We start from the raw sequence: 57,671 nt of genomic DNA on the forward strand, positions 1-57,671 counted from the left end.
GAAGAACCCGGACTTCGAGCTCCTGGCCAATCAGGCCGGCAACAACGCCTCCTACCGTGTGGCCGTGCAGGTCTTCGAGCAGGTGGCACAGGCACAGGACTCTGAACTCACCGTCGACGACCTCAAACCCCTCCCCGACCGGGACAAGAACGGCGTAGTCGTGATGTACGTGGCGATGGGCTGGATCCTCGCCGGCTTCATGGTCATCATCGTCGCCGCCAACGCCAACCCGTGGACCCGGCCGCTGAAACGGATGATGCCGATCATCCTCGCATATGCACCGTTCATGTCCTTGGTCGTCGCAACCATCGCGGGACCGATCACCGGCGCCGTCGACGGGCACTTCGCGGCGCTGTGGGGTGCTGGAACACTCGCGATCGCCTGCATCTCCATGTTCGCCATGGTCTTCGAAAGACTCTTGGGCATGTTCGCGATCATCCCGGTCATCGGTACGCTCATGTTCGCCGGTGTGCCGTCGTCGAACGGCGCGCTCTCGCAGTACATGGTGCCGAAGTTCTTCGCCACTCTGCACGACTTCCTGCCGATGGCGGCCTCGGTCGAGACGATCCGCTCGATCCTCTACTTCGATGGCGATGTCGTCACCGAACATCTGCAGGTGCTCGGCCTGTGGGGTCTGGTCTCGCTCGCGCTGGTCTTCCTCATCGATGGGATCAAACCGCCGCGCACGGCCCACGACTTCGGCAATCTGCATCTCGAACGCGAACATGAGATCGCCAAGGAACAGCGCAAGCGGGCACTGGCGCTGGGGATGTCGCCCAACACCGACGACGAGGTGGTCGACGACGGTTCATCGCACAACCACGATTCGCACCAAACGGTGCAGAGCTCCGTCGTCGTTGACGAATTCGACGGCGAGGATTCCGTCCGCAGAGCGCCGACCGCCGGTGACGGTCTGACCCGCAGCCGCGACCCCGAGGACGGTATGATCCCCTCAACGGTCTGACCTCCGCCCCCAATTTGCTACCTGACGGCGGCTCTGCAACCTGGCGCCAGGTTGCAGAGCCGCCGTCAGGTAGTAATGGGGCGCTTTTTTCCGTCGGGGTCTGGGGCTATGGTGAGTGACTATGGACGGTTCCCCTGTCTCGCTCGACGGCATGTTCAGCAGCACCAGCGTGCTCGAGGCTGGGCTCCTGCTGGCCAGCTTCGTGCTCTGTTCGCTCATCGGCTTCGAGCGCCAGTTTCGGCAGAAGGCCGCGGGCTATCGCACCCATGTGCTCGTGGGCATCGGCACCTGCGCCTTCACCCTGATCTCGGCATACGGTTTCGCCGCCGTGCTCGACAATGACGTCCGCCTCGATCCCTCGCGAATCTCCGCCCAGATCGTCTCGGGCATCGGCTTTCTCGGTGCCGGTGTCATCTTCAAGGGCCGCAACATGGTCCGCGGGCTGACGACGGCCGCAACGATCTGGGTCACCGCCGCGGTCGGCATGGCCTGCGGAGCGGGCATGCTCTCGCTGGCGACCGTCCTCACCGCACTCCACCTGTTCACGCTCTTCGTCATCGCACCGCTGATCCGCAGGATCCCCAACAGCGACCATCGCAAACTGCTGCGCATCGTCTACCAGGACGGGTCCGGGGTCCTCCGAGACATCCTCGCGCTGGCCAGTCGCATGGGGTTCTCGAACTCCATCGTCGATTCTCGACGCTTCGAAGATGACGACGGCAAACGCATGGTCCAGATCGACGTGAAGTTCGAGGGCAAGCGACCGCTGCACCTCCTCGTCGCACCACTGATGGATCTGCCCGGCGTCGGGACGGTGAGCATGCGCGAGGACCGCGTCCATTCCTTCGACGATGACGGTGATTCGGTCTGACCGACGCGCCGCAGCGGGTTCAGAGCACCGACTCGCCGCAGCGGGCTCAGAGCGCGAGCCTGGAAAGCAGGCCTTCGATGCCGGCCCGGACGCGCTGCCGTGAGGAGTCCCCGAAGACCGTCGCTTGGACGACGGCGCCTTGGAGCATGGCAAGAATCGCCGGCACCAGGGCAGCGGCCTGTGCCCGTGCGGATTCGGGTTCAATCCCTCGCTGCTCGCGCAGGTAGCTGGCGAGGTACTCGGTGAACTCTTCGAGCAGTGCTTCGAAGATCGTGCCGACGAAGCTCGCGAACTCTTCGTCATACGACGCTTCGCCCCAGACCTGCACCAGAACCGAGGAGAACGGGTTATCGACGAGCAGAGAATCGAGGAGCTCGACGAACACCACGTGAGGCTCCGTCACCTCGCCTTCCGACTGCGCCGTCTGCAGGACCGCGATGCGCGGTTCCATCACTCTGCGAGCGACATCGATCATCAGATCGCCCTTGGAGGCGTAATAGACGTAGACGGCACCGGCCGACAGATCGGCTTCCTTGACGATCTCGGCCATCGACGCGCCGGTGAAACCCTTACGGGCGAAGCAGGCCAGTGCGGCGTCCTGGATCCTGCGACGCATCGCCTGCCTGTGCTCTTCAGTGACCTTCGGCACGTCTCTCCTATAAAACGAATGACCATTCTTGATATATCCTAGTCCACGGTTTCATAATGAACGAGCATTCGTTTTCGATGATTGGACAGACATGAGCACGAGGATCCTCAGCAGCTCGACGACAGGGGCGAACCCGGCGGCAACTCCGACGGGCGCAGGCGCTCGGTCCGCCGGGAAAGAGCAGTCCGCTTCGTCGCAGGGTTCCGGAGATCCCGCAACTCCGTCGGACGACAAACTGCCACGGCACAGCGTCGGCCGCGCCATCGGCATAGCCGTCTTCGCGGCGGCGATCGTCAGCGCCATCCTCCTTGCCTTCAGTTGGCCGACCGTGACGGCCGACCCGAAGGACCTGCCCATCGCGGCCGTCGGCGATGAGAAGCAGATCGACCAGGTCGTCGACAATGCCCCCGACGGCATGCTCGACCTCAAGGACGCCGACTCGCGTGCCGATGCCGTGGACATGATCAAACACCGTGACGTCTATGGCGCACTGGTCCTCGGTGACGAGCCCGAGATCCTCGTGTCCTCGGCCGCCTCGCCTGCAGTCGCCCAGCAGCTGCGGTCGATGGCCGCGCAGATGCAGCAGCAGATCGACAAGCAGGCGATCTCCGGCATGCAGGACGGACTCGACAAGCTGCAGGGGGCGCTGAAAGCCGCATCGCAGGCACCGGCAACAGGTCAGCCGGGAGCAGGGCAGGCCCCGCCGGCGGCCGGCGATGGACAGGACGTCTCGGCGACAGAGGTGCCTCAGATCAAGGTCACCGACGTCGCTCCCCTCTCCGACGATGACTCCACGGGTGCGGGCCTCGCGATCGCCGGACTCCCGCTGACCATCGGTGGCATCATCGGCGGTGTCCTCACCAGCATGCTCGTTCACTCCCGCCGGATGCGAGCGGTCGCTGTGGTCGTCTACGGGGCCGTCGGCGGCCTCGCCCTCACCCTCATCCTCCAGTCCTGGTTCGGCATCCTGCAGGGCAACTTCGGACTCAATGTGCTCGCCGCCGGCCTCGCGGTCGCCTCCACCGCGGCGCTCATCAACGGCTTCGTCTCGCTCCTGGGCTCAAGCGGCATCGCCATCGGCGCGATCCTCACGATGTTCATCGGCAACCCGATCTCCTCTCTGCAGCAGCCGAAGGAGTTCCTCGCAGGTTCTTGGGGCGACATCGGTCAGTTCTTCGTCCCGGGAGCGGCAGGCACACTCCTGCGTGACCTTTCGTACTTCCCGGACGCTGCGATGGCCACCCAGTGGTGGGTGCTCGTCGGCTGGTTCGCCCTCGGCATCGCGCTCATTCTCATCGGCCATGTCCTGGCCCACCGGAAGAAGCGAGCAGCCGCGCACTGACCCTTCCCCCTACCCGGTTCGCCCTCCCCTGCCCGGCGCACCTTCCCCAACTGACTCCCATCGCCCCTGGTCATCGTTTCTCACGAAGACTAGGGTCGGTGGGGGTCAGTGGTTTCCGAGACCGAGGCCGAGGAGGAATCCACCGTGGCATTCGACGATGTGACGATCTGCCGCACCTGCGGAGTGGAAACGACGACACCGCCGCCTAAGCTGTGTCCGATCTGCGAGGATGACCGGCAGTGGGTCCCTGCCTCCGGTCAGGCGTGGACGACTCGGGCGGAACTCGAATCCGAGGGCCACCGCCTCACCACCACGGAACGCGAACCGGGTCTCTTCGCCCTCCGCGTCGAACCGAAGTTCGGGATCGGGCAGACCTGCTATCTGATGTGCACCGATTCCGGCAATGTCCTCTTCGACGTGCCCGCCTACATCGACGCCGAGGCGGTCGCAGCGGTCCGAGACCTCGGCGGAATTGCGGCGATCGCCGCCAGCCACCCGCATATGTTCGGCACCCAGATGGAGTGGAGTGCCGCCTTCGACGATGCTCCCGTCTTCGTATGCCGGGCCGATCTCGATTGGGTGCAGCGGACCGGGCCAGCCATCTGCCCCTATTTCCACGAGGCGGTGCCGGTGCCGGGAGTGCGGCTCCGACGCACCGGCGGCCATTTCCCGGGCAGTGCGGTGGCGGTGTGGACGGGCGCCGACGGCACCGGGGTCATGCTCAGCGGCGACTCCATCGGTCCGGTGCCCCGGTCGGGGTGGGTGACGTTCATGCGCAGCTTCCCGAACTATCTGCCGTTGTCGGCCGCCGTCGTCAGACGCATCGCCTCCGCGGTCTCCGATCTCAATTTCGATCGGATGTACGGCAATTTCGGTCAGCAGATCTCCGACGGTGCCTATGACGCCGTGCAGACGTCGGCCGAACGCTACGCACAGTGGGTCTCAGGCGTCCATGACGATCTCACATGAAGGCGACCGATGATCGCGTCGGAGTCAATGCGAGCTGATGAGTGCCGCCTCGCTGTGGGGGTGCCCAGCCGCACCGAGGTGGTGCCCCATTCAGCGGGACCGGAACTGCGCGGTGACCGGGCAGTCGAAGGGATCGGCTTCGCCGAGGCCCACCCGGTTGAGGTAGCGGATGATGATCGTATAGGACTCGAGCAGAGTCGTCTCGGTGTAGGTGATGTCCTTCTGGCGGCAGTATTCGCGGACCATCGGCTGCACCCGGTGCAGGTTGACACTCGGCATGCTGGGGAACAGGTGGTGTTCGATCTGGTAGTTGAGCCCGCCCATGAGGAATCCCATGAAACGACCGCCGGAGATATTGCGTGACATCAGCGTCTGGCGACGCAGGAAGTCGATCTTCACATCCTTGGGAACGATCGGCTGTCCCTTGTGATTGGGAGCGAAGGAACCGCCCATGTGCACACCGAAGACGGCGAGCTGGACGAGGAAGAAGACGCTGCCGATGAGGGGGCCGGCCGCCCAGATGGCGAGCGCAGGGAACCCGATGATGCGGATTCCGATGAACACGCCTTCGATCCAACGGCGTTTGATCGACGACTGTCCCCGGACGATTGCCTTGACGGATTCGACGTGCAGCTGCAGACCGGCCAAGGTCAGCAGGGGCAGGAAGAACCAACCCTGACGCGCGGCGAACCATTTGGCGAGCCCAGTGCGCTGCCGAGCGTCCTCGGCGACGAAGACCAGGGCGCCGGGAGCGATGTCTCCGTCGACCCCGGCCTTGTTCGGGTTGGCGTGGTGCAGCGCATTGTGCTTCTTCAGCCACCATCCGTAGCTCAGTCCGATGAAGAGGTTGCCGATGATCGTCGACACCCACTCCCCTGTCTTTCCGTTGGTGAAGATCTGGCGGTGGGCTGCGTCGTGGGCGACATAGGCGGTCTGGGTGAACAGTGCGCCGAAGACGACTGCGGTCGCCATCTGCCACCAGCTCTCACCGATGAGGAAGAGCATTGCGAAGGACGCGACGTATCCGAGCCCGAGGAGCACGAAGCGCATCGTGTTCCAGCCCGGGCGCCTGGCCAGCAGACCCGCTTCTTTGACCTGAGCCATCAGCGCGCTGAAGTCGCTGGTGAATTCCTGTTCGGCGGTTCCCCGTCTGGCCCTCCTGCGTTCGAGCACTGCGGCCCGGGTCTCCCGATCAGGTGCCGGAGTCGACAGAGCGGTCGGAGCTGAGGTGGACGGCTCGGAGGTCATGAGGTCAGACGGGTTCATGGTTCCCACCGTATGGTTGTCGGGCCGGATTTTCGTCACCCCTGGGAGCCGTTCTGCACCCCCTACTCGGGTAGGGGGTGGAGGTGAGGGCGAATATGCACCCTCAGCTGGTGGGGATGATGAGACCGGATTCGTAGGCGGCGATGACAGCTTGAGCGCGGTCACGGGCATCGAGTTTGTACAGAATCCGAGAGACGTGGGTCTTCACGGTCTGCACTGCGATGTGCAGGTTCGCTGCGATCTCGGTATTCGAAGCTCCGCGGGCGACTCGGATGAGGATTTCACGCTCCCGGTCGGTGAGTTCGGGCAGGGCCATGCGGTTGGGCTGCTGCCCGCCGGTGGCGAAGTGTTCGATGACCCGTTTGGTCACGCTCGGGGCCAGGAGGGCTTCGCCTGCGGCGACGACGCGGACCGCCTCGGCGAGGTCATCGGGTGGGGCGTCTTTGAGGAGGAACCCGCTGGCCCCGGCGCGGATGGCGTCGAAGACATAGTCGTCGATATCGAAGGTGGTGAGCATGATGATCCGGGTCTCGGCATTCGCGGCGACGATCGTGCGGGTCGCTTCGATTCCGTCCATCAGCGGCATCCGCACGTCCATGAGGACGATGTCGGGGCGGAGGTCGGAGACGAGGTCCACGCATTGTGCACCGTCTTCTGCCTGTCCGATGACCTCGATATCGGCATGGGCGCTCAGCAGTGCGGCGAAGCCGGCGCGCACCATCGTCTGGTCATCAGCGATGACGATCCTGATCATGGGGTCTCCTTGTCCGCGTTGTCCGCAACCGATCCATCGCTGTTGTCGGCGCGCGTTTCGTGGGGCACCAACGGCAGCACTGCTTCGACTTCGAAGCCTCCGTCGACGGTGGCTCCGCTGCGGATCTCCCCACCCACTGAGGCTGCTCGTTCACGCATTCCGATCAGCCCTTGTCCGCTGTGTCTGTCGTGCTTCGTCGCTTCGCTGGCGCCGTCGCCGTGGTCGTTGGTGACGGTGATCCAGACGGCTGAGCCGCCACCGCGGATGCGGATGGCGATGGCGGAGTTGCGGGCGTGGCGGATGGCATTGCTCAGGGCTTCTTGGATGATTCGGTAGCCGGCGAGTCCGGTGCTGTCGCGCATGAGGCGGTCGATCGGTTCGCCGCTGCGTTCCACGGTGACCTGCACACCTGCCTGTCGGGCCTTGTCGATGAGCGGGTCGATCTCGGAGAAGTTCGGCTGCGGCGCCAGTTCGCCTCCGCCTTCATCGTTGCGCAGGACGCTGAGCAGTCCGCGCATCTCTGTCAACGCGGTGCGGGCGGATGTGGAGATGTCTTCGAACTCTTTGGCCACCTCGGAGTCGATTCCGGCATGACGCAATGGTGCACTGGAGGCCTGGATGTTGATGATCGACATGCTGTGGGCGACGATGTCGTGGAGTTCGCGGGCGATGCGGGCTTTCTCCTCGATGGTCACTCGCTTGGAGTGCTCCTCCGCAGTGTTCTCCTTCTCCTGAACCAGTTGGGAGCGGATGAGCTGCCACTGCTGGATGATGACTGCTGCGAGGTAGACGCCGCCGGCGATGCAGGAGTAGATGAGGATGTTGACGACAGCACCATCGGTGCGGGTGTCCACGACGAAGAGATGAGTGATGAGCACCGCGGTGGCCGAGCCCGCGATGCTGCCGAGCAGGCCAGCCAGGGCCACGCCCCAGTGGGCGCGGAGTCCGATGATGAGGATGATGACGATCTGAGTGATCATCATCGGAACCATCCACGGCCACGGCACCCCGGACACGAGGGGCCCCAACACCGGCAGCACCGTGCAGGCGGCGATCGACATCAGCGTACCGAAGAGCGGGCGCAGCATGGACAGCGGCATGGACCCGACGTGGACGATGGTGACGACGAAAGCCAATGCGACGGGAGCCTCGTTGACCGAGACGGCGATCGACGATTCCACCGCCAGCATGACGATGGCGAGAACGATCACCGCTGCCCAGGCCAGAGCCTCGGGATTGAGTCGACGGTTCGGCGGCATGAACCTGTCAAAGACTTTCGTGACAATCACAGACACCGGGTTCCCTTCTGCGATTCCGGCCGACCGTTGCGATCATAGCGTGTGGACTGCCACATCACCTGGGAGCGGCACATGGTGGTCAGCGCACGGGCCGGAACCAGGAGTGCCCTGTTCAGCTTCCGCGGATCCCTTCCGCCAGGTGCGCATGCTCTGTTCCCGCAAACTTCTTGCGGCCGCCCCAGGACAGTGCGAGGTAGAGCACGAAGGAGATGGCGAAGGACGGAATCGTCGCTCCGATCGGGCTCGGATAGGCATAGGTGAGCACATAGGAGACCAGCGCCCCGAAGACCCACACGCCGACGGCCATCCAATTGATTCCGCGAGTGTAGGAGTAGACGCCGCCGGAATCCCTGAGGATGTCGGGAGAGTAGGCGCGGCGTTTGATGATGTAGTAGTCGACGATGAGGATAGCGAAGACGGGGACGAAGAAGGCGCCGATCATCACCAGGAAGTCGGTGTACTGGTCCAGCAGGGCCAGCCAGGTCGAGCCGATGATCGAGATCGCGCCGAGGATGAGAGCCGTCGGCAGGAACTTCAGCTTCGTCCGGCTCTGCGCGCCGACGACGGAGTTGACCATTCCGTAGACGACCATCGTGTTCGTGGCCATGACGGAGAGGAAGATGACGATGGCCAGCGCCCACCCGAATTCGGCGGCCAAAGCAGTCGGGTCGAATTCGGCCGGGTCTCCCCCGTCGAGCAGGATGAAGCTGAACGCAGTCAGACCCAGCAGCATCGCCAGCACTGTCGAGGTCAGATAGCCCAGCCCCGAACCGAGGATTCCAGCCCTCTGGGTGCCGGCCAACCGATTGAGGTCACCGGAGAGGACCGTCCAGGAGACAGCTGTGGAGATGACGATGTCGAGTGCGAGGACCGGAGTGAACCCCAGCTCCGGCCGGCGCTCGATGCCCGCGTATTCGCCCGGTGAGTGACCGGTGAAGGCGATGACGAAGACAGACGCCATGACCAGCAGGATGAGAAGAGCGAACCAGGGTTCTGCCTTCTCGATCCCCTCATGGCCGAGGATCGCCAATCCAACGACGAGCGCTTGGCAGAGCACGGAGAAGAGGATCGGGTTGGAGAACCCCGTCGTCTGGGCGACCACGTAGTTGACGCTGATTCCCGCCAGCATGGCCTGCACCCAGCTCCAGCCCATGAGGATGATGACGTTGGCGGCGACCGGCAGAAAGCTGCCCTTGGCGCCGAAGGCACCGCGAGTGATGGCCATGGTCGCCAGACCAGTGCGGGTGCCGATGTTGCCGATGAGTGTGAGCACGATGGTGCCGATGACGGTGCCGACGACGATGACGATGACCGCAGCCGTGAAGTCGACGCCGGGGACGAACAGAGTCCCGGTCAGCAGGGTCGTGACGACGAGGTTCGCGGCGAGCCAGATCATGAACATCCGTCCCCCGCTCAAGGTGCCGCGGATGACTCCGGAGTCGTGACCGGATTCCAAGCGCTGTTCGAGACGGCGGTACCAATTCACTGCGCGGCCTCCTCGGTGTCGGTTGTGCTCGGTGTGGATTCATCCATGGTCGCCGGTGACCTTTCGCAGGCTGAGAGGTGGACGATGCCGCCTGCAGAGACAATGAGCTCGCAAGCGACAGATTGAGGCTGAATGACACATTAACGAGTCTGTGGCCAGCCGCACTATCCGCGGTGGACGAATTGGACGCTGAACTATACGGATTGGCCAGTCCGGAGCCGTTTCCCCACGGCAAGAGACGTGACCAGTTCATATGTCGAATGCGGCGCATCCCTGCAGGTGGCATGCGCTAGCTTGAGTCGCGTGCCCTGGCAGCCGACCAAACCCGACTGGTTGTGTGGAGCAAAGGAGAATCTGAGCTCATGAGTGCAGAACTGATCTGCGTAGTCGTCCTCGGCCTGATGTTCGTCATCGGAACCTGGCGCGACATCAATATGGGTCTGCTCGGCTTCATTGCCGCTGCCGGTGTCGGCGGCCTCGTCCTGCACCAGGCGCCGGAAGAGTTCCTTGCGGGATTTCCCGTCGACCTCTTCCTCACGCTCGTCGGCCTGACCTACCTCTTCAGCTTCGCCCAGAACAACGGGGTGATCGAGGTGATCGTCCAGTGGTGCGTCAAGCTCGTCGGCGGGCGGATCGGGCTCATGCCCTGGATCTTCTTCGCACTGACAGCGATCCTCATCTCCCTGGGGGCGCTCTTCGCGGTCGCTATCATCGCTCCGCTGGCACTGTCGTTCGCACGCCGGCATCGGATCAATCAGTTCATGGTCGGCCTGCTCGTCGTGCACGGGGCATTGGCCGGTGCCTTCTCCCCGATCAGCGTCTATGGCATCTTCATCAATGACTATCTGGAGAAGAACGGCCTCACCCCCACACCTCTGAGCCTGTTCCTGGCCCCGCTCGTCTTCAATATCGTCTTCGCTGTCGTCGTCTGGCTCGTCCTCCGGCACAGGCCGGGTCTGCGTGCGGACGCCGACGACGCACTCGCACCATCCGAGTCGGCTGCCGAGGGCGGAACGACCATTCGACTGACACACTCACAGATCCCGACTCTGATCGGGCTCATCGCAATGGCGCTCGCTGTGATCGTTTTCAGCTGGGACGTGGGACTTGTGACCATTACGATCTCGGTCGTGCTCGCCGCCATCGATCCGGCCGCGGGCAGAGCTGCGATGTCGAAAGTCTCGTGGTCGATCGTCATCCTCATCTGCGGTGTGCTCACCTACATCGCAGTGCTGCAGGAGGCCGGAACCGTCGAATGGGTGTCCGCCGGCATCTCGGCGATCGGCGTGCCCCTCTTGGCCGCACTGCTGCTGTTCTACATGTCAGGTCTGATTTCGGCTCTGGCGTCGTCGCTGGCGATCATCGGAGTCGTCATCGCTCTTGCCGTGCCGTTCCTCGAATCCGGCGACGTGCATATCGGCGGGTTCGTCGCCGCCCTGGCGATCGCCGCAACCATCGTCGACATCAGTCCGTTCTCGACCAACGGTGCGATGCTCCTGGCCAATGTTCATCCGAGCATTCGTGACCGCTACTACAAACAGATGATCGGCTACGCCGGTCTCATGTGTCTCATCGGTCCGGGGCTGGCCTGGGTGGTCGCTGCAGTGCCGACGGTTGTCGCAAGCTGAGCAGCCGCTGGTTCACATATGCCCGGTCGTCTGGAACCTCTCGTGCCACGACAGAGCCTCGGCGAGGATGTGCGGGGTGTGTCGACCGGTCGGATTCGCGGCGATCGCCCGCTCAAGGTAGTCAGTGAGGCGGCCTCGGTAGTCCGGGTGAGCACAGTTGGCGATGATCTTCCGTGCCCTGGCCACCGGCGGCAGCCCGCGCAGATCGGCCAGGCCCTGTTCGGTGACGAGGATCTGAGTGTCGTGCTCGGTGTGGTCGATATGGCTGGCGAACGGCACGATCGCGGAGATCGCTCCGCTTTTGGCCTGCGAGTTCGACACAAAGAAGTTGAGATAGGCGTTGCGGGCGAAGTCACCGGAGCCGCCGATGCCGTTGATGATCGACGATCCGGTCACGTGGGTGGAGTTCACATTGCCGTAGATATCGGCCTCGACCATCCCGTTGATCGCGATGATGCCGAGGCGGCGGATGGCCTCGGGATGGTTCGACATCTCCTGGGTGCGCAGCAGGATTCGACCCTTGTACGACTCGATCCGGTCGTTGAAATCCGCAGCCCGCTCAGCCGAGAGTGAGAACGCCGTCGCCGATACCGAGGAGAGCTTCCCACTGTCGATGAGATCGAGCATTCCGTCTTGGATGACCTCCGTATAGGCGGTCAGCCCCTCGAACTCGCTGTCGGCCAGATTGCCCATCACCGCATTGGCGACATTGCCGACACCTGACTGCAGCGGCAGCAGCTCCGGCGGCAGGCGATCTGCGTCGATCTCATGGCGAAGGAAATCAACGAGGTGGCCGGCGATCGCCTTCGAGTCCTCGTCAGCGGGTTTGAACGGCAGGTTCCGGTCCGGAGCGTTCGTCTCCACCACGGCGACGACCTTCGCCGGGTCGACCCGCAGGTAGGGGTCGCCGATGCGCTGCATCGGCTGGAGCAGCTGGATCGGCAGCCGCTCGGGCGGACGTCGGGTTCCGTAGTAGACGTCGTGGAAGCCTTCGTAACCGCGTGGATGCCAGTCGTTGACTTCGAGAATGACCTTATCGGCCAGGTCGAGCCACGTCTTCGAGTTTCCGACCGAGCTGCCGGGCACCAGCAGACCGTTGGGCAGGATCGCTGCGACTTCGACGACAGCGACATCGAGGTTGCCGTAGAAACCGAACCATGCCTGCTGAGCCGAATGGCTTAAGTGAGTGTCGACATAAGCGGTGTCGCCGGAATTGATCGAGGCGCGCATCGCCGGATCGGATTGGAACGGCAGCCGCTTGCTCACCGCGTTCGCCTCGGCGAGGACTCCGTCGAGCTCCGGTGCCGTCGATGCTCCGGTCCACAGTTCGACCTGGAAGTCTTCGCCCCGATGATGTGCTGCCCGGGCACGTTCCGCCACCGCTCCCGGCACTTCCTTCGGGTACCCCGAACCGGTGAAACCGCTCATGGCCACGCGTTGACCATTGTCGATATGGCGGGCCGCCTCGTCAGCGGTGACGGTCTTCGTGCTCAGCTCGGGACAGGTGATTCTCGACATGACTCGCAGTCTATCGGGCGGCCGGATGCTCGGCCGAGGCGGTCCCGGTGTCGCGGGCAGCGGTGTCGCGTCCGCTGTCGAGCCGCTCAGACCCAACGACTCCGGGAGCCGTTTCGGAATCTCTGGTCACCACCGCATGCTCAGCCCTCGACTGCCGAATCACCGTCTGGGACAGACTGGGCACCGGAATCGTGACGATCGTCGCCAGGAGCAGGGCGAAGGTGAAGATCATCGTGCCGATGACCAACGGCATGCCCAACGCCAACACCCCGACGATGACAGCCGGTGCACCGGCCCCGGCATAGAAGGCGAGATAGAGTGCCGCGGATATGCCGGCGCGATTCTTCGGAGGAGTGAGCACGTCGATCTCCCGATTGGCTCCCCAGTAGCTCAGCCCGTGTCCGACGCCCGTGGCCACGGCGGCGAACACCATGATGATCTTCACCGCCGAGGGGCTGATCTCCGGGAGATTCGATCCCAGCAGGAGCGCCGCACCGACCCCCATGAGCGTCAGTCCCAGGGTCTGTGCCGCCCGAGGCTGGAACTTCGGCGCCACCAGCTGGCTCGCAGCAGAAACGACCAGGACCGAGCCGACGATGAGGCCGGAGGTCAGAGTTCCCGAGTTCGGAATGATCGACTGCGCCATCGACGGCAGCAGTGCGAGGAAGAGCCCGAGCGCCGTCCAACCGATGAAGCCGGTCAGTGCGGCGATATTGAAGCTGGTGCGCATAGCACCCGGCACGGACGGCCATGTCGGCCTCCACCGCTGCCGAGTGATCGGCCGCTGCAGCGGCATCATCGCGATGAGGACCATGACGATGGCGATCAGGACCGTCATGACGAGGAAGGGCAGAACGAGCGGCGACGTCGACAACGACGAGACGACTCCAGCGAGTATCGGGCCGAGCCCCGACCCCAAGACGAATGAGATCGTCGCCAACGTCGACCCCAACCAGACCCTCCGCGCCGGCGAGGCCTCGACCATCAGAGCGATACCGGCGCCTGTGCCCAGCCCGAGTCCGATGCCGACCAGTGCCCTGCCCGCGAACAGTCCTGCGATTCCCGCGGTCTCCACCCCGAAGATCGCGGTGCCGAAGCCGACCAGTCCGACCGCGGCCAGCAGCACCGGTTTGCGGCCGAAGGCGTCTGCCGCCGATCCGAACAGCAGCAGTGACGGCAGACAGCTGAACACGTAAGTCGCGTAGAGCGCAGTCATCACGGACTCGGACATTCCGTGGGCCTCCTGCAGAAGCGGATACAGCGGGCTGGCCATGTTCGCGGCGGCCGAGAGGATGAGCAGGACGAGCGCGCCGAACCACAGCTGCCGCCTCGTGCCTCTGTTACGTGCGTTCTCGGCCAAACGGAACCTCCATCTCCTCGTGTCATCGTCTGTCTCTCCAGGACCACGGCCGCCTGCCCGAACCTGCTCTGCAGACTCTGGGGACCATTCACCGAGCCCTGTCGCTTCCATGATGGGGCCGACGGAGTATTGTTGTCTATCGTAAGACTCTCCACGAAACCATTCGATAGGACCACATGATTGACAGCCGACTCACCATGTTGAGCATGATCCAACGACACGGCACGGTCACTGCCGCGGCGCATTCGCTGCGCTACTCGCCGTCAACGGTGTCTCATCAGGTCAAACAGCTCGCCGCAGAGCTCGGAGTCACCCTGCTCGAACAGCATGGACGCAACGTCAGGCTCACTCCGGCAGCCGCGGCCCTGCTGCGCCACGTCGATGTCATGTCGGCGGAATGGGAGGTTGCGCTCGCCGACCTCGGTCGGTTCTCCGAGACGGTGTCCGGTTCGTTGGGCCTGTGCGGTTTCTCCACCGCCGCGAGCCTGCTCCTGCCGCCGACGATGCGGGCTCTCAATGAGCAGTTCCCGCATATGCACACACAGACGATCGAGGCCGAGCCCAGCGAATGCTTCGATTTCCTCCTCTCCGGGGATGCCGATATCGGCATCGTCGTCGCTGCGCCCGACATCCCTGCCGGTGGCGACGATCGTTTCAGCCATCACTTCCTCATTGACGATCCGCTCGACCTCATGGTTCCTCTCGACCACCCGTTGGCTGAGCGGACATCGGTCACGATCGCCGACACCGTCGATGAGACGTGGATTCTGGGCAGGCCCGGCACCGGCTACCACCAGCTCCTCATGGCCAGCTGCGCGGCCGCCGGCTTCGCGCCCCGGATCGGCCACTTCGCAGATGACTGGAACACCGGAACCGCGCTCGTCCACAGCGGCTTCGGAGTCTGCGTGGCCTCAAGGATGTCGCGGTCGCAGGATCTCCACCCGGTGCGTCGAATCCCCATCAGCGGTCACAATGCGCCGTCGCGCCACATCACGGCCGTCACTCGGACCGGAGCAGATTCCCGTGAGACCGTGGCCTTCGCCCTTGAGACGCTGACGGTCGAGACGAAGCGCCTGATGAGTCGTCTCGGAGAGGAGCTCGGCGGCTGAGCTCAGAGGTCAGTGTGGTTCTCTGACCACCCGGAAGCCGATGTTGGAGGCCGAGGAGTCCGGTGTGTTCGAGGAGCGGGCGGCCACCCGGTAGCGGTTGCAGTAGGAGTCGTGGCACAGGAACGATCCTCCGCGCATGATCCGCTTGTCTCCGGTTGCGGGGCCGCGCGGATCGGACTGCGCGGAAAGCTGGTAGTAGTCACGGGCGAACCAGTCGGCGCACCATTCCCATACATTGCCGACGGTGTTGAACAGCCCCAGCCCGTTGGGTTCGAAATGACGGGCGGGTGCGGTGCCGACGAAGCCGTCGTCGAGGGTGTTCGTGCGCGGGAACTCGCCCTGCCAGATATTGCAGTTCCATTCCCCGTCGACCAGCAGCCGGTTGCCCCACGGATAGCGTCGGCCCTTGAGCCCGCCGCGGGCGGCACATTCCCATTCGGCTTCGGTGGGCAGGCGCGTGCCCGACCACCTGCAGTATGCCTGCGCGTCGTCCCAGCTGATGTGGACGACGGGGTGGTCTTCTCGGCCCTCGACAGTGGAGCCGGGGCCTTCGGGAGCGGACCAGTTCGACCCGGAGACTTCGACCCACCACGGTACGCCCGGAGCCTGTCCGAGGATGTGGGCTCGCGCCCCCGGATTGGTTTCCAAGAGCATGGCGAACACCGCTGAGGTGCCCAGCCGTTCGGCTGTGGTGACGAATCCCGTATCGGCGACGAACCGGGAGAAGTCATCGTTCGTCACGCTCGTCGTCGCGATCTCGAAATCGCTGAGACTCACGCGGTGACGAGGGCCTTCGCCGTCTGCCGGGTGGCCGTCGCCGTAGGGGTCTCCCATGTCGAAGTCGCCTACGACGTTCACGAAGTCAAAGCTGAAATCCAGGCCCGCCCCAGGATTCGCGGCAGGAATCGCGGCGAAGCTCGCTGACGGACTGTGGGCTGCCTCGGTGAGGGTAGTCGCCGGAGCGCAGCATGAGTGGCCGCTCTGCGCCCCGGCAGCGCTCGGATCTCCGCTCTTCGTCACGTGTGGGTGCCCCTTTCGGTTCGGGTCCGCCAATGTGCGAGGCGGACTCTGGGTTCACCCTATGACTTCGGTCGACGCCGGGGACAGTCCGGATACCCTGGAACCATGTCTTCCGACTTCATCAAACAGCGCCCCGGAGTTCCCGCCGGTTTCTTCTCCGCCGAGGCGGCTGGACTGCATTGGTTGGCCGAACCAGCTGCGGTCCCCGTCGTCGAGGTCCTCGATCAGGGTGAGGATTTCCTGCGACTTGCGCGGTTGGAGGAGGCAGGCCCGAGCGCTGCCGCAGCTGCCGAGTTCGGACGCCGCCTAGCCGGGCTGCACAATGCCGGGGCTCCCGGCTTCGGGTGGTCTCCGGCCGCTTCGGCCTTCTTCGGTCCGCTCGATGCCCCTTTTGCGGTGTCGACCGAATCCGGGCCCTCATTCGCCGACTTCTGGGCCGACCGTCGGCTCACTCCACTGCTGTCCTCGCTGTCCGGAGAGCTGACCGGCGACGAGGAAGCCCCGATCGCCTCGGCGGTGGAGACGATCAGCGCAGGCAGCTTCGACGGAATCTGCGGCCAGGGCAGCGAAGAACCTGCACGAGTCCACGGTGACCTCTGGGCAGGCAACCTCATGTGGACGGCTGCCGGCGGGACTCTCATCGATCCGGCCGCGCACGGCGGACACCGCTTGGAGGATCTCGCTCTGCTTGCGCTCTTCGGCACCCCGTTCCTCGAGGAGATCTTCTCCGGATACGAAGAGGCTCATCCGCTGCCGGAAGGATGGCGTGAGGACCTGCCAGCGCACAGCTTCTTTGCTCTGCTGGCCCATGTTCGCCTCTTCGGTCGCGGGTTCCTCGGCCAGACGGTCAGCGCAGCCCGGTCGATCACCGACCGGGCGAGGCAGCTCGACCGGTGAGGTCACTTCAGTGAGATCTCCACAGGGTCGGAGAAGAGTCCGCCTGCGAAGGTGAGCCGGTTCGCGTCGACGTCGTCGGGGACGATCCGATGGACATCACCGGATTCCTCCAGGCGGCCGACGTCATCGCCACGATGGTGATGTGGGTTCTAGGACACTGAATTCAAGTCGCGATTCGGCTGCCCGAGGATCTATTCCGGTAAGAATTCACCGTTTCTTTATCCCCCACAGCAGAAGTGGTTGTCGACTCAGTCTAAAATTGATCCTGATGGTTGCTGAACCCTATGTCGAATCCGAGAAGACGATCAGCAACCCCTCAGATCGCAGTCAGTGGACAGAACGAGCACAGGGGTTGCTGTCTTGGGCAACCTCGTTCTGGGTCTTGTCGGTCGCTTTCGTCGTCATCACTCTTGCCGCGGCCGGCCCGTTGCGCGTCTGGGACTACAAGCTCAATCGACGGTGGCTCTACCTCGTCGAACCCGATCTTGTCTGGTTCTTTCAGCACATCCTCGATCCCATCGCAGGTCAGGCCGTCTGTCTTCCAGTATTGGCGATCACCGCGATCGTTCTGGCGCGCAAACGTCGGTCCTGGCGACCGTTCGTCTTCGCGATTGCCGTCGAAGCGGCCTTCTATCTCGGCATCGGTTCACTCAAGATCCTCCTTGCCCGACCGGCGACCACACTGCACGACCCGCGGTTCTTCCAAGGTGGCCTGATCGACATCGGCGGTCGTGGAATCAGCTACCCGTCTGGGCACGCTGCCGAAGCAGTGCTCATCTACGGTGCCGTCGCCTACCTCATCGCCACTTACAGCAGCGTGTCCACCAGAACAGTGCAGCTGCTGTGGTGGGGCGTCGCCGCGGTCAGCGTGAACTCTGTGGTCGTGTCCTTCGCCCTCGGCTGGCATTGGGCCACCGACCTCATCGGCGGTCTGCTGATCGGCGGAGTCTTCCTGCGACTGCTCATCTTCGCCGACAAGCGAATACCCGACCTCAGCACATAGGGGAGTCTCGAACGACGGAGTTCCGGACCAGCAGGGTGCGCGCCCGGAGCTCCTGCGCTCAGAGGTGTCTGCGACTGCCGGCTGGGAAGCCTCACAGCCAGGAGTCGTCCAGGTCGGCGAACGTCGTCGCCCTGTTTTCGACGAGGTCGAACCACGGTCCGGTCTGTGGCAGTTCATGGGTGAAGAAGTACCGTGCCGCAGCGATTTTGCCGTTGAGGAACGCCGATTCGCCACGTTCACCGGCGGTCGCCTCGGCGGCCACTGCCTGCTGCAGCCACAGCCACGCCATGACCGTGTGTCCGACTGCCTCCAGATAGGTCCACGCGTTGTCGAGTGCCACTGCAGGATCCGCGCCCGACCACACTGCGGCGGTCACGGATTCGATGCGGTCGACGGCTGCGCTCAGCGCCGCTGTCTCGGCGGACCATGCGGAACGGTCGGCGGCCTCGGTGAGGGTCGACCGCATCTGCTCCAGCAGCACCTGCAGGCCGGCTCCGCCCTGCATGACGACCTTGCGGCCGAGCAGATCCTTGGCCTGGATGCCGTGCGTGCCCTCGTGGATCGGGTTGAGCCGGTTGTCCCTGTAGAGCTGTTCGACATCGTGATCGCGGGTGTAACCGGCACCGCCGAGCACCTGGATGGCGTGATCATTGGCCTTCAGGCACCACACGCTCGGCCAGGTCTTGACGATCGGGGTGAGCACATCGAGCAGGAGTGCGGCACGATCACGCTCTGCCTCGGTGTCAGCGGTTTCGGAATCGTCGAGCAGGCGTGCGGCATAGAGGACGAGGCCGAGTCCACCCTCGACGTAGCTCTTCGACGACAGCAGCATGCGCCGGACATCAGAGTGCTCAGCGATCGGGACCGGCGGAGCATCGGATCCCTTGGCACCGTCGGGACGGCCCTGACGGCGGTCGCGGGCATAGCGCAGGGCATCGAGGTACCCGTGGTAGCCCAGACCGACTGCGCCGGCGCCGACGCCGATGCGCGCCTCGTTCATCATGTGGAACATGCAGGCCAGTCCTCTGCCCCGCTCCCCCACGAGGCATCCGACCGCCCCGGCGGAACCTGACGGAGTGTGCGCCCCCTCGCCGAAGTTCAGCAGGGTGTTCGTCGTTCCGCGCCAGCCCATCTTGTGATTGAGCCCGGACAGGACGACATCATTGCGCTCACCGAGGCTGCCGTCGTCGTTGACGAGGTACTTCGGAACGAGGAACAGGCTCAGTCCCTTGACCCCGGGCAGGTCGCCTTCGGCGCGGGCGAGGACCAGGTGGACGATGTTCTCAGAGAGTTCGTGATCGCCGCCGGAGATCCACATCTTCGTCCCGTGGACTCGGAAGGCATCGTCCCCGCCCTCGAGATCCGGGACGGCCTTGGTCGTGACGTCGCCCAGCGAAGAGCCGACTTCGGGTTCGGACAGGCACATGGTGCCGAAGAAGCGACCGTCGAGTTCAGGCAGGACGTATTTCTCGATCTGCTCTTCGGTCCCGTATTCGAGCAGCAGATTCGCATTGGCCATGGTTAGCATCGGGTAGCTGGCGGTACCGATATTGGCCGCCTGGAACCAGGCGAAGCAGGCCTTCGCGACCGTATGGGGCAGCTGAATGCCGCCGACGCTCTCATCCATCGTCGCCGAAAGCAGCCCGACGTCGGCGAATTGGTCGAGCGCGGACTTGATCTCGGGGATCAGCGTCACCGCGGTGCCGTCGAAAGACGGTTCATTGAGGTCGGACTTGCGTGCATGGGTGGCGAACCGCTCTTTGGCGAGTTCCTCGCTAGCTTCGAGCACGGAGTCGAAGACCTCGCGCGAATGGTCGGAGAAGCGCTGCCTCGAGCAGAGTTCGTCGACCTTGAGCCAGTCGTAGAGCTGGAACTCGATGTCCTTCGCGGACAGGACGGACTCTGTCGCAGTCGTCAAGACGCCATTGCCATTCTTCTGTTCAGTCACGAGACCAAACTAAAGCTAATCGTTCGTTAAGTAAAGCGATTCATCGCCGCGCGGTGCAACGGTGCGACTATTGATCCGCCGGGACGTCCGACAGCCGACCTTCACCCCTGGGTTTCGGCACGCAGGAGAGCTATAATTCTCCTTACAATCTGCATGGGAATGGGGCGAAGGATCATGACCGCAGAACAGCATCGACCGACGAAGCTGGCGACAATGATCGATCAGATCTCCCGCGCTTTCAGAAGCGCGAATATCGGCCAGGGGCAGAAAGTCGGTTACCGCGAAGACAGCTCCGAAGAACGACTTCGGTCCACAGCTGAGCACGAAGGGGTGAAACTTTACCGCAACCCTGACGGTTCACATCGCGCCGTCGACGAATCCCACTCGAGTTACGAGGACTGATCGTCGACTCAGCGTCCGCACGTGGAGGCATTCCCCTGGACGAATCCATGAAAGCGACTATGGTCACAGGTACAACGTCTTCGAAATGAGGTGTTGAAAGATGACCGATCGAAAAGATCCACAGCACAAGATCGATAAGATCAACGACAAGCTCGACGAATTCGCATCGAAGGCCAGCGGTCCCGATGTCTCCTACGGGTCGACCCCCGGGTATGCCGAAGACCCGTCCGAAGACGAGTTGAAGAACGCCGCCGAGGCGGAAGGCGTGACTCTCCATCGCCGCCCGGACGGCTCACACGAGGCGATCGACGAATCCGCAGCAACACCAGCCGCAGATTCAGAGGATTCAGGGTCGTCGGCCGAGAGCTGATCGGTCTGCTCGATCGAAAAACCCGGTACGCGGTCATCCGCGTGCCGGGTTTCACTGTGTCCCAGGTAATATCGCCAAGGCCATGACGCCTCGCCGCGCCGTCGGCGGAACAATGATGCTGATATGAAAGGCAGAGCCTATGTCCTCCCCCACTGCCTCGACTGCGCAGACCTCGGACTCGAAGACGCAGCCGTCGGGATTCCTCCGGATCCTGCGCAACTACCGTTTCCCACTCTTCATCCTCACCGGGGTCGTCATCGGCGCGATCATCGGGCTGATCTTCGGCCAGCGAGCCACCGTCATCAATCCGTTCGGCACCCTGTTCATCAATATGATGTTCACCCTCGTCGTGCCGCTCGTGTTCTTCTCCATCGCCTCCGCAGTCGCAGGAATGTCCTCGGCCAAGCGACTGGGCAAGATCCTCGGTGGAATGCTCGGAGTCTTCGCCGTCACCGGCATCATCGCTTCCATCGTGATGATCGCCGCACTGTGGATCTCGAAGGCCACCGAGGGCGTTCAGGTCGAGATGACACAGCCGAAGGATGTCGAAGAAGTCGGTTCCATCGGCGACCAGCTCGTCCAGACCTTCGTCGTCGACGATTTCACGAAGATCCTGTCCGCCGAGCACATGCTCGCTCTCATCGTCTTCGCCGTCATCGTCGGCATCGCCACCAGCAGCATCGGTGAGAAGGGGAAGCCTTTCGCAGCATTTTTGGAATCCGGCTCCGAGGTGTTCCTCAGGTTCACGTCGATCATCATGTACTACGCCCCGATCGGTTTGGGCGCCTATTTCGCAGCGCTGATCGGCGAACTCGGAGCGCAGCTCGTCGGCGACTACGTCCGCGCGTTCCTCGTCTACTATCCCGTGGCGATCATCTACTTCGTCGTCGCGTTCACGCTCTATGCGTTCCTCGCCGGAGGCCGCCGAGGCGTGACGAAGTTCTGGTCGAACATCATCGAGCCGACGGCGATCTCCCTGGGCACGTCCTCCTCGGTGGCGGCGATCCCGGCAAACCTGCGGGCCGGCGAGCGCATCGGAGTCCCCCGCGACATCAGGGAGACGATCATTCCGATCGGAGCGACGATCCATATGGAGGGGTCGAGTCTGTCCGCGATCCTCAAGATCGCGTTCCTCTTCGCCGTCTTCCAGCGGGACTTCTTCACGCCCGGGAACATCCTCATCGGCATCGCCGTGGCTCTGCTCGCGGGAATGGTCATGGCCGGCATCCCCTCGGGAGGGTTCATCGGTGAGCTGATGATCATCACGCTCTACGGGTTCCCTGCCGCAGCCCTGCCGATCATCCAGATCATCGGCACCGTCATCGATCCTCCGGCCACGACAGTCAATTCGGTCGGCGACCAGGCGAGCTCGATGATGGTCGCTCGCGTCCTCGACGGCAGGGACTGGATGGATCAGGCAGAGGATGATCACGATTTGATTCCGTAAGCTCAGTCAATCTGTCACACTTCCGAGCTCACAGATTCGGACAAGGTCCCTTCTGGTCGAATGTCTCGGAGATGTCATAGGAACGCAATAGAACTTCCGCAATCGCGGCTCCGTTTCTCAGCTTTTGTTCAGGTTCCGGGAATCAATTCTCACCTGGGCAGACGATACTCATTTCCAGCAATGACCGTGATCTGGAAGAGGAGATGCCACCATGCCCACCACCATCCGCTATCGAGCCGCAGTGTGGGGAATCGCCGGTCTCGCTTCTCTGGGTCTCGTTGCCGGACCGACATCGGCTTTCGCCGATTCGAACTCCGCAACAGGAGCTCAGGCACCACAGAGCTCGGGCTATCCGTTCAGTTCCGTCGAGTACGCCGACAAACTGGTCACCGCCTACGGCAACGGTGATGACTCGGAGCTCGATCGTCTCGCCACACGGAATGTCGTCGATGCCCTCTCTGAGCACAGCGGCGGGCACGCGAAACGCTGGCATCGCACGGCGGCCGATTCCGGACAGGGATACACCTGGGTGTCGTACACGAATCTGGATACGCATGAGGTGATGAACCTGACGGTGAGAAACTCAACCGCGGTCGACGGGGATGGCGATGCCGTCCGTGAGGTCGATTTCGTCGGTTGAGGTCGGCCCACCTTCGCCTCCACTTCCCAGATTGTGAGCGACGCCTTGTCAGCACGGCGGACTCGCTCGGTAGACTCGGAAATCATGGTCGCCCTGAATGAAGTCCCACGTCGCAGCTACACCGACGGACCGACACCGCTCGAGCACCTTCAACGCCTGTCCGACGAGCTCGGCGGACCGCAGATCTGGATCAAACGTGATGACCGCCTGGGGCTGACCCAGGGTGGGAACAAGACGCGCAAACTCGAGTTCCTCATCGCCGATGCCCTGAACCAAGGCGCGGACACGCTAATCACCGTCGGCGGCGTCCAGTCCAACCACTGCCGACTGACGTTGTCCGCCGCACGCGTCGAAGGCCTCGACTGCCACCTCATCGTCGAAGAGGACCTCGGTCCCGAGGGCACTTCGCTCGGTCCGGCAGGGGCTAATCCGCCAGAGAACACAGGCAACTTCCTGCTCTTCGACCTCCTCGGCGCGGATTCGGTGACGGTGCTCGGCCACGGGGCCGACCTCCTCGGTGAGGCCGAGCGTCTCGCCGCTGAACTGCGTGCCCATGGCAGGAAGCCGTATGTCATCCCTGTCGGCGGGTCGAATCCGATCGGTGCGCTCGGCTACGTGGACTGTGCCATTGAGATGCTCGACCAATTCGCCGAGGCTGGGGTGAAATCGCCCACGATCGTCACCCCCAGCGGGTCAGCCGGAATGCAGGCAGGACTCATCGTCGGCCTCCACAGCGCAGGAGGCGAGATCCCGGTCATCGGCATCAATGTCAGCCGGACACAGGCGGAACAGGAACCGAAGATCGTCGACCTCGTCGATTCCACGGCACAGTTCCTCGACCTGCCCCCTGTCCCCCGCGAGACCACGGAGGGACTCGGCGACTATTTCGGGACCGGATACGCTCTGCCGACTCCCGGGATGGTCGAGGCTGTGCGTCTCTTCGCTCGCACCGAGGGGATCCTCCTCGACCCCGTCTACACCGGCAAGGCCGCGGCCGGCCTCATCGATCTCATCCGCACCGGCCGCTTCTCCTCCGAGGACGCAGTCGTCTTCATCCACTCAGGCGGAGTGCCCGGACTCTATGCCCGCACCCAGGCATTCGCCTGACCGACTTCGGACCCCACCACCAACGGAAGGCAGACAGATGACAGTTTCGACAGCAGACCTGTGGGACGAACGCGGTGACGAGCTGTATTCGATCGCCCTGGACTTCGACGATTTCGGCGCCAAGACCTCGTTCTCTGGACCGGCTCGCACGATCCGCTGCTTCCAAGACAACGGCCTGGTCAAGCAGATCCTCAACCAGCCCGGCGACGGTGCCGTCCTCGTCATCGACGGGGCCGGTTCGATCGCCACTGCCCTCATGGGTGACATGATCGCCGAGGCGGGGGTTCGGAACGGCTGGAACGGCGTCGTCATCAACGGCGCTGTCCGCGATCGTGAGGCATTGGCGGAGATGGAGTTCGGGATCAAGGCGCTGGCCAGCAACCCGCGCAAGAGCGCGAAGGCCGGTGCCGGAGAGATCGATGTGACCGTGGAGATCGGCGGCGCGACCATCCGCCCCGGAGCGATGGTCTTCGCCGACGCCGACGGGGTCGCGATCGAGAAGTAGTCATGGGAGATCATCTGCGAAAGATACGGTACTTCCCCGACTTCGGAAGAAAATCTCCCCTCTGGGAGAGTTTCACCGACAAGTATGCGATGGACCCGTCCGACTATGGTCTCTCCGATGAGCTCTCACGTCGACTTCGAGAGCTGATGTCGTTCTGGAATAGTCATTTCATCGATGCGCCCGGATCGGATTTCGAATGGGATTCGGCCGAGAACGAGCAGTTCTATTGGACTGAGGGCGACCGACTCCTCGAACGGCTTCGGTCCGAAGTCGACGGCATCGCTATTGTGCTCGACGAACGCCGAGGAAGACCCGGCTCGATCGCCGAGGCGACCGAGACCAAACGCTGACAGCTCAGCGGTGGATTGTGTCGAAGCTCTGTTCCGCGGAGTCCCAGATGTCGGCGACGACGATCTGGCCGTCGGCGGTGAGCTGCTCGACGGTCGTCCGGTCGTAGAGGTATGACCAGTCCCCGGCCGACACGTCTCCGGTGACCATGAGGATGTCGTAGTCGAAAGCCGCTTTCGAGGTCGCTTGGACGATCAGCGCAGTGGCTTCCATATCCTCTGCCCGGTCCTCGTTCGAGGCGAAACCGACATGGAGGCGTTCAGGTTCGGTCTCCTCGTTGAAATCGGGGTTCGTCTCGGATTCGAGACTCACTTCGACACCGTCCAAGGCCTGTGCCACATAGTCCGAGAGCTCCTCCAGGGAGTCGAAGCCCTGCGCCGCGACGTCGAGGGTCGCTGTCGGCGTCGCCTCGGGCTCCGCCGCGGAGTCGGTGTCGCTGCCACAGCCGCTGAGACCGATGAGTGTGGCCGTCAGCAGACCCGCGACCGCGAGCGCAGGGGTGGACTTCGAATCGAACCTCATGGGCACCAGCCTATCGGCGAGTGCCGGTTGATGTTGCATCGCCCCGGGTCATCGGCGAGCGGTCTGAGCTGAGGCACTTCGGAGAGCGTCAGCTGACTCGGGACCTCGTGATTGCCGGCGCAGATCGGGAATACATCCGATATCAAGTTAGTTGAAGTTTAAACTAACTTGATCTACACTGAGATCAACAGCCCAGCCGCTCAGGAGAACAGCATGACCACCACCCAGGCACAGACCTCCACCGACATACCGACCTCCGCCGTCGACGAAACGCGACTCAGCGCGGCCACCGGAATGGACGCAGTGACCCTGCGCGTCGGCGACCTCGAGACGATGTCAACGTACTACTCGAACGCTCTGGCGATGGAACCACTGGAGGAGTCCTCGCGCGGCTCAGAGGTCCACCGCGTGCTCGGCCGCGGCACCACTCCCCTCGTCAAACTCGTCGCCACCCCCGGCCTGCCCGGCGTCGACCCCAAGCAGGCCGGCCTGTTCCACACGGCCTTCCTGTTCGACACCAAGGAAGCCCTGGCCGGCACCGTCGCGCATGCCGCGCAGAACACGAACAGCACCTTCGTCGGCTCCAGCGACCACCTGGTCAGCCAGGCCTTCTACTTCACCGACCCCGAGGGCAACGGCATCGAACTCTACATCGACCGCGCACGTTCGGAATGGTCGCACTCACTCGACGGTGAGGTCCAGATGGACTCTCTCTATCTAGACCCGAACCGCTTCCTCGAACGCCACCTCAACCACGACGTCCTCGCGAATGCCTCCGCCGAGCCCGGAATCGTGGGCCACGTCCACCTGCAGGTCGGCAACGTCCCGCAGGCCCGCGAGTTCTACGTCGACGCGCTCGGCTTCGAGCCGTCTCTGTCATCGATGCCCGGAGTCCTCTTCGCCGCAGCCGGCGGATATCATCACCATGTCGCCATGAACACCTGGAACAGCCGTGGCGCCGGCCCCCGGGCGGCCAGCCTCGGCCTCGGAGACGTCGCGATCACCGTTCCCGGCCGCGAGGACCTCGACGCCCTCATCGCTCGCCTACGTGCACACAACCTCGACTTCGCTGATGACGGTCGCTCCGTCCGCCTCGTCGACCCGTGGGGCACACAGGTCACGCTGGCCACCGGTTCCAGCTCCGTCGGTGAGACACTGGCGCGCTGACGCTCTGCCGACACAACTTGCTCCGTCGGCGCGAACGAACGAAGGCGGGCGATGCCACGAGCATCGCCCGCCTCAGTCGTTTCCCCTGAGATCAGCGCGCGGTCCGCAGCCGCTCGACTGCTGCTTGCGGGTGGAGGTCGAGTCGGCGCAGCAGCTGGGCGTTGAGGGCGACGACGATCGTCGAGATCGACATCAGGATCGCGCCCACGCTCATCGGCAGGACGAACCCGATGGGGGCGAGGATTCCAGCCGCCAGCGGCACCGACAGCAGGTTGTATCCCGCCGCCCACCACAGGTTCTGCTTCATCTTCCGGTAGCTCGCCCGAGAGAGCTCGACGATCGAGAGCACGGAGCGTGGATCGTCGGAGGCGAGGATGACCCCGGCAGAGCCGATGGCCACATCGGTTCCGGCACCGATGGCGATGCCGACATCGGCCTGCGCCAGAGCAGGCGCATCGTTGACACCGTCACCGACCATCGCCACACGGTGACCTTCATCCTGCAGTTCGGCGACCTTGGCCGCCTTGTCAGCGGGATGGACACCGGCAAAGACACGGTCGATGCCGAGTTCGGCCGCCACGGACTGCGCGACCGCCTCGGCGTCTCCAGTGATCATCACGACCTGCCCACCGGTGGCATGGAGGGCATCGACGGCATCGCGAGATTCCGGCCGGATCTCGTCGGCCAGACGCAGAGCACCCACAACGGCTCCGTCGACGAGCACATGGAGGATGATGGCGCCTTCGGCGCGCCAGGCCTCCGCAGCCTTGGCCTCAGGGGCATTGTGCGTCTCGAGCAGCCTCGGACCACCGACCTCGACTGCCTCTCCCGCGATGACAGCCGAAACTCCGACCGCAGGCGACGAGAAGAAGTCGGATGCTCGCGGGACTTCGATGCCCCGCTCAGCGGCAGCCCGGACGATGGCGGTGGCCAACGGGTGCTCACTGTCAGCTTCGGCCGCGGCAGCCAGACCGAGCACTTCGCCCTCGGTCCGGTGGACCCCGACGCCGAGGACCACCTCGATGCCGGTGACCGTCGGCTCGCCCTTCGTCAGAGTGCCGGTCTTGTCGAAGAGCACGGAATCCACCGTGCGCATCGTTTCGAGTGCGAGCCGGTCCTTGATGAGGACTCCGGCGCGGGCGGCCCGCTCGGTGGCGATGGACACGACCAGCGGAATTGCCAGGCCCAAGGCGTGAGGGCAGGCGATGACAAGCACGGTGATCGTGCGCACGACCGCCGAATCCGGCATCCCGATGAGCGACCAGACGCCCGCAGTGATCACGGCAGATCCCAGAGCGAACCAGAACAGCCAGGCCGATGCCCTGTCGGCGATTCGCTGGGCCCGCGATGAGGAGCTCTGGGCATCGGAGACCAGTTTCTGGATTCCGGCCAGCGTGGTGTCGTCACCGATCGCAGTGATCTCGACGCGGAGTCCGGAATCGGTGGCCACGGTACCGGCCACCACGGATTCGCCTTCACCCCGTCGCACGGTGGCGGATTCCCCTGTGACCATGGATTCGTCCACATGGGCTGAGCCGTCGATGATGCGACCGTCAGCGGGAACCGTAGAGCCGGGACGAACGAGGACGATGTCGCCGACGACGAGGCCCGCCGGGTCGACGCTCACTGCCTCTCCGTCGACGATCTTCTCTGCCTCATCAGGCAGCAGTGCGGCGAGGCCATCCAGCGCCGAGGTGGTCTGCGCCAGCGACCGCATCTCCATCCAGTGACCGGCGAGCATGATCACGACCAGCAGCGCCAGCTCCCACCAGAAGTCGAGCTGCGGGTCGAGCAGTCCCAACGACGAACCCCAGGAGGAGATGAAGGCGACCGTGATCGCCAAGGCGATGAGCAGCATCATGCCCGGACTGCGGCCCTTGATCTCGTCGAAGCCGCCGGTCAGGAACGGCTTGCCGCCCCAGATGTACATGACGGTGCCGAGGATCGGCGAGAGCCATCGGAGCGCACCGAGGACGCCGCCTTCGGGGACCTCATATCCGAGGAGGTGGCCGAACATCGGGCTGAAGGCGATGACGGGCACGGCGATGACGAGCATGATCCAGAACAGGTGCCGGAACTGTGTGACGTGACCCCCATGGCCGGCATGACCCGCGTGGTTCGAATGGCCCGCGTACCCCTCGTGCCCGCCATGGTCGTGATGAGCGTGATCGGTGGGTTCCATCGCCCCAGCGTGTTCGGAGTGGCCCGTCTCTGCAGGCCGGTTCCCGTGATGCCGATTATTCCGCCGTTTGTCCATGCCTCGAAACTATACCCCCAGGGGGTACAAATCAACGGTGATGCCCCTCACGTGCAATCCTGTGCAACCCTGGCTCTCGCACCACGGGCGCTTTAACGTCGAAGAACGCCGAACGCCACAGACAAGCCCCATGAAAGGACGCGCCATGAGAGCAGCACGATTCCACGCACGCAAAGACATCCGGATCGAAGACATTCCAGAGCCCGAACTCCTGCCCGGCACCGTTGCCATCGACGTCGCCTGGTGTGGCATCTGCGGCACCGACCTGCACGAATACCTCGAGGGCCCGATCTTCGTCCCACCGGCCGGACACCCCCACCCGATCTCCGGAGAGGAAGCCCCGATCACGATGGGCCACGAGTTCTCCGGCACGATCACCGCCCTCGGCGAGGGTGTCACGGACCTCGAGGTCGGAGCGAACGTCGTCGTCGAGCCCTACATCATCGCCGATGACGTGGACACGAGCATCGGCCAGAGTTACCAGTTGTCGAAAGACATGAACTTCATCGGACTCGGCGGACGCGGCGGCGGACTGGCTGAGAAGATCGTCGTCCAACGCCGCTGGGTCCACCCGATCGGCGATATCCCCCTCGACGAGGCCGCCCTCATCGAACCCCTCTCTGTGGCTCACCACGCCTACGTCCGCTCGGAGGCACAGGCCGGGCAGGTCGCCGTCGTCGGCGGCGCCGGGCCGATCGGCCTCCTCACCGCCGCGGTGCTCAAGGCCGAAGGGCTGACGGTCTTCATCTCCGAACTCTCCGAGGCTCGCAAAGCCAAGGCCCTCTCGACCGGAGTCGCCGACGAGGTGTTCGACCCCAGGGACGGGGACGTCGCCGAGGCGGTGCGGCAGCGCACCGACGGCCACGGCGCCGATGTCGGATTCGAATGCTCGTCGGTGCCGGTCGTCCTCGACATGCTGCTCGACGCCGTTCGCCCAGGCGGAGTCATCGTCAATGTCTCGATCTGGGGCCACAAGCCCGAGGTCGACATGCCGAAGCTCGTGCTCAAAGAGATCGACCTGCGCGGCACCATCGGCTACTCGGGCGACCACCCGGCGACGATCGCGCTGGCCGGCAGCGAGGAACTCGACCTGTCCGCCTTCATCACCGCGCGGATCGGCCTCGATGACCTCATCACAGGAGGCTTCGACGAACTGATCGACAACAACGAACAGCATGTGAAGATCATCGTCGACCCGCGCGCCTGAGCAGGACTCCAACCACACATCAGAAGCAGGACGGGAAGGGTCCTCCGCTGACTCCCTGGCCTTGGGCTGCGGAATGGCACTGACCCACCAAACGGAACGGCACGCACTACGGAATCCCGGCCGGACTCTCGAGTCCGGCCGGGATTCCGGTCTCTTCACTATCCGCCATCAGCCCAGCAAAGCAGCGAGAACCACGGGGACGAACGCCGCAAAGGCATTGTTGAAGGCATGGACGACGACTCCCGGCCAGACCGAACCGGTCCGGTGGAACAGAATTCCGTTGACGATTCCGACAATGAACGCAACAGGCAGGACGGGGTTGATTCCGTGAGCGAGAGCGAAGATCGCTGCGCTGACGATGATGCCGACCCACGGCCCGAAACGCAGCAGACCACGCCGAGTCCGGCACCGAGGAGAAGTGACTTCCAGGACGCCTTTCGCAGCCCGAAGGCCGCGAGTCCGCGACGCTTGATCGCATAGGCGGCGGCGAATGCGGCCAGTCCCATGATCCCGGACAGCGCAAGCGCAATGACGCCGCCCAGCACGGAGAGTTCGTCCGGGATAACCTTGAGGATGAGGAAAACCGCCCCGAAGGCAAGTCCATAGGCGATGAGGCCGACGATCATCTCCGACCAGCCGAGCCGCGATGCGGCTCGAGGTCCGGCACCGTCGACGGATGTCGCATCGTCACTCGCACCCACATGCGGGCGACCCTGAGTGTGATCGTCGATAGGCTTTGCCCCGCTGTCGGGAACGTTGTCTGAGGTGTCGATCGGGAGTTGCATGACTCGGTCCTTCCGTAGAACTCCGACTTCTTTGACACCCTCAGCCAAAACCGTGCCCTAAGGGCAGGGTCAAGGGCCCATTCGGAACTTTCCTCGGATTCGCTCGGTGTTCGACCCTCGCCCGATGCCCCATTGATCTCCTCGACCCGCACCAGCACGTCGATCTGGGCGCGATTGTAGAGCTGGACCATAGCCGCGCCGATCGTCTCCTCCAGATGTCGACGTCTGCGATGAGGCACCTCCCCGAGCCGGTCTGTCCATCCGCATTTCTCAGCGATGGCCCTGACCTGCGGAGCATAGCGCCGAGCCAGCTCCCTGCGAGTCTCATCGTCAGCGTCCGCGGGGAGGACTTGAAATTCTCGAGATGCCTCGGTCGAGTTCACTTCGGCGAGCATCGCTCTCAGCGAGGCGATCGACTCTACGTCGAGGACTTGGGAATAGACGAGCAGCAGCCCTCGATCCGCTTCGGTGAGAGCGCCTCTGACGGCTCCGAATCCTCTCGGAAGGTCCACGGCAGTCCCATGCTCGAATATGGCGGCGATATCGTCGCGCATCTGCTGTCGGCGAGCGATGTCTGCGGCCAACTCCTCATCGAGCGCCGCCAGGGTCGAACGTATCCCTTCCGCGGCCTCGACCTGCTTCGGCGATCCGGTGCCATCGATGTCGAACGCCGAATCGAAGTCACGGATCTGGTTGAGCGAGAAGCCGAGTTCACTCAGCCGTCTGATCTGCAGCAGCCGCACAAGGTGCTCGGTGCGGTACTGCTTGTAGCCGTTCGCGGTGCGTTCCGGCGCGGCCAGCAGTCCGCGACCGTGATAGTGCCGCACAGTCTTGACCGTCGTACCGGCCAGATCTGCCAGCTCACGAGTACTCCATGCCATCGGCGACGGCCTCCTCTCGACTATCCGGCCTCGCCGAGTGCGAGCGGTTCGAGGTCAGAGCCGCGCGCTGCAGTCCCCGCGCCCTCGAAACGAAGCCTATCCGGACAGTGCCCCTCTGCGCATTCGCCTAGCCAGGTGGAGCGCATCTACATTCAACATTGCATAACTGCGCAGTTATGACACATACTTGCTCATACTGTTCAACTTCACAGCCAGCTCACATCCACACCGGCTCATCGAGTCGGCCCCGGCTCGCCTACGAGTCGGCCTCACTGCGGAGGATCTCATGGATCTGCAACTCATCCTGGCGCTCGCAGCCGGGATCGCGACGATCGTCGTCATCGTGCTCGCGACCCGGCTCGACGCCTTCATCGCCCTGTTGGTCGCATCCGTCGTCACCGGCATCGTCGCCGGTCAGGACCTGCTCTCACTCGTCGATGCGATCACCACCGGCTTCGGAAACACCCTGGCCAGCATCGGCATCGTCATCGGCCTCGGCGTGGGAATCGGCAAGATCCTCGAAGTCTCCGGGGCCGCGGACTCCCTCGCCCGAGCCTTCCTCCGCGCCTTCGGCCAAGGTCGCGAGCCTTGGGCGATGGGTACCGTCGGCTCTCTCGTCTCCATCCCGGTCTTCTGCGACTCCGGCTACGTCATCATGAACCCGCTGGCCCGCTCGATCGCCCGCGTCAAGCGCGGCGGCTATGTCACCCTCGCCCTCGCGCTGGGCTGCGGCATGACGCTGACCCACCACATGGTGCCGCCGACCCCGGGCCCCTTGGCCGCCACCGGCATCCTCGGCGCGGACATCGGCGCCGTCATCCTCACCGGGCTCATCTTCACCGTCATCCTCCTGCCCGTCGTCGTCATCTACGCCCGGTGGATCGGGCCGAAGCTCGAACCCGTCCTCAACACCGCCGTCAAACACGACGTGTACGGATCGGTCACCGCCGCCTCGGCGCGCTCTGGAGGCTCCCGCACCGAAGGCGGAGCCGTCGACACGATCACCGAAGACGATGAGACAACCTCGGCGAAGAAGCCCGGAGCCTTCCTCGGCTTCCTCCCGCTCATCGTCCCGCTGCTGCTCATCGTCGCGAACACCGTGTCCACGGCCATCGACAAGAACGCACAGGGCGCACTTTCCGGCGACGAATACGAACCCTCATCCTGGGTCGCTCCGCTCGCGTTCCTCGGCAACCCCGTCGTCGCTCTCATCATCGGCCTCATCCTCGCCGTCTACACCCTCCTGCCGCGCGTGACCCCACGCAGCCAGGTGCAGAGCTGGCTCGCCGACGGAGCCGCCTCGGCGGGCCTCATCCTGCTCATCACAGGTGCCGGCGGAGCGTTCGGCATGGTCCTCACCGAATCCGGCGTCGGCGATGCCCTCGCCGAGGCGATCGCCTCGATCAGCCTGCCTGCGCTCCTCGTGCCCTTCATCATCGCCACGCTGGTACGCATCGCGCAGGGATCGGGCACGGTCGCGATGATCACCGCCGCCTCGGTGACAGCTCCGCTCATCGCCCCGCTCGGACTCGATCCGCTGGTCGCGGTGATGGCCTGCACCGCCGGTTCGATGGTCTTCTCCTACTTCAACGACTCGTACTTCTGGGTCGTCACCCGCTTCACCGGCCTCGACGGCATCAATGCCATCAAGGGCTGGTCGGGCATCACGACGGCCGTGTGGGCCGGTTCCATTCCTCTGCTGTTCGTGCTCGACTTGGTCGTATGAGCGTGACCGAAGCCGCGGAGCCGAGTCCGCGGATCCTCATCATCGCCGACGACCTCACCGGCGGCAACGCCTGCGGTGCACTCTTCGCCGAGGCGGGACTGAAGACCATGACCGTCACCGGTGCCGACGATCAGTCGTCGCTGGGCGCGGCCCTCGATGCCTACGACGCGATCGTCGTCAACGCGAACAGCCGTCACCTGCCGTCGGCCGAGGCGGCGGCGATCACCGCATCCATCGTCGCGGCCGCCGGTGACGTCGACCTGCTCGCGTGCCGCATCGACACGACATTGCGCGGGAATGTCGGTGCCACCGCCGAGGCGGCGCTGCGAGCCCGTGCCATCCTGGTCTCGGCCGGTGGTTCCGGCTCCGAAGATGTGGCCGCGGCCCCGACCCGGGTGCTCGGCCTCTGCGTGCCCGCCTTCCCGAGCTCCGGCCGGGTCACCGTCGGCGGTCGGCAGCTGCTCAACGGCCGCCTGCTCGAGGACACGGAACTGGCTCACGATGTACGCTCCCCCATGACCACCTCCGAGGTGGCGACGATCCTCGCCTCGGGAACCGGACTGACCTGCCACACGATCGACATCTCGACGGTGCTGGCCGGCTCGGAGGCGATCCGTGCCGAGGTGCTCTCCGGCATCGTCTCCGGTGCCGATGTCATCGTCGCCGACGCGCTCACTCTCGACCACATCGACCGCATCACCGCCGTCATCGCAGACCTCACTCGTGAGGCGGCGGAGACCGGATCCGAACTCCTCGACTGGGTGGCCATCGACCCAGGACCCGGCAGCATGTCCCTGGCCCGCGCCTTCCTGCCCACCCGACCCCGAAGCATCCTGCTCGGGGTCTCCGGATCGGCCACCGAGGTCACCCGCACCCAACTGGCCGCTCTGGCCGAGGACCCTGACATCCACGTCATGCGCGTCGAAATCGATGCCGAGGGCCTGCCCGATGTCGAGGCCACGGTCCGCGCGGTCTGCCAGGTCGCCTCGGCGAGAGCGATCGTCATCGCCACCGTCCTCGACGCTTACGATCTGCGCGAGCTCACCGCCGAAGCCTCCGAGCTCATCCCCCGGCGACTGGCGATGATCACCGCCGAAGTGATGGAGAGGGTCGACGTCGCCGGCCTCTACTCCACCGGCGGTGATGTCACCGCCGCCGTCCTGTCGGGACTCGATGCCCTCGGTATGGAGATCGACGCCGAGATCATCCCGCTCGCCGTCGGCGGCAGAATCGCCGGAGGACGCGCCGCGGGACTGCCGATCGTGACGAAGGGCGGTCTGATCGGTGACGCTGGTACGGCCGCTCTCTGCTTCGACCACCTCAACCACGCCGCACGCAGCCGAGGCTGACCGGCGGTCCATCCTGTCCATCCCTTTCATCCATCCACTGAGGAGAAGCCCATGACCGCACCCGTACTCGCCGTCACCGTCGGAGACCCCGTCGGCATCGGACCGGAGATCACCGCCCAGGTGCTCTCCGAATTCGCCGGTCGCGACGACCAGCACGGCGTCGCCGTCGCCGACCTGTCCGTGATGAAGCGCGCCGTCGACGTCCTCGGCCTCGACGTCGAACTCCGCGCGATCACCGACTGGTCGACCCCGTCCGCCGGCGAGGGCGTCATCGACGTCTTCGATATCGGCGTGCTCGGTAACGACCTGCCCGAATGGGGCGTCGTCGACGCTCGCGCCGGGCAAGCCTCGGTCACCGCGATCGAGGTCGCCACGAAGGCCGCCATGGATCGGCAGATCGCCGGCATCGTCACCGGTCCCATCAACAAGGAAGCCGTGTGGAAGGCGGGCTCGGAGCACCTCGGACACACGGAGATGCTCGGTGAGCTGACCGGTGTGACGAAGCAGGACACGATGTTCGTCGTCGAGAACACGAAGGTCCCCGGCCACAAACTCCAGATCTTCTTCGCCACGCGCCACATGTCCCTGCGCAAGGCCATCGACGCCCTCACCGTCGACACCCAGATCGACTCCATCCAACGCGCCCACCGCGCCCTGCAGCTCTACGGTGTGACCTCGCCGAGGTTGGCGGTCGCCGCACTCAACCCCCACGGTGGCGAGAACGGGGCATTCGGCGACGAGGAGATCGAGATCCTCCGCCCCGCCGTCGAGCAGGTCAATGCCGAAGCCGCCTTCGAGGTGGCCGGACCGATCCCGGCCGATTCCGTCTTCCACCAGGGACTGACCGGACGGTACGACGGGATCCTCTCCCAGTACCACGATCAGGGTCACATCGCTTCGAAGACCTTCGACTTCGACGGCACGATCTCCGTCACCGTGGGTCTGCCGATCCTGCGGACCTCGGTCGATCACGGCACCGCTTTCGACATCGCCGGTCAGGGTATCGCCGATGCCGGCACCATGCGCTCGGCGTACCGCGCCGCCATCGGATACGCTCCGTTCGCCGACGGCATCCGCGCCGAGTACCTGCAACAGTAGGCTGAGGAACATGCCTGACCGCAGCGTGGATCGCTGCGGTCGGCCCCGTGCCGAAGGAGAGGAAGACAGATGGCGATCCGATCGGGTACGCAGCGACGCCGCGAAGCCATTCTCGGCCTGCTCAAGACCGGTTCGTGGAGCATCCCGCGCCTGGCCGGGGAACTCGAGACCTCGGAATCGACGATCCGCCGCGACCTACGTGAGCTCGCAGCTGACGGCGAGATCATCCGCACCATCGGCGGAGCCGCCGCGCCCGGCTATGTCGAACCGCCGTTGGGCGAGCGGATGGAACAGCAGGCCGAAGCGAAGGATGCCATCGCCGCTCGAGCTCTCGAACGGCTCGACGATGCCCGAGTGCGCACTGTGTTCCTCGACGCCGGCTCGACGACCGTGCGCCTGGCCGAGCGGATCAGGGACCGCAGAGAGCTCACCGTCTTCACCCGCGGCCTCGAAATCGCGCTGGCTTTGGCCCATCCCGACGGCCCCAAAGTGATCATGGTCGGCGGTGAGGTCTCGACTCTGTCCCACGGAACCACCGGTGCACTGTCCGATCATGCGCTGTCGCGCATCCATGTCGATATCGCATTCCTCGGTGCCGATGCGGTCGACTCGGCTCAAGGACTCGGGGAACCGAGCCTCGACGAGGCGCGCACGAAGGAGCTCATCGCCGAGCGCGCAGACCAAGTCCTCGTATTGGCCGACAGCTCAAAGTACGGTCGTGAGGTCACCGCTTGGGCACCGCTTCCGGCCGGCTGGACATGGATCGACGAATACGGGGAACACGCGCGGAGCTGAGCCGTGCACTGTGTGGCCCGCAACGTTGAGAACTGCGTCGTTCCGCGCGAACGAGAACCATACCCCTCGGAAACGTTCAGACAAATTCGGTCATTGATCGAATCTTCTGTCAACCGGATTTCCATAACGATAACTTCACTGTTCCCTGTGAAGAGAGCTTGCCGTTTCAAATCCGACCGAAAAGATCATATCCCCTGGTCAGACATGTCGCAGTCGAATAATTCAGTTAAGACACGCCGCCGATTTGACACACATTGTCGATTGAGAAGCTGAGCGCGGGCTCGTAACGTGGCTTCCGTTCCAAAGAAGGATCACTTCGACAGTGATCCGCATGAGTGGAGGAATTCATGAGCATCCCCAATACCTCAGGATCCGCATCACCGACATCCCCGACCGAACCCGATCTCAAGACCGTCCGTAAAGCCGTCGCCGCCTCGGCGCTGGGCAATGCGACCGAATGGTTCGACTACGGCCTCTACGCCGTCTCGGTCACCTACCTCGCCCAGCACTTCTTCCCCGGCGACCACGCAAAGCTCATGGCGCTGCTGGTCTTCGCCGTGTCGTTCATCTTCCGCCCTCTCGGCGGCATCGTCTGGGGTCCGATGGGCGATCGCCTCGGTCGCAAGCGCGTATTGGCGCTGACGATTCTGCTCATGGCCGGCTCGACCTTCTGCATCGCCCTGTTGCCGTCCTACGCCACGATCGGCGTCGCCGCACCCATCATTCTCGTTCTGCTCCGAGTCATTCAGGGCTTCTCCTCGGGCGGTGAATACGGTGGCGCCGCGACCTTCATGGCCGAATATGCCCCCGACAACCGCCGCGGATTCTTCGGCAGCTTCCTCGAGTTCGGCACTCTGGCAGGAATGGCCGCCGGCTCGCTGTTCGTCCTCCTCCTCCAGCTGGGTCTCGGAGAAGAGACGATGACGGATTGGGCATGGAGGATTCCGTTCGTCTTCGCCGGCGTCCTCGGCGTTGTCGGCCTCTACCTGCGGAATCAGCTCGACGAGTCGCCTGTCTATGAGGAGCTCGACAACGGCGGACAGGACAAGACAGTCAAGGAAGTCTTCCGAACCCTTTTCACCGACCACTGGAAGCAGCTGCTCATCCTCGGCGGCATGGTCGTGGCGGTCAATGTCGTCAACTACACGCTGCTGTCTTATATGCCCACCTACCTGCAGGACCCGGTCGGCATGAGCCCGAACGCCTCGCTGACCGTCATGTTCCTTGCTCAGGCGTTCATGATGCTCCTCATCCCGTTCGGCGGCATGCTCTCGGACAAGGTGGGACGCAAGCCCGTCTGGTACTTCTCTCTCATCGGACTCTTCGTCGCCGCGATCCCGATGTTCATGCTCATGGCCAACGGCTTCGTCTGGGCGCTCATCGGCCTGGCCGTCCTCGGAGTCCTCTACATTCCGCAGATCTCGACGATTTCGGCGACCTTCCCGGCGATGTTCCCCGGGCCGGTTCGCTTCGCAGGCTTCGCGATCTCGTACAACGTCTCGACCGCTCTGTTCGGCGGTACCGCTCCGTCGATCAGCGATGGCCTCATCGGGGCGACGGGCAACACCATCGTTCCCGCCTATCTCGTCATGGCCGCATGTGTGATCGGCTTCGTCGCCACGATCTTCATGAAGGAGACGAATGGTGCTTCGCTGCGCGGCTGCGGCCTTCCCGAGACCGGCGCTGACGTCGTCCTCGACGAATCCGAGCTCGTCGGCGACACCAAATGACCCACCCCGCGCTCGAACCGGGCCCAGGCGACTGATGCGGGCCCGGTGACGGAGACAGACCACCGACTCCGCCGGACGAACTCTCGTCCTGCAGAGTCGGTGATTCTCTGTGCCGCCGGGGTCAGTCCGGAGCCGCACTCAACAACAGCGTTCGTGCGGTCCGCTGCCAGGTGGCGAGCATCGGCTCCCAATGCGAGTCCCGCCGGGAGAAGGTGTAGGTCACAGCCATTCCGCGCATGCTGGCGAAGATCATCGTGAATACATCGTCGAATTCCGGGCCTTCAGTGATGATCGGGCCGAAGAGCTCACGGGCGTTGTCTCTGACTCGGTCGAGGACGAACTTCTCGTGCTCACGAATGTTCGCGGCCAATTCGTCATCGGTGCGCGAAGCCGTCCACAGTTCGAGGGCGGAGAAGAAGCTGCCATGCATCAGACCGGTCCACAGGGTCCGGATCGCCCAATCGCTGCGTGCCTCGACATCGTCAGCTGCGGGCCGCTCCGATTCCAGCATGCGGCCGAAGTCATCGTCCTGGTCCTCCAGTCGCCGGCTGAGTCTCTGCTCGCCGAGGCGGCTGACCGCGGCCGTGAGCAGATCCTGCTTCGACGGGAAGTGGTGGAGCAGACGCCCCCTGCTGACTCCCGCGATCGACTGGACTCTCACCGTCGTCGTCGCAGAATAGCCTTCACTCAGCAGGCACTCGATCGTGGCGTCGAGGATGAGCTCGCGCGACAGCGCGGTCCGCTCCGACTGACTGCTGACATCCATCAGTTCCCTTTCCGTCATGATCGGCGCAGGCTCTGTTCGAAGCCGTGATCTTACGGCAGTACTCGATTCCCTTCCGACTATCTCACACTTCCAGTCTGCATTGACTGTTTTTCACGAGGCTGCCAGACTGAACGCATGATCAGTGACGGGGGCCACACATTCGCCCCGGTCCGATGACCGGCACTCCGGCCCGCCACACGGCGACCGCCGCTTCAGAAGAGGACACATTCGGTGAAGAGGAATCTGTACAACGAAGATCACGAAGCATTCCGGGGCTCGGTCGGAGCCTTCCTCGATCGTGAAGTCGTGCCCCACTTCGATGAATGGGATGAGAACCATCTCGTCGATCGGGAGATGTGGCGCAAGGCGGCGCAGTCAGGCATCATCGGCCTGGCCATCCCAGAGGAGTTCGGCGGAGGCGGTGTCTCTGACTTCCGGTTCGAGATGGTGCGGGCCGAAGAGGTCGCTCGCCGTGGGGTCGGTGCAGCCACGAGCGGCTGGGGCGTCTCCGACGGCATCGTTCCCGGCTACCTGATGAAGCTGGGCACTCAGGCCCAGAAAGAGAAGTACCTGATGGGGCTGACCTCGGGCGATATGATCGGCGCGATCGCCATGACAGAGCCGGATGCCGGCTCGGATCTGCAGAGCATCACCACGAAGGCAGTCCGCGACGGCGACGAGTGGGTCATCAACGGCGCGAAGACCTTCATCACCAACGGCATACACTGCGATTTCGTCATCGTCGTCGCCCGCACGAACCCGGAAGCCAAGGCCGCTCAGGGCACCTCGCTGTTCATTGTCGACGCCGGCACACACGGCTTCGAGAAGGGCCGCAAACTCAGAAAGCTCGGTATGGATGCCCAAGACACCGCCGAACTCTCGTTCTCTGACGTCCGGGTGCCCGCCGATGCCCTCCTCGGCGAACTCGACCAGGGGTTCATCCACCTCATGGTCAATCTCCCCACTGAGCGCCTCCTCATCGGGTCGGGGACTCTGGCATCGGCGCGGGCGGCGCTGGAGTGGACGGTCGAATACGTCTTCGACCGCCCTGCCTTCGGGCAGACCATCGGCGATTTCCAGAACACCCGTTTCGAACTCGCCGAGCTCGAGACCCGCGTCGATGCGCTGGAGGCGTTCGTCGACCGGTGCGCGCTGGCACTCAATGACGGAGACCTCACCGCGGTCGACGCTGCGAAGGCGAAGTATCTGGGTTCGGATCTCGAGATCGAGGTCGTCAATCGCTGTCTGCAGCTCTTCGGCGGCTACGGCTACATGCTCGAATTCCCCATCGCCCGCGTCTTCAAGGACAACCGCATCCAAGCGATCTTCGGCGGAGCGAACGAAGTGATGAAGGAACTCATCGGACGGGATATCGCCAAGCGCCATCGCAAGAAGTAGAGCGAGCTACTCTCCGGCGACCTCGATGAGGACCTTGCCCATCACGGAGCGTTCGTCGAGTTCATTGATCGCCGAGGAGGCCTCGGCCAGAGGATAGTTCGCGTGGATGCGCGGATTCAGACTGCCTGCGGCGACGTGGTCGAGAACGGCCTCCCACTGCTCGTGGATATAGCTCGAGTGACCCCATGTCGCCGCACCCCAGGCGACTCCGTCGACGGAGATGTTCTTCAGCAGCAGTCGGTTGACCTTGATCGAAGGGATCTCTCCGGCGGTGAAACCGAGAACGAGGAGACGACCGAACGGAGCGAGCACTCGCGTCGAGTCGGTGAAGCGGTCTCCCCCGACTGGGTCGAAGACGAAGTCGACGCCGCCCGGATAGATCTCCTTCGTGGCGTCTTTGAAGTCGTCGGCAAAGACGACGTGCGTCGCACCGAGCTCCCGCACCGCTTCGGCCTTCGCCTGGGTCGAGACGACGGCGATGGCCTCGAGTCCCATGGCCAAGCCCAACTGCACGGCGGCCGAACCGAGTCCGCCTGCGGCACCGTGGACGAGGAGGCTCTGGCCCGGCTGGGCATTCGCGCGCAGACGCAGTGCGAAGTCAGCGGTGAGCACGTTCATCGGCATTCCCGCGGCGGCGGCCAGAGAGACCGAGTCCGGGACCTTCACAGCGGATTCGTCATCGGCGATGAGATATTCGGCGAAAGTGCCCTTCCCGGTGATCGCGGCGACACGGTCACCGACGGAGTAACGGGAGTCCGGCCCCACCTCGGTGACGACTCCCGAAGCCTCGGACCCCAGAGTGAAGGGCAGGTCGTGCTTGACCTGGTACATCCCACGGGTCTGCAGCACTTCGGGGAACGTCACTCCGGCATACGCGACCTTGATGAGCACCTGCCCCGACCCCGGGACCGGGCGCTCCACATCAAGGTGCTCCACATCGTCGGGACCGGTCAGAGCAGTGACGCGAATGGCTTTCATGGCTTCCTCACTAACGTTTTGGTTCACACGGAGCCGATCGGCTCCGGTCTCGGCGGTCATCACACCTCTATCACATCGAGGGACTATGACCGTGGTCACTTTCACAGCTTGACTCCCCTGCTTGGGATGAATACTGTGAACTCTACTGAACGATTGTTCACTCGGGAAGGTCAAGGATGACACAAGCACCGGCAGGATTCGATGCGGACAGCATCGGGAGATGGATCGAGCGGAAATTCGGGATCACCGATTTCGACGTCGACGTGATATCGGTCGGTCGCTCGAATCTCACGTTCACCATCGTCGTCGACGGCAGTCCGCGGTGGGTCCTGCGTCGTCCGCCCTTGGGCCACGAGGGCGGCAGTGCGCACAACGTCGCCCGCGAGGGGCGGATCATGGCAGCACTCAACGACAGCAGTGTCCCGGTGCCGACCGTCCTCGATATCGTCGATGACCCCGAGATCCTTGACGTGCCGTTCGTGTTCATGGACCACTGCCCCGGATTCCCCATCAACACCCCCGCAGAGTGGGAATCCATCCCTGCCGAAAACCGCCGCGACTGCGCTTTCGGCATGGTCGACGCGCTGGCGGCCATCCATTCCGTCGACGTCGATGCCGTCGGATTGGACGACCTGCGCAGGCCCGGCGGACTCATTGACCGACAGCTGCGCCGGTGGATCGGTCAGGTCGAGGCGATCGCGATGCGCGAGACCCCGATCATCCACGAGGTCCACGATGTGCTCCTGGAGGCGATGCCCGACCCGGCGGGCTCACCCGTGGGAATCGCGCACGGTGACTTCAAACCGAACAATATGATCTTTGCGCCCTCTGGGGCGGTCAACGCCGTAGTCGACTGGGAGCTGACAGCCATCGGCGAGGTGCTCACCGACCTCGGCTATTTCGTCGCCATGCTCACCGTTCCCGAAGAGTACACAAGCATCTGGGTGCCCCAGACCGACGACGGATTCCCCACCGCAGACGAACTCATCGACCGCTATCAGGAAGCCAGCGGTCACGAAGTCCACGATGTCGGCTACTATTCGGCGTTTGCGATATGGAAGCTCGCCTGTATTCGTGAAGGCGTCTACACTCGCCTGGCGACCGGGAAGATGGGTGACCTCGATATCGACCCTGAGGAGGCCGGTGCCGGTGTCGAAGAGCTGGCCCGTCAGGCGCTCGACCTGCTGGAGAGATCATGACCTCGACGCTGAACGGCAGGCGTGCAGTGGTCACCGGGGCCGCAGGAGGGATCGGTGCCGCATTGGCCGCCGAACTCATCGACCGCGGAGCAGCAGTCGTCCTTGCCGATCTCTCCCCCGATGTCAGCGACACTGCCGCTGCACTTGGTGCCTCCGCCTCCGCGTGGATTGGGGACGTATCCTCGGTGAACGGAATCGGTGCGCTCATCGACTTCGCCGACGACCGCCTCGGCGGGATCGATCTGTACTTCGCCAATGCCGGGATCATCGGTCCGGCGATGCTCGGGGAGACTGACGCGGACTGGGACGCGATCATCGACGTCAATATGCGCGCTCATATCCGCGCGGCCCAAGCGCTCGTCCCCCGCTGGCGGGCAGCCGGTTCCGGATATTTCGTTGCCACCGCCTCGGCGGCGGGCCTGCTCACGCAGATCGGATCGGCCGCGTATTCGGTGACCAAGCACGCATCGGTCGGTTTCGCCGAATGGTTGGCCATGACCTACCGCGACGATGGAATCCGCGCCTCGGTGATCTGCCCGATGGGCGTCAACACGAATTTGCTCGACGATGCCGGTTCCGACGGAGGTGCTGCGCAGAGGGCTGTGACCTCGGCCGGAATCGTCCTGGAACCCGCCGAGGTGGCCACCATCGTCCTCGACGCCGTCGAGCACGAGCAGTTCCTCATCCTGCCGCATCCCGAAGTCCTCGAGATGTACCGGATGAAATGCACCGACTACGACCGCTGGCTGCGCGGAATGTCCCGCTACCAAACCCGACTCAACGAAACGTGACCAGGAGCCTCGCCACCGAGCCAGGCCCGACTGAGACCGAACCTCACAGCTGTGTGAGATCCACCGAGAGACAAGGAGCCCACGTGTTGGAAATCAGCGAACGCGGACGCGAGTATCAGGAGCGCCTCAACGCGTTCATGGACGATTTCGTCTACCCGGCCGAGCCGATCTACTCTGAGCAGATGGCCGCGGCGGCCAGCCCCCACACGCAGCCCCAGATCCTCGAAGATCTCAAGGCCGAAGCGAAGAAGCAGGGCTTGTGGAACCTCTTCCACCCGCACCCGGAATGGGGTCCGGGCCTGACGAACCTCGAATACGCTCCGCTGGCCGAGATCACCGGCCGCAGCATGGAGATCGCCCCTGAAGCGATCAACTGCAACGCTCCGGATACGGGCAATATGGAGGTCTTCACGGTCTTCGGCACCGATGAGCACAAGGAGAAGTACCTCCGTCCCCTGCTTGAGGGAAAGATCGCTTCGGCCTTCGCGATGACCGAACCGGCTGTGGCCAGCTCCGATGCGACCAACGTCGAGATGAGCATGGAACGCACCGATGACGGCTTCGTCCTCAACGGCCGCAAATGGTTCGCCTCGAACGCGATGCACCCGAACTGTCGGGTGCTCATCGTCATGGGCAAGACCGACCCCAGCGCTGAAGTGCACCGGCAGCAGTCGATGCTCGTCGTGCCCATCGATGCCCCGGGTGTCACAGTCGTGCGCAATTTACCCGTGTACGGCTACGCAGATCGGGAGGGTCATGCTGAGATCGTGTTCGAGAACGTGCTTGTGCCGTTCAAAGACATCCTCAAAGGTGAGGGCGAAGGCTTCGCCATCAGTCAGGCACGGCTGGGCCCGGGCCGCATCCACCACTGCATGCGCGCCATTGGAGCCGCCGAGCGGGCACTCGAGCTCATGGTCGGGCGCGCCGAATCACGTGTGACCTTCGGTGAGAAGCTGTCAAGCCGTTCGAACATCCAGGACTGGATCGCCGAATCCCGGATCGAGATCGATCAGGCCCGCCTGCTGACTTTGCATGCCGCGGACATGATGGACAAGTACGGCAACAAGGTGGCGAAGAACGAGATCGCCGAAATCAAGGTGGTCGCACCGACGATGGCGCTGAAGGTCATCGATCGGGCTGTTCAGGTCCACGGCGGCGGCGGAGTCACCGAGGACTTCCCGCTTGCTCGGATGTGGGCGCATATGCGCACTCTGCGTCTGGCCGATGGGCCGGATGAGGTGCACAAACGTTCCATCGCCCGCAATGAGATCAAGAAATATCGTGGTTGAGGTCGTCTTCTCCGCGATACAGTGAGACCCCACCGGACCCGCAGCGATCTGTGCGGGTCCGGTACTGCCTGCGAAAGGATGTTCGATGACGAACAGCTGGTATGACACTCGCCCCTGGATCACGACACTGGGCGATCTCGCACACGAGCCCTATGTCCTGCCCGACTCGACGCCGCTTGCGGATCTTGCCGCGACCGTCGCTGCTCGCGGTGACGAAGAGGCCTTCACCTACTACGGCTTCCGACTGACCTGGGCCGAATTCGATCGGTGGACGACGGCGTTCGCGGCGTTCCTCTCCTCCCGCGGAATCGCACCCGGGGCTCGTGTGGGCATCTACGACCAGAACACCCCGGCCTTCGTCATCGCGACCTATGCCACCTGGAAGGCAGGCGGAGCCGTGGTGCCGCTCAATCCGATGTATCGCGGCGAACTCGAACACATCTTCGCGGACTCGGAGATCAGCGGACTCATCGTGTCGAAGGCCGCCTATCTCGATCGGGTCAAGGACTATGCCAGCGGTCTGCCGCTCGTCGTCCTCAGCGACGATCGCAGTTTCCAGAAGCACGGTCCGGACGCGATCTTCTCAATGTTCGCTGAGCTTCCCGAGATCCCCGATCTGCCCGATTTCGCGACTGTCGTCGACGACAACCTCGACACCGAATTCACACCATACTCCCCCACACCGTCCGACCTCGCTCTCATCGCCTACACCTCGGGCACCTCGGGACGGTCGAAGGGCGCGGCGGCGACACATGCGAACATCTCGAGCAATTCGCGCTACTGTCTGCGCAACCCCGTGCTCGGCCCCGGCGACGGCTATCTCACCCTTGCCCCGCTGTTCCACATCACCGGCTTCATCTGCCAATTCCTCGCCGCGGTCGCCGGTGGCGCGCGACTCATCCTCAACTACCGGTTCGAGCCCGGTTCGTTCATCGCCCTGTGTGCTGCGGAGAAACCTGCCTATATGGCCGGGCCCGCCACGGTCTACACCGCCCTGATGGCGCATCCGGACTTCGACCCGGCCAAGTTCGCCTCGTTCAAGTCGATGATGTCCGGCGGGGCTCCCCTGCCGGAGGGGCTGGTCAAGAAGTTCGAGGACCGCGCGAAGATCTATGTCGGTCAGGGCTACGGACTGTCGGAGACCTGCGCTCAGGTCGCCACCGTACCGAACGGCTTCCAGGCCCCGGTCGATCCGGACAGCGGGAACCTCGCCTGTGGTCTGCCGCAGCCGGACGTCATGATCCGCATCCTCGATGATGATGGTCAGCCCGTAGGTCCAGGAGAGGTCGGCGAGGTTGCGATCTCCGGGCCGCAGGTGGTCTCCAGCTACCTCAACAATCCTCAGGCCACGGCCGAGCAGATCCCGAACGGCGAGCTGCACACCGGCGACGTCGGGTTCATGAATGAGGACGGGTGGCTGTTCATCGTCGACCGGAAGAAGGACATGATCAACGCGTCCGGCTTCAAGGTGTGGCCGCGTGAGGTCGAAGATGTGCTCTACACGCATCCTGCTGTGCAGGAGGCTGCTGTTGTGGGCATCCCCGATGACTACCGCGGAGAGGACGTGGCGGCCTTCGTCACCCTGCAGCCCGGCGCCGAGGCGGCCGCAGAGGAGATCATCACCTTCTGCCGAGAGAAGCTCGCTTCCTATAAGGCTCCGCACCGGGTGACGTTCATCGATCAGCTGCCGAAGACGAGCTCCGGCAAGATCCTGCGGCGGACCATCCGCGCCGATGCGGTCGAAGCCGCCCAAGCGGCCAAAGCAGCAGCGAGGGCCACTGACTGAGACAGGGCCCCGGCGGCTGGGCCCCTTGACTGCGGCTGGGCGCCGGGCGGCTGGGCGCCTTGACTGCGGCAGATCCTCGGCACCAGCGGCTGATCACTGAGTCTGTCTGCCGCCGGCGCCTCCGCGACTGAGTCCAGGGACACGCCTCACATCACCTTTGGTGCAGACGCTCCCACATTTGGTGCGCTGCCCAATCACACCTCGTCCCCTGCATCTGGATCGAAACAGATGCAGGGGACGAAGTGTGGTCTGCGTGCACGGACCACTGCTTCACCCCTCACGGGAGTCGGTCGGAGAAGTCGGAGGTCTCGACACCTGTCGGACGGGACTCCGGGCCCTCGATACTTGTCGGACAGGGGCTCGAGGACCTCGATGCTTGTCGGACAGGGCTTCCGAGACCTCGAGGCTAGTCGGTCAGGGGCTCGGGGACCGCGATGCCTGTCGGTCAGGGGATGCGGGAGGCTGGATATTGATCGGCCTCGCTGATGATCTCCGGAGTCTGGTCTTCGTCCTCGATGATGCCCGCCAACTCCCAGCGGCCGTGGACCGGGCAGCGCTGAAAACGATAGGCGCCGAAGCGGATCGATTTGAATGAGACCAGGGGAATCCACCGCGTGCGGTAGTATCCGCCGCCGGAGCAGCCGACGATGACTTCATCGGCGTAGATCTTGTCGGTCATGACCTCAGGTTATCGCATGGAGACTTGTCTGCTGATTCTCCACTCACCGAACCGGGTCGGTTTGGTCCACCGGCTGCGCCTCGAACTTCACTGACTGCGCCTCGCACGTCACCGGCCTCGCCCACCCGCCATGCCTCTCTTCACGCGAGGCTGACTGTTTCGGCGCCGCCGATAGAGCCGAAGCGGTCAGGCTGGCAGGTGAGCAGGATGACCTGAGCCTGACGACCGACATTGCCGAGGATGACGTTGAGCGCGGCCAGACGCTTCTCGTCGGAGAAGCCGAAAGCATCGTCGAGAATGACAGGGGCGCCGGAATCCTCGTCGACCAGGGTGGCCACGGCGAGGCGACCGATGAGCGCCAGCTGTTCCTTCGTCCCGCCCGAGAGTGCGTCGAAGGCGACGGTGCGTCCGTCGAGTGTGCGAGAGACGATTTCGAGGCTCTCAGAGATCTCCACCGACAGTCCCTGGCCGAAGATCACCCGTCCCAGCTTCTCGATCGCATCCTTGAACGGAGCGACGTATCTCCGCTGGGCCTCTTCCTTGTGCGTGAGCACGGTGTCACGCAGCAACCTGATCGCATTCGCCTGCCGTTGCAGGCGGGCCAGCTTCGACCGAATGGATTCCACGGTCTGCTCCGCGGCTTTGAGCTTGTCGTAGATGCCTTCGGCCGCCCGATCATCGATGAGTGCGGAGAGCTGGTCGACTTCCTGGCGGTCCTTCTCCTGCTGCCTCTGTTTGCTCTCGACGAGCTCGACAGCGTTCTGCAGCCGCATCTCCAGGGTCTCGGGATCGGCGGCTTCGTACTGAGAACGTGCGGCAGCGGCCTCATCCTCCACCTGTGTCAGAGTCGTCACGGCTGCAGACAGAGCGTCGTCGAGTGACTCGTCGGAGTTCGCTTCCCTGTCCGAGTGCAGACGGGTGCTGAGGTTCTGGAGCGTCGACGCCGCCTGCTCATGCGTCGACTGCGCCCGCACTGCTGCCACGCGCGCTTCATCTCGGTCGACGCGAATGCGCTCGAGAGTGGTCCTGGCGGCCTCGACTCCCGCACCAGCGTCATCGACGGCTGCCGTCGTCGATTCGACTCGCGCTTCGAGGTCGCCGATCGAGGGCGCTGATTCAGTCGGTTCCCCTGGGTCTCCCGCCACATGCTCGGCCCGGGACAGTGCAGCATCGAGTCGGTCTCGGTCGTCGTCTCCGATGAGCACACGCAGAGTCGATGTGGCTTCTGCCAGCACAGCCTCGGCGTCGGTGCGCACCTCACTGCGTTCGCGTGCCTGTTCGAGCGTTGTCACGCCGAGGTGGTCGAGCTCGGCGTCGAGTCGGGTCTGCGCGGATTCGAGAGCCCGATCGAGTTCCGCCGGCGACTGCCCTGGGCGCACGGTGATATCGACGACGGAGTCGACGAGGATCTGCAATTCCGCGGTGACGGCGAATTCCTCAGCGGAATCCTTCGGCACTTCGGATCCGTCGATGCTCACTGCGGTCTCGCCGAGGCGGCGGGCGACGATCTGTGCGGCGGCCGCGGTCTTCCCGTTCTGCGCAATCCGCAGATCGGTGATCAGGCCGCCGAGGTTCTCGACGTCCTTTGCGGTCACGGTGATCGACCCGATCGTCGCCTTGGCCTCGGCGACTCGACGTTCCTGTTCGCGGATATCGGCCAGTCTCTTCCGCAGAGAGTCGATTTCTCTGCGTGCACGGGCCCGAGCCAGATCGGCGGATGCGGACTTCGCCTCTTCCTGAGCAGTCACGAGTTCGGTCTGCCTGACTTCGAGGCCCTTCTGCGCCTCGGCGAGCGACGAGTCCTCTTCCTGCTGTGCGGCCGTGACCTTCTCGAGTGCGTCTTCGGCAGTCTTCACCGCCTTTTCCGCAGTGGTCACCTCGGTGATGAGTGCCTGGCGTCGGTCGCGAGTCTCCTCTGCGCGCTGGCGTTCACGCTGTGCGGCACCTGCGCGTTCGAGAACTCGGTCGAGCTCGTTCTTGAGCCCGGTCAGGGCCTGCACAGCCTCTTCGGCGTCTTCGCGTTCGGTCACTGCCGATTCCAGTTGAGCGTGCACACTCTTCAGCCGGTCCTTCGCCCGAGCATGCCTCTCGACGAGCGCGTCCATATCCGCGCTGCGAGCCTCCAGCTCACGGTACTGCTCTTCGGCTCCGGGGAGTTCCTCGGTGAGCCTGCGCAGCTCGCCAGTCTCTTTGCCTTTGGCCGTGAAGAATCTCAGGTATTCGGTTTCGACTCTGTCAAGGAAGGCATCGTGGTCAGCCGGTTCCTCTCCCGCCTCGCCCAGAGCACCGTGCAAGGCCTTGATCTCGGCCAACGATGCCTGATCGAGGCTGCGGCCTTGAGCGACATCGAGGGCGTCGAGCAGGTCGACGTCGACGGTTTCGTCCAAGATCGCCAAGAACCGTTCGTGTGCCTCGCTGCCGCTGAGCTGTTCGGGGACGGGCCGGAGAATGCTCAGTTCGGTGAAAGGCTGTTTGATCCAGCGTTTGCGGTACCGGACTTCGTAGTCCCCGGTGCTCAGGTGCAGTTCGACCTGTGGGCCGACGTCGGAGCCGACCGGCTGGGTGTCTTTGACACTGGCCTTGCGGGAGCTGTCTTTGTCCTCGCGCAGTTGTGTGATGGCTTGGTGGATCGAAGATTTTCCGACTTCGTTCGGCCCTTCGACGATCGTCACTCCAGCACTGAAGTCGACGGTGGCGTCGCTGATGGCCCGGTAGTCGGTGAGGCGAATGGAATGGAGTCTCATGAACGGCTCCTGGCGAATCGGAAGAGCAGTCCGAGTGCGTCTTGGGCCGTGACTGCTGAGTCGTCGTCTGCTGTGGCCCGGGTGGAGAGTTCCTCGAGGGTCTCCTGCAGGTATCCGCTCAGTCCGAGGTCGGCGAAGTCCTCATCGGCGGCGACGACCGCCAGGTCCATGTGCCGGTCCCAGAGCGAGACGAGGGCGAACAGGTCGGAGAAGTGTTCGAACAGTTCGTCGAGACGCGCTTTCGCCGCTGTCGGCAGAGTGCCGCGCAGGATCAGCCACACCGCTGTGCGGTCCTTGTCGGGAACGGCGTTCATCCGCTCTTCGAAATCAGTGACGTCGTCAGCAGAATTGAGGTCTGCTTCGATGACTGAGAAGACCCATGTGCCGACGTGGATCTTCTCGACCTCAGCCCGATGAGTGTCGGCGTCGATCTCGACGAGGAGCACATTGCCCGGATCGGTCTCTCGACGAGAGGTCACTTCCGGCGCTCCGGGGTACCAGATGCGGTCGGCGACTTCGAAGGTCGCATGCCGATCACCGAGCGCGACGAACTGGGCGCGGTCCTCGTGCAACAACGCCCGCAGATGGTCGGTGTCTATCGTGGCAAGCGATTCCCGATCCGGGTCGAGAACGCTCACCGCTCCGTGACCGGCGATGATGCGGATATCACCGGCAGCCACCTCGGCGAGGTCATTCGTCGCCGCGGCGACGAGATCCCCTTGGGGATGTTTGGAGAACCAGGGCGCTCCGACGATCTCGACTCCGGGGACGACGGCGAAGGGATCGCTGCCGCGCAGGACGTGTACGTGAGAGGGCACCTGTGAGGTGAAGGCCGGGGAGTCATAGATCGACGCGGCGTCCAAAGGATCGTGGTTGCCGGGGAGGAGCACGACCGGAACTGTGAACGCGTTGAGGACTTCGAAGGTGCGGGCGATGATCGCCCGGTCGAGCTGGTTGGTTTCGAACACGTCACCGCAGACGAGGACGAACTCCGCGTGGTTCTCGGCGGCGAGCGCACCGATGCGGGCGACTGCGTCGAGGCGGGCACGGTGGAATCTCGGTCGCGCCTCCTCGCTGAGGTAGTGCGCAGTCATGCCCAGCTGCCAGTCCCCCGTGGCGATGAATCTCATCTGCTCCTCCTCGTCCCGGTCCCATCCTACGGTTGCGGGTTCACCATATCCGTCGTCACTGACATAAGTGCTGCACATCACACACCCGCTCATCTGCAGCCATCCCACCTGGGCGGATACTGCCGATTGTCGAACACATGCAATCTGCGGACCGGCCCTCACCAACGGTTGCCGGCCGACATCCTGCGCACACTGTGGTTGATGCCGGCCTCATCCGAGTCGATGCTTCTCGCGTCGTCGCCCTCACCGGCACCCTGTACCGCGTCTGCCTGCTGACGCGTTCGCGGGCGTGAGGGCCGTGTAGAATCTGGCATATTCTCATCCATCTCCGACAGGGGCGTCAGGTGGAACTCGTCAAGTTCGACAGCATCGAGCTGGCTGTGGATCGCTTCGGGTCGCGTCAGGATGAAGCAGTGCTGCTCATCGCCGGCGGCGGGCAGTCGATGGACTGGTGGACGCCCGATTTCTGCCGGATGCTCAGTGGGCAGGGCTTTCAGATCATCCGCTACGACCATCGCGACACCGGCCGGTCGACTTCGAGTACGCCCGGTCACCCAAGGTATTCCGGAGAGGATCTCGTCACCGATCCCCTTCGCATCCTCGACGAGCTCGGAATCGCGTCCGCTCATCTCATCGGACTGTCGATGGGAGGTGGCATCGCCCAGGTCATCGCTGTCCGATTCCCCGAGCGGGTGCACACACTGACGCTCATGGAGTCTTCCCCTGCTGGAGGAGACCCCGGGCATCTGCCTCCACCGACAGCGGAAGTTCGATCGACCTTCGCCGCAGATCCACCGGACATCGACTGGACCGACCGCGCCGCCGTCGTGGAACATCGCGTCGAGATCGAACGCCCGTACGGGGGTTCGTCGGGATTCGACGCCCGTCGAACCCGCGAAATCGCAGAAATTGAGGTCGATCGGACCACGGATATGGAATCGTCGATGAGCAATCACTTTCTCATCGCCGCAGGTCCTGACATCGATCCCGCCGCCATCGCCGCTCCCACGCTTGTCATCCACAGCACCACAGACCCGTTGTTTCCCGCAGCACATGGTCGGACACTGGCCGAGATGATCCCCCACTGCGACATTCTCATGCTCGAGGGAACGGGCCACGAAGCTCCTCCTCCGAGCCAGTGGAGCACGGTGATTCCCCGACTGCTCACTCACCTGCGGCAACCGACCGGTCCGGTCGGCAGCCTCGGCGAGGCTCCATCGTCTGACTCCAGCTGGTTGGACGATATCCGCAGGGACTACGACATCGACGCCGAAAGCTACGCCCGTGAAGTGGACGGGCTGCTCGAGGGCAGCCCCCACCTTCGGTCAAGTCTTCGCGTCTTCGCGGAGCTGATCGGCGAGGGCACGGGAGATCGCGTCGCCGACGTCGGCTGCGGCACAGGTTACGTGACCGGCTATCTCAATGAGCTGGGAGTGGACGCCTTCGGCATCGACATCTCTCCTGGAATGTTGAAGATCGCTCGCCACGATCATCCCTCATGCCATTTCGAGATCGGCACGATGACCCAGCTGAGCACAGAGGATGCACAGCTGGCGGGAATCGTCGCCTTCTGGTCGATTGTGCACGTTCCCGACAGTGCCATGCCCGGCGTCATGAAAGAGTTCAGGCGGATTCTGCGGTCCGAAGGACTGCTGCTCGTGGGATTCCACGTCGGAGACGGTGCGGAACACACGTCACGGGGGCATTCCGGTCGCCCCGTCAGCATCGACAGCTTCCTGAGACCGCCGAACGCCGTCGCACAGTGGATGCGCGACGCCGGCTTCACGGTGATCTCTGAGTTGACTCTTCGCCCCGCTGATCCTTCCCCAGGCGCCCTCTTACTCGCCCGTGCAGACTCTCAGCCGACGGCTGTGCGCACTGGGCCTGCTTCCATCCCCGAGAGCGTTGACGAATAAGGTCGAATTGCGATCGGAGTCGGCGGCTACTCTGTGCGGTTGGAATGTCAGATGATTTCTGTCGGGACGAACGGAGCCCACGCCGGAATCGGAGTTGCGAGGACAGCGAATCCGATCAGCAGCATGAAACCGACCGCTCCGGTCTCACCTGCTCAGATGCCACCCTGCAATGAAGTCTCGCAACCGTTGGACCACACGGCCGGGACGGCGCACTGCCGTACACAGCGCAATATCACGGACATAGCCGCGCCCCCGCAGCTCTACTTCGACCATCGAGTCCATCGGGCGCACCGCCCGAGGGATGAGCGCCACGCCCATCCCTCTTCCGACGAACTCGCGGATCGTGGAGAACTCCGTCACCTCGATCTTGACCTGCGGGACAAAGCCAGCGGAATCACACCATCGGTCAGTCAGCTCCCGCAGGTTGTACGTCGCAGGGGTGGAGATGAACTCCTCTTCTGCCAGCTGCGCCAAGGTGACCTCGGCCCGATCGGCGAGACGATGGTCGGCGGGTACCGCAGCGACGATTGGTTGGTTCGCGACGATTTCGTGTGGGACCTCCGCCGGTGGCGGAATGATGATCGCCAGATCGAGGGTGCCCTTCTGCAGATCGGCGACGAGCTCGGCGCCATGGGCCTGTTTGAGGTCGAGACGGATGCCCGGATGCTGACTTCTGAAGGCGGCCAGCAGGTCGGGCACCTCACCTTCGCCCATCGTCAGCGGAAATCCGAACCGGATCGTGCCGTGTTCGGGGTCGGCCGCCTCGGCGATATCGACCATCGCCGCGCCGATCTCGGTCAGGGGCGTGCGCACCGCGTCCACGAGATCCCATGCCGCCGTCGTCAGTCCGATCGCCCGGCCGCGCGGGACGGTCAGCGGCACACCGAGGTGGCTCTCGAGTGCGCGGATACGGCGGCTCATCGTGGACTGCGGTATGCCGAGAGCGGCGGCGGCCTCGGTCAGGTGACCATCCTGATCGGCCAGTTCGACGAGTTCCCGCAGAGCCGTCAGCGGCGCCGTTCGAGCATCGGATGATCGTTCCATATACGGATCATACAGTTCCAATAGTTCATTGGACGGATGATTCATTCGGGCGCATGGTGAGGACATGACTGCGAGCCCCCAGCACACCACCCAGCTTCCCGATGCCGATGTCGCCCTCATCGGCGCGGGCATCATGTCCGCGACACTGAGCTCGATGCTGACCCTGCTCGACCCTGATCTGCGGATCCTCATTCTGGAGCGAGCCGAGGACATCGCCGGAGAGAGCAGCGACCCATGGAACAATGCCGGCACAGGGCACTCGGGCTACTGCGAGCTCAACTACATGCCCGATCCCACCGACGGGACGAAGCCTGCAGAGATCGCCGGACAGTTCCATCTCACCCGGCAATGGTGGGCCCATCTCGTCCGACTCGGACTTCTCGACCCGTCGGAGTTCATCCATTCGGCTCCGCATATGAACCTCGTCTTCGGCGAAGCGGACGTGAGCTACCTGCGCCGACGCGTCGAGACCTTAAGCGCCGATCCGCTGTTATCCGAAATGGAGTACTCGGAGGATCCGGCCACGATTGCGCGGTGGGCGCCGCTGACGATGGAGGGGCGAGCCGACACTGATGAACCGCTGGCTGCCGCCCGTCATCCGCGAGGCACCGATGTCGACTTCGGGGCCCTGACCGAAGCCCTGCTGAGGATCGGGACCACCGAGGTGCGCAGCGGACACACTGTGACCGGGCTCAACCCGAGCACCTCGGGCTGGACGGTCAGTGGTTCGACTTCGACGGGGCCGTTTGCGGTGCACGCGAAGACCGTGTTCGTCGGGGCAGGCGGTTTCGCGCTCCGACTCCTGCAGAAAGCGCAGATCCCCGAAGTCCGCGGCTATGCGGTGCTTCCGGTCGGAGCCGCCTTCTACCGGTGCTCGACCCCAGCGGTCGCCGCCCGCCATGAGGCGAAGGTCTACGGACAGGCCGATGTGGGTGCCCCGCCGATGTCGGTGCCGCATCTGGACCGGCGAGTCGTCGACGGCAAGGAGCATCTGCTGTTCGGTCCGTATGCGACCTTCAGCACGAAGCTGCTCAGGCAGGGTCGCCTCTCGGACTTCTTCACAACCGTCAGGCCCGACAACCTGCATGTCATCGCGGCGGCCGGCCTGCAGAACCTCAGTCTCGTGTCATTCCTCATCAAGGAGCTCGCGGCAGGCCCATCGCGGAAGTTCGCACAGCTGCGGCGCTACTTTCCGCTCGCCCGACGCAATGAGTGGACGCTGCTGCCGGCCGGACAGAGAGCGCAGCTGGTCAAACCGGACCCGAAGAGGATCGGCGCCCTGCAGCAGGGCACCGAACTCGTCGTATCCGCCGACGGATCGGTCGCGGGCCTCCTCGGGGCGTCCCCCGGAGCTTCGACGGCGGTGCCGATCATGTTCGATCTGCTCGAGCAGGCCTTCCCTGCCCAGTGGCACGACGGCTGGAGGTCCCAGATCGCCGAGGCGGTCCCCGACCTCGATCGCAGCGACTGGACCGCCGAGGCGGTCGACCGCTCTCATTCCCAGACCGACGCAGTTCTCGGACTGTCCCAGGCCAGTTTCGGGTGATGCGCGCAGACTTCTGCCAAGCGCCCTCGGACCCCTCCGCCGATGTGGCCACCCGCGCATCAGATCAGACGCCTCATATCGCCGGTTGAGGCATTGGCGGAAATGCACAGCGGAAATCGCCCAGCTTTGTGGCAGGTTGAATTGCATGCGAGGCCTTTCGACCCTAATGTGACTGACAACACTTACTGTTAGGGAGATCACACATGAGGCGTCTGACCCGCAATTTCGTCGCAATCTGCTCCACCCTCGCATTGACCGCCGGGCTTGCCGCCTGCAGCAGCGGCTCCGACGAAGCCGGCGGTGCCGGCGACACGATCGTGGCCGAGACCGCCTTCAACCTCAAGACGATCGACCCGCACCGGCAATTCGAGTTCACCGGCTCGACGATCGACACCGCCATCTACCAGACGGCTCTCGAATTCGAGGACGGTGACCTCACGAAGCCGACAGATGGACTCTGCTCCTTCGAGATGTCCGACGACAGCAAGGAGATGACGCTCACCCTCAAAGATGAGGATGCGAAATTCTCCAATGGTGACCCCGTCACCGCCGACGACATCGTCTTCTCCTTCGAACGCCTCCAAGGAATCAAAGGCAACCCCTCGTTCTTCCTCGACGGGGTCACAGTGAAGAAGGTCGATGATCAAACGGTCAAGCTCACCAGTGAAGAACCCAATCCTGCACTGCCCTACATCCTCCCCAACTCCTCGATCGGGATCGTGAACTCGAAGGTGGTCAAGGAGAACGAGGGAACCACAGACGAAGAAGACGGGGCCGAACAGTTCCTCAACGAGAACTCTCAGGGATCGGGACCGTACAAGGTCGAGAAGTACGACGCCGACAGTCAGGTCGTGCTGACCGCGAACGAGCATTACAACGGCCCCGAACCGAAGTACAAACGAGTGGTTCTGCGGAATGTCTCGGCAGAGACTCAGCTGACAGATCTACAGTCGGGTCAGGCTCAGGTCGCCTACGACCTCAACTCTGATCAGGCGGGGCAGATCGACGAATCCATGGGCAAGATCTCCAGCCTGCCCTCGACCCGCAGCCTGTACATCTTCAACAACGCAGATGAGAAGATCGGCGGCCCCGCAGCTGATCCGAACTTCCGCAAAGCTGTGATGGCTGCGATCGACTACGACAAACTCATCGACCTCGCCGGTGAAGGATCGCAGCGCATGGCCAGCCTCGTGCCGAATGAGTTCGTCGGTGCCGTCGCCGAGGACGAAGCTCCTGAACGCGACCTCGCGAAGGCGAAGAAGCTGCTGCAGGAGGCCGGCTACGACGGGGAGAAGGTCCCCTTCCACTACTCGAGTGATCAGGCCGTCAACGGAGTCGACCTCGCGCAGCTGGCCGAGACCCTGCAGGCTCAGCTGAAGGAAGCCGACATCAACCTCGACCTCAAACCTGCTCCGAGCTCCACTCAGCTCGACGGCTTCCGCTCGGCCAAACAGCCGATGGGAATCGGGACCTGGGGTGCCGACTTCCCCGATCCGACGAACTACAACGTCTTCATCCCCGGCGGCAGCGTTGCCGAACGCGTGAACTGGAACGAAGACCCGAAGCTGAAGAAGCTGGCGGATGAAGCGGCTGAGGCGAAGGGCGATGCGCGCGATGCCGCCTACGCGAAGCTGTTCAAGGCGACCACCGACACCGCGGTGTGGATCCCGCTCGTCCAGCCGGTCGACACCGTCGCCGTCGGTTCGAGCATCACGAAGTTCGTGTCCAACGCCGACGTCTCGTTCGACTTCGCAAAGGCAGAGTGAGGATGGCGGAAGCCACCACGGCGCCACACGGTGGTGAAGTCGCAACCGCGTCGGATGAGACGGATGCGGCGCAGCGAATCAAACCGCCGAAGCTCCATCCGCTGCTCCGTTTCATCCTCGTCCGGATCGGGATCTCGATCATCCTGATCTGGGGCGTGACGGTCGTGACGTTCCTGCTCACCAACCTCGTGCCCACCGACCCGGTCGCCGCCATCCTCGGC

General features: G+C 63.9%; 50 protein-coding genes (2 of these 50 running past the window's edge). 31 read left to right on the top strand and 19 right to left on the bottom strand.

All coding sequences use genetic code 11. The annotated features are described in order from the left end of the window. Positions 1-964: the final stretch of an ABC transporter permease gene (locus tag EB835_RS01725; protein ID WP_168216594.1), read on the top strand. It extends 1,412 nt beyond the left edge of the window; 964 of the gene's 2,376 nt are visible here — the last part of the coding sequence; its start codon lies off the left edge, out of view; the stop codon is at positions 962-964. Between the two features lie 121 nt (positions 965-1,085). Then, on the top strand, positions 1,086-1,835 hold the full coding sequence (locus EB835_RS01730; RefSeq protein ID WP_240688480.1) for an MgtC/SapB family protein: 750 nt from the start codon (positions 1,086-1,088) through the stop codon (positions 1,833-1,835). A 46-nt stretch (positions 1,836-1,881) separates the two neighbouring features. Here EB835_RS01730 and EB835_RS01735 read toward each other — a convergent pair whose 3' ends face one another. Beyond that, positions 1,882-2,484, bottom strand: a complete 603-nt coding sequence (locus EB835_RS01735) for a TetR/AcrR family transcriptional regulator (protein ID WP_135807754.1) — start codon at positions 2,482-2,484, stop codon at positions 1,882-1,884. A gap of 91 nt (positions 2,485-2,575) precedes the next feature. On the opposite strand from EB835_RS01735, the gene EB835_RS01740 reads away from it, so the two are divergent. Together EB835_RS01740 and EB835_RS01745 are read left to right on the top strand one after the other, a co-directional pair. Continuing rightward, on the top strand, positions 2,576-3,826 hold the full coding sequence (locus tag EB835_RS01740; RefSeq protein WP_135807755.1) for an ABC transporter permease: 1,251 nt from the start codon (positions 2,576-2,578) through the stop codon (positions 3,824-3,826). Between the two features lie 108 nt (positions 3,827-3,934). Further along, the gene (locus tag EB835_RS01745) at positions 3,935-4,795 is read left to right on the top strand and encodes an MBL fold metallo-hydrolase (protein WP_240688482.1); all 861 of its coding nucleotides are present in this window, start codon (positions 3,935-3,937) and stop codon (positions 4,793-4,795) included. Positions 4,796-4,885: 90 nt separating this feature from the next. Here EB835_RS01745 and EB835_RS01750 read toward each other — a convergent pair whose 3' ends face one another. From EB835_RS01750 to EB835_RS01765, 4 genes are all read right to left on the bottom strand, one after another. Further along, positions 4,886-6,061, bottom strand: coding sequence for a fatty acid desaturase family protein (locus tag EB835_RS01750; protein WP_240688483.1), 1,176 nt, complete (start codon positions 6,059-6,061; stop codon positions 4,886-4,888). A 103-nt stretch (positions 6,062-6,164) separates the two neighbouring features. Continuing rightward, positions 6,165-6,815, bottom strand: coding sequence for a response regulator (locus EB835_RS01755; protein ID WP_135807756.1), 651 nt, complete (start codon positions 6,813-6,815; stop codon positions 6,165-6,167). Next, positions 6,812-8,074, bottom strand: coding sequence for a sensor histidine kinase (locus EB835_RS01760; RefSeq protein WP_135807757.1), 1,263 nt, complete (start codon positions 8,072-8,074; stop codon positions 6,812-6,814). The genes EB835_RS01755 and EB835_RS01760 overlap by 4 nt, the downstream gene beginning before the upstream one ends. A 151-nt stretch (positions 8,075-8,225) precedes the next feature. Further along, a complete protein-coding gene (locus EB835_RS01765) occupies positions 8,226-9,599 on the bottom strand; it encodes a purine-cytosine permease family protein (RefSeq protein WP_240688484.1) in 1,374 nt (457 codons plus the stop codon). 362 nt (positions 9,600-9,961) lie between these two features. Between EB835_RS01765 and EB835_RS01770 the strand changes: the two genes are divergently transcribed. Next, a complete protein-coding gene (locus EB835_RS01770; protein WP_135807758.1) occupies positions 9,962-11,227 on the top strand; it encodes an SLC13 family permease in 1,266 nt (421 codons plus the stop codon). Between the two features lie 12 nt (positions 11,228-11,239). On the opposite strand, the gene EB835_RS01775 is transcribed toward EB835_RS01770, so the two are convergent. Both EB835_RS01775 and EB835_RS01780 read right to left on the bottom strand, forming a co-directional pair. Beyond that, positions 11,240-12,745, bottom strand: coding sequence for an acetyl-CoA hydrolase/transferase family protein (locus EB835_RS01775; RefSeq protein ID WP_135807759.1), 1,506 nt, complete (start codon positions 12,743-12,745; stop codon positions 11,240-11,242). Positions 12,746-12,755: 10 nt separating this feature from the next. Then, positions 12,756-14,105, bottom strand: coding sequence for an MFS transporter (locus EB835_RS01780; protein WP_168216595.1), 1,350 nt, complete (start codon positions 14,103-14,105; stop codon positions 12,756-12,758). A gap of 176 nt (positions 14,106-14,281) precedes the next feature. Between EB835_RS01780 and EB835_RS01785 the strand changes: the two genes are divergently transcribed. Beyond that, a complete protein-coding gene (locus tag EB835_RS01785) occupies positions 14,282-15,214 on the top strand; it encodes a LysR family transcriptional regulator (protein ID WP_135807761.1) in 933 nt (310 codons plus the stop codon). A gap of 9 nt (positions 15,215-15,223) precedes the next feature. Here EB835_RS01785 and EB835_RS01790 read toward each other — a convergent pair whose 3' ends face one another. Then, positions 15,224-16,234, bottom strand: coding sequence for a formylglycine-generating enzyme family protein (locus EB835_RS01790; protein ID WP_240688487.1), 1,011 nt, complete (start codon positions 16,232-16,234; stop codon positions 15,224-15,226). Positions 16,235-16,339: 105 nt separating this feature from the next. Here EB835_RS01790 and EB835_RS01795 point away from each other — a divergent pair, with 105 nt between their 5' ends. Beyond that, positions 16,340-17,131, top strand: a complete 792-nt coding sequence (locus tag EB835_RS01795) for a fructosamine kinase family protein (RefSeq protein ID WP_135807762.1) — start codon at positions 16,340-16,342, stop codon at positions 17,129-17,131. Positions 17,132-17,399: 268 nt separating this feature from the next. After that, entirely contained in the window at positions 17,400-18,134 is a 735-nt protein-coding gene (locus EB835_RS01805; RefSeq protein WP_240688489.1) for a phosphatase PAP2 family protein, read from the top strand. Between the two features lie 91 nt (positions 18,135-18,225). On the opposite strand, the gene EB835_RS01810 is transcribed toward EB835_RS01805, so the two are convergent. After that, complete coding sequence (locus EB835_RS01810) at positions 18,226-20,082, bottom strand: acyl-CoA dehydrogenase (protein WP_240688490.1); 1,857 nt, start codon at positions 20,080-20,082, stop codon at positions 18,226-18,228. Positions 20,083-20,295: 213 nt separating this feature from the next. Between EB835_RS01810 and EB835_RS01815 the strand changes: the two genes are divergently transcribed. From EB835_RS01815 to EB835_RS01845, 7 genes are all read left to right on the top strand, one after another. Further along, positions 20,296-20,484 carry a hypothetical protein gene (locus EB835_RS01815; RefSeq protein WP_135807763.1) on the top strand — a complete coding sequence of 63 codons (189 nt, stop codon included), beginning with the start codon at positions 20,296-20,298 and terminating at the stop codon, positions 20,482-20,484. Between the two features lie 100 nt (positions 20,485-20,584). Continuing rightward, positions 20,585-20,854, top strand: coding sequence for a hypothetical protein (locus EB835_RS01820; RefSeq protein ID WP_135807764.1), 270 nt, complete (start codon positions 20,585-20,587; stop codon positions 20,852-20,854). Between the two features lie 139 nt (positions 20,855-20,993). Then, positions 20,994-22,301, top strand: coding sequence for a dicarboxylate/amino acid:cation symporter (locus EB835_RS01825; protein ID WP_240688491.1), 1,308 nt, complete (start codon positions 20,994-20,996; stop codon positions 22,299-22,301). Between the two features lie 211 nt (positions 22,302-22,512). After that, positions 22,513-22,941, top strand: a complete 429-nt coding sequence (locus EB835_RS01830; RefSeq protein WP_135807765.1) for a hypothetical protein — start codon at positions 22,513-22,515, stop codon at positions 22,939-22,941. Positions 22,942-23,025: 84 nt separating this feature from the next. After that, positions 23,026-24,048, top strand: a complete 1,023-nt coding sequence (locus EB835_RS01835) for a D-cysteine desulfhydrase family protein (RefSeq protein WP_135807766.1) — start codon at positions 23,026-23,028, stop codon at positions 24,046-24,048. A 37-nt stretch (positions 24,049-24,085) separates the two neighbouring features. After that, positions 24,086-24,553 (top strand): ribonuclease E activity regulator RraA, encoded by a 468-nt coding sequence (gene rraA, locus EB835_RS01840; protein WP_135807767.1) that lies wholly within the window; start codon positions 24,086-24,088, stop codon positions 24,551-24,553. Positions 24,554-24,555: 2 nt separating this feature from the next. After that, a complete protein-coding gene (locus tag EB835_RS01845) occupies positions 24,556-24,903 on the top strand; it encodes a hypothetical protein (RefSeq protein WP_135807768.1) in 348 nt (115 codons plus the stop codon). Between the two features lie 4 nt (positions 24,904-24,907). Here EB835_RS01845 and EB835_RS01850 read toward each other — a convergent pair whose 3' ends face one another. Beyond that, positions 24,908-25,423, bottom strand: coding sequence for a hypothetical protein (locus EB835_RS01850; RefSeq protein WP_135807769.1), 516 nt, complete (start codon positions 25,421-25,423; stop codon positions 24,908-24,910). A gap of 213 nt (positions 25,424-25,636) precedes the next feature. On the opposite strand from EB835_RS01850, the gene EB835_RS01855 reads away from it, so the two are divergent. Beyond that, complete coding sequence (locus EB835_RS01855) at positions 25,637-26,590, top strand: VOC family protein (protein ID WP_135807770.1); 954 nt, start codon at positions 25,637-25,639, stop codon at positions 26,588-26,590. 91 nt (positions 26,591-26,681) lie between these two features. Here the strand turns inward: EB835_RS01855 and EB835_RS01860 are convergent, their stop codons facing one another. Further along, a complete protein-coding gene (locus EB835_RS01860) occupies positions 26,682-28,772 on the bottom strand; it encodes a heavy metal translocating P-type ATPase (RefSeq protein WP_240688492.1) in 2,091 nt (696 codons plus the stop codon). 220 nt (positions 28,773-28,992) lie between these two features. Between EB835_RS01860 and EB835_RS01865 the strand changes: the two genes are divergently transcribed. Beyond that, on the top strand, positions 28,993-30,054 hold the full coding sequence (locus tag EB835_RS01865; protein ID WP_135807772.1) for a 2,3-butanediol dehydrogenase: 1,062 nt from the start codon (positions 28,993-28,995) through the stop codon (positions 30,052-30,054). A 158-nt stretch (positions 30,055-30,212) separates the two neighbouring features. On the opposite strand, the gene EB835_RS01870 is transcribed toward EB835_RS01865, so the two are convergent. Together EB835_RS01870 and EB835_RS01875 are read right to left on the bottom strand one after the other, a co-directional pair. Then, positions 30,213-30,680, bottom strand: a complete 468-nt coding sequence (locus EB835_RS01870; protein ID WP_240688493.1) for a hypothetical protein — start codon at positions 30,678-30,680, stop codon at positions 30,213-30,215. Further along, entirely contained in the window at positions 30,677-31,720 is a 1,044-nt protein-coding gene (locus tag EB835_RS01875) for a MerR family transcriptional regulator (RefSeq protein WP_135807773.1), read from the bottom strand. Before EB835_RS01875 ends, EB835_RS01870 begins: the two co-directional genes overlap by 4 nt. A 286-nt stretch (positions 31,721-32,006) precedes the next feature. Here EB835_RS01875 and EB835_RS01880 point away from each other — a divergent pair, with 286 nt between their 5' ends. The 5 genes from EB835_RS01880 to EB835_RS01900 all read left to right on the top strand — a co-directional run bounded on the left by EB835_RS01880 (position 32,007) and on the right by EB835_RS01900 (position 38,418). Beyond that, complete coding sequence (locus EB835_RS01880) at positions 32,007-33,446, top strand: GntP family permease (protein WP_205749834.1); 1,440 nt, start codon at positions 32,007-32,009, stop codon at positions 33,444-33,446. Next, entirely contained in the window at positions 33,443-34,795 is a 1,353-nt protein-coding gene (locus EB835_RS01885) for a four-carbon acid sugar kinase family protein (protein ID WP_135807774.1), read from the top strand. Before EB835_RS01880 ends, EB835_RS01885 begins: the two co-directional genes overlap by 4 nt. Before the next feature lie 51 nt (positions 34,796-34,846). Then, complete coding sequence (pdxA, locus tag EB835_RS01890) at positions 34,847-35,893, top strand: 4-hydroxythreonine-4-phosphate dehydrogenase PdxA (protein ID WP_135807775.1); 1,047 nt, start codon at positions 34,847-34,849, stop codon at positions 35,891-35,893. Positions 35,894-35,962: 69 nt separating this feature from the next. Next, the gene (locus tag EB835_RS01895; RefSeq protein ID WP_135807776.1) at positions 35,963-36,688 is read left to right on the top strand and encodes a DeoR/GlpR family DNA-binding transcription regulator; all 726 of its coding nucleotides are present in this window, start codon (positions 35,963-35,965) and stop codon (positions 36,686-36,688) included. Between the two features lie 347 nt (positions 36,689-37,035). Beyond that, a complete protein-coding gene (locus EB835_RS01900; protein WP_135807777.1) occupies positions 37,036-38,418 on the top strand; it encodes an MFS transporter in 1,383 nt (460 codons plus the stop codon). Positions 38,419-38,539: 121 nt separating this feature from the next. Here the strand turns inward: EB835_RS01900 and EB835_RS01905 are convergent, their stop codons facing one another. Next, entirely contained in the window at positions 38,540-39,184 is a 645-nt protein-coding gene (locus EB835_RS01905) for a TetR/AcrR family transcriptional regulator (protein ID WP_168216596.1), read from the bottom strand. Positions 39,185-39,415: 231 nt separating this feature from the next. Here EB835_RS01905 and EB835_RS01910 point away from each other — a divergent pair, with 231 nt between their 5' ends. Further along, a complete protein-coding gene (locus EB835_RS01910) occupies positions 39,416-40,582 on the top strand; it encodes an acyl-CoA dehydrogenase family protein (RefSeq protein WP_135807779.1) in 1,167 nt (388 codons plus the stop codon). Positions 40,583-40,588: 6 nt separating this feature from the next. Here the strand turns inward: EB835_RS01910 and EB835_RS01915 are convergent, their stop codons facing one another. Then, positions 40,589-41,560, bottom strand: coding sequence for an NADPH:quinone oxidoreductase family protein (locus tag EB835_RS01915; RefSeq protein WP_135807780.1), 972 nt, complete (start codon positions 41,558-41,560; stop codon positions 40,589-40,591). A gap of 176 nt (positions 41,561-41,736) precedes the next feature. On the opposite strand from EB835_RS01915, the gene EB835_RS01920 reads away from it, so the two are divergent. From EB835_RS01920 to EB835_RS01935, 4 genes are all read left to right on the top strand, one after another. After that, positions 41,737-42,759 carry a phosphotransferase family protein gene (locus tag EB835_RS01920; protein WP_135807781.1) on the top strand — a complete coding sequence of 341 codons (1,023 nt, stop codon included), beginning with the start codon at positions 41,737-41,739 and terminating at the stop codon, positions 42,757-42,759. Beyond that, entirely contained in the window at positions 42,756-43,550 is a 795-nt protein-coding gene (locus tag EB835_RS01925) for an SDR family oxidoreductase (RefSeq protein ID WP_135807782.1), read from the top strand. The genes EB835_RS01920 and EB835_RS01925 overlap by 4 nt, the downstream gene beginning before the upstream one ends. A gap of 83 nt (positions 43,551-43,633) precedes the next feature. Then, positions 43,634-44,839, top strand: coding sequence for an acyl-CoA dehydrogenase family protein (locus tag EB835_RS01930; protein ID WP_205749835.1), 1,206 nt, complete (start codon positions 43,634-43,636; stop codon positions 44,837-44,839). An 85-nt stretch (positions 44,840-44,924) separates the two neighbouring features. Further along, positions 44,925-46,625 carry a class I adenylate-forming enzyme family protein gene (locus EB835_RS01935; RefSeq protein WP_135807784.1) on the top strand — a complete coding sequence of 567 codons (1,701 nt, stop codon included), beginning with the start codon at positions 44,925-44,927 and terminating at the stop codon, positions 46,623-46,625. Between the two features lie 445 nt (positions 46,626-47,070). Here EB835_RS01935 and EB835_RS01940 read toward each other — a convergent pair whose 3' ends face one another. The 3 genes from EB835_RS01940 to EB835_RS01950 form a co-directional block, all read right to left on the bottom strand. Beyond that, complete coding sequence (locus EB835_RS01940; protein ID WP_135807785.1) at positions 47,071-47,304, bottom strand: hypothetical protein; 234 nt, start codon at positions 47,302-47,304, stop codon at positions 47,071-47,073. Between the two features lie 140 nt (positions 47,305-47,444). Then, positions 47,445-50,048 (bottom strand): ATP-binding protein, encoded by a 2,604-nt coding sequence (locus EB835_RS01945; RefSeq protein ID WP_135807786.1) that lies wholly within the window; start codon positions 50,046-50,048, stop codon positions 47,445-47,447. Continuing rightward, positions 50,045-51,178 carry a metallophosphoesterase family protein gene (locus EB835_RS01950; RefSeq protein WP_135807787.1) on the bottom strand — a complete coding sequence of 378 codons (1,134 nt, stop codon included), beginning with the start codon at positions 51,176-51,178 and terminating at the stop codon, positions 50,045-50,047. The genes EB835_RS01945 and EB835_RS01950 overlap by 4 nt, the downstream gene beginning before the upstream one ends. 344 nt (positions 51,179-51,522) lie before the next feature. Between EB835_RS01950 and EB835_RS20385 the strand changes: the two genes are divergently transcribed. Then, positions 51,523-53,094, top strand: coding sequence for an alpha/beta fold hydrolase (locus tag EB835_RS20385; RefSeq protein ID WP_205749836.1), 1,572 nt, complete (start codon positions 51,523-51,525; stop codon positions 53,092-53,094). 144 nt (positions 53,095-53,238) lie between these two features. Here EB835_RS20385 and EB835_RS01960 read toward each other — a convergent pair whose 3' ends face one another. Further along, a complete protein-coding gene (locus EB835_RS01960) occupies positions 53,239-54,138 on the bottom strand; it encodes a LysR family transcriptional regulator (protein WP_135807788.1) in 900 nt (299 codons plus the stop codon). Between the two features lie 64 nt (positions 54,139-54,202). Here EB835_RS01960 and EB835_RS01965 point away from each other — a divergent pair, with 64 nt between their 5' ends. The 3 genes from EB835_RS01965 to EB835_RS01975 all read left to right on the top strand — a co-directional run. After that, on the top strand, positions 54,203-55,684 hold the full coding sequence (locus EB835_RS01965; protein ID WP_135807789.1) for a malate:quinone oxidoreductase: 1,482 nt from the start codon (positions 54,203-54,205) through the stop codon (positions 55,682-55,684). Positions 55,685-55,887: 203 nt separating this feature from the next. Further along, a complete protein-coding gene (locus tag EB835_RS01970) occupies positions 55,888-57,450 on the top strand; it encodes an ABC transporter substrate-binding protein (protein ID WP_135807790.1) in 1,563 nt (520 codons plus the stop codon). 2 nt (positions 57,451-57,452) lie between these two features. Beyond that, positions 57,453-57,671, top strand: the start of a protein-coding gene (locus EB835_RS01975) for an ABC transporter permease (protein WP_240688494.1). It continues 894 nt past the right edge of the window; only the first 219 of its 1,113 coding nucleotides appear in the window; its start codon is at positions 57,453-57,455; its stop codon lies off the right edge, out of view.

The sequence above is a fragment of the Brevibacterium sp. S22 genome (assembly GCF_004745485.1).
Lineage (GTDB): Bacteria > Actinomycetota > Actinomycetes > Actinomycetales > Brevibacteriaceae > Brevibacterium.

Bases quoted from the DNA above. Each gene is read 5' to 3' on its own strand.
- EB835_RS01730 (WP_240688480.1), top strand. From the start codon at position 1,086: ATGGACGGTTCCCCTGTCTCGCTCGACGGCATGTTCAGCAGCACCAGC.
- EB835_RS01740 (WP_135807755.1), top strand. From the start codon at position 2,576: ATGAGCACGAGGATCCTCAGCAGCTCGACGACAGGGGCGAACCCGGCG.
- EB835_RS01750 (WP_240688483.1), bottom strand. From the start codon at position 6,061: ATGAACCCGTCTGACCTCATGACCTCCGAGCCGTCCACCTCAGCTCCG.
- EB835_RS01755 (WP_135807756.1), bottom strand. From the start codon at position 6,815: ATGATCAGGATCGTCATCGCTGATGACCAGACGATGGTGCGCGCCGGC.
- EB835_RS01760 (WP_135807757.1), bottom strand. From the start codon at position 8,074: ATGCCGCCGAACCGTCGACTCAATCCCGAGGCTCTGGCCTGGGCAGCG.
- EB835_RS01770 (WP_135807758.1), top strand. From the start codon at position 9,962: ATGAGTGCAGAACTGATCTGCGTAGTCGTCCTCGGCCTGATGTTCGTC.
- EB835_RS01775 (WP_135807759.1), bottom strand. From the start codon at position 12,745: ATGTCGAGAATCACCTGTCCCGAGCTGAGCACGAAGACCGTCACCGCT.
- EB835_RS01785 (WP_135807761.1), top strand. From the start codon at position 14,282: ATGATTGACAGCCGACTCACCATGTTGAGCATGATCCAACGACACGGC.
- EB835_RS01795 (WP_135807762.1), top strand. From the start codon at position 16,340: ATGTCTTCCGACTTCATCAAACAGCGCCCCGGAGTTCCCGCCGGTTTC.
- EB835_RS01805 (WP_240688489.1), top strand. From the start codon at position 17,400: ATGGTTGCTGAACCCTATGTCGAATCCGAGAAGACGATCAGCAACCCC.
- EB835_RS01815 (WP_135807763.1), top strand. From the start codon at position 20,296: ATGATCGATCAGATCTCCCGCGCTTTCAGAAGCGCGAATATCGGCCAG.
- EB835_RS01820 (WP_135807764.1), top strand. From the start codon at position 20,585: ATGACCGATCGAAAAGATCCACAGCACAAGATCGATAAGATCAACGAC.
- EB835_RS01825 (WP_240688491.1), top strand. From the start codon at position 20,994: ATGTCCTCCCCCACTGCCTCGACTGCGCAGACCTCGGACTCGAAGACG.
- EB835_RS01830 (WP_135807765.1), top strand. From the start codon at position 22,513: ATGCCCACCACCATCCGCTATCGAGCCGCAGTGTGGGGAATCGCCGGT.
- EB835_RS01835 (WP_135807766.1), top strand. From the start codon at position 23,026: ATGGTCGCCCTGAATGAAGTCCCACGTCGCAGCTACACCGACGGACCG.
- rraA (WP_135807767.1), top strand. From the start codon at position 24,086: ATGACAGTTTCGACAGCAGACCTGTGGGACGAACGCGGTGACGAGCTG.
- EB835_RS01845 (WP_135807768.1), top strand. From the start codon at position 24,556: ATGGGAGATCATCTGCGAAAGATACGGTACTTCCCCGACTTCGGAAGA.
- EB835_RS01850 (WP_135807769.1), bottom strand. From the start codon at position 25,423: ATGAGGTTCGATTCGAAGTCCACCCCTGCGCTCGCGGTCGCGGGTCTG.
- EB835_RS01855 (WP_135807770.1), top strand. From the start codon at position 25,637: ATGACCACCACCCAGGCACAGACCTCCACCGACATACCGACCTCCGCC.
- EB835_RS01860 (WP_240688492.1), bottom strand. From the start codon at position 28,772: ATGGAACCCACCGATCACGCTCATCACGACCATGGCGGGCACGAGGGG.
- EB835_RS01865 (WP_135807772.1), top strand. From the start codon at position 28,993: ATGAGAGCAGCACGATTCCACGCACGCAAAGACATCCGGATCGAAGAC.
- EB835_RS01870 (WP_240688493.1), bottom strand. From the start codon at position 30,680: ATGATCGTCGGCCTCATCGCCTATGGACTTGCCTTCGGGGCGGTTTTC.
- EB835_RS01875 (WP_135807773.1), bottom strand. From the start codon at position 31,720: ATGGCATGGAGTACTCGTGAGCTGGCAGATCTGGCCGGTACGACGGTC.
- EB835_RS01880 (WP_205749834.1), top strand. From the start codon at position 32,007: ATGGATCTGCAACTCATCCTGGCGCTCGCAGCCGGGATCGCGACGATC.
- EB835_RS01885 (WP_135807774.1), top strand. From the start codon at position 33,443: ATGAGCGTGACCGAAGCCGCGGAGCCGAGTCCGCGGATCCTCATCATC.
- pdxA (WP_135807775.1), top strand. From the start codon at position 34,847: ATGACCGCACCCGTACTCGCCGTCACCGTCGGAGACCCCGTCGGCATC.
- EB835_RS01895 (WP_135807776.1), top strand. From the start codon at position 35,963: ATGGCGATCCGATCGGGTACGCAGCGACGCCGCGAAGCCATTCTCGGC.
- EB835_RS01900 (WP_135807777.1), top strand. From the start codon at position 37,036: ATGAGCATCCCCAATACCTCAGGATCCGCATCACCGACATCCCCGACC.
- EB835_RS01905 (WP_168216596.1), bottom strand. From the start codon at position 39,184: ATGGATGTCAGCAGTCAGTCGGAGCGGACCGCGCTGTCGCGCGAGCTC.
- EB835_RS01915 (WP_135807780.1), bottom strand. From the start codon at position 41,560: ATGAAAGCCATTCGCGTCACTGCTCTGACCGGTCCCGACGATGTGGAG.
- EB835_RS01920 (WP_135807781.1), top strand. From the start codon at position 41,737: ATGACACAAGCACCGGCAGGATTCGATGCGGACAGCATCGGGAGATGG.
- EB835_RS01925 (WP_135807782.1), top strand. From the start codon at position 42,756: ATGACCTCGACGCTGAACGGCAGGCGTGCAGTGGTCACCGGGGCCGCA.
- EB835_RS01935 (WP_135807784.1), top strand. From the start codon at position 44,925: ATGACGAACAGCTGGTATGACACTCGCCCCTGGATCACGACACTGGGC.
- EB835_RS01940 (WP_135807785.1), bottom strand. From the start codon at position 47,304: ATGACCGACAAGATCTACGCCGATGAAGTCATCGTCGGCTGCTCCGGC.
- EB835_RS01945 (WP_135807786.1), bottom strand. From the start codon at position 50,048: ATGAGACTCCATTCCATTCGCCTCACCGACTACCGGGCCATCAGCGAC.
- EB835_RS01950 (WP_135807787.1), bottom strand. From the start codon at position 51,178: ATGAGATTCATCGCCACGGGGGACTGGCAGCTGGGCATGACTGCGCAC.
- EB835_RS01960 (WP_135807788.1), bottom strand. From the start codon at position 54,138: ATGGAACGATCATCCGATGCTCGAACGGCGCCGCTGACGGCTCTGCGG.
- EB835_RS01965 (WP_135807789.1), top strand. From the start codon at position 54,203: ATGACTGCGAGCCCCCAGCACACCACCCAGCTTCCCGATGCCGATGTC.
- EB835_RS01970 (WP_135807790.1), top strand. From the start codon at position 55,888: ATGAGGCGTCTGACCCGCAATTTCGTCGCAATCTGCTCCACCCTCGCA.